The following is a 57,671-nucleotide window of genomic DNA, read 5'->3' on the forward strand; positions in this document are numbered from 1 at the left end:
TGCAGTCACGTATGCCCCAAGGCGCACCGAGCGCCGGCCAACCATGCCGTCAACTGGCGCAACGATACGCGTCCACGAAAGATTCAGGCGAGCCGTGTCGAGTGCCGCCGACGCCTGGCCCAGCGCCGCCTGGGCGCGATCCCTGACTGACTGCAGCACGGCGACCTGCTGCCGTGCGGCCTTGACAGTAGCCAGGTTGCGGGCAACATCTGCCTGCGCCGTATCGATGCGCGACTGCGCCTGTTGTGCGTTCTGTACGCTGCCGGCACCGCGGCTAGCCAGGTCCGTGTAGCGGCTGTAGTCCGCCCGGGCGAATGTGTAGTTCGCGTGGGCAGCCGCAAGCGCTGCATTCGCCTGATCAATGACAGACTGCTGCTGCACGATACTTGTTGACGCATTGTCGATAGCGGCTTTCGCCATGGCCACGTTCGCCTCTGCAGAAGCGACAGCGGCCCTGTAGTCCCTGTCGTCGATCTGCGCGAGGAGTTGTCCCTGATGGACAACCTGGTTGTCCTCCACCAGCAGCCCCGTGATCTGCCCGGCCACACGCGGTGCAACGACCGTGTAGTCGGCAGTCACATACGCGTCATTGGTGGCCTCTGATGACGAAGACCGACCAAAACCGGCAATTGCAGCCGATACGACAACCGCAGTCAGGATGGCGGCAGCGACGATATACAGCTTTCGTTTTTTAATTGATTCGGACATGGCTAATAAAATCGTTCTCAGGTCGCACTACTTCGCGACGGCGCTGGGAGGATAGACACGGGGTGCGAGGAGCGGGATCAGCACGATGAGCGCAACCGCAATGAGTGCCATCAGCCGGAAGACATCCGCTGAAGCAAGAACCAGCGCCTGCTCCCGTATCCGGTCATCGAGAAGTGGCATCAACGCCTGGTTCGGGAGCTCCGCCGCACGGATCAATCCATCGTTCATCCCGGTCAGAGGCTGTGGCCGGTTGCCAAGCTGGTCAACGAGTACGCTGGAATGGAAATGCTCGCGCATGGTGAAGAACCCTTCTGTCACGCCAGTTCCCACGACCGATGCGAGCCCCTTGATCGTGTTAAACCAGGCAGAAGCAAACGGCCCCTCGGCGGGCGCCAGCCCGTTGGTCGCCAGTACGAGAATTGGAATCACCGACATCGGCTGTGCGAATATCTGGATGATCTGCAGGACGTAAAAGTTCTCACGCGTCCAGTCCGATGTGAGATTGCTACCGATACCACACGTCAACACAATGAGACCGATCCCCGTGGCAAGAATCCAGCGGCAGTCAATCGCACGTACGTTACACAAGGCCGCGACGATGGGAAGTGCCAGCAGTTGTGGCAGCGCCACGCATAACGAAAGAGGCGCGCTTTGCAAGGGCCGATAACCCTTCACTTCCGCAAGGTAGGCCGCGGGGATACCCGCAATTGCGACAAAGATCAGCAGCACGCCACCAAGCGTAATCAACGCATGGGTCAGATTCATGCGCGCCAGCAACTGGATCTTGAAGAAGGGTAACGGGTGAAACCATTCGTTCACCAGAAACAGCACGAGCAGGATCGCCGAAGCGACAAACAACAGGCAGATCAACGGAGAATCCGTCCAGCCCAGTCGCGTTCCCTGGCCCAGCGCCGCAATGAGCATTCCGACCGCAGGAAATCCAAGGACCAGGCCGCGCCAATCGAACTGGCGGCATCGCTCAAGCCGCAGGGGATCCTGCGGAAGTCCCCATGCAATCATGAGTATCGACAGCAAGCCGAGGGGCGCTATCTCCCAGAACAGGAATCGCCAGCCAACGTATTCAGTCCACAATGCCGCGAGCGGTGTACCAAGATTTGGCGCGAAGGTCGCCGTGAGCGCATAAGCACCGAGCCCGTAGATCTTGATTCCAGGAGGCAGAAATCGCAGCGCGACCGTCATCAGCATCGGTGGCAGACACCCTCCTGCGAATCCCTGCAATGCACGCAATGTGAAGAGTGCCGCAGTGGAAGGGGCAAATGGAAAAATGAGCCCCAGCACGGCAAAAACAGCGACCGCACCAATCGTAAAACGCCTGAGTGAAAACGTCGTCGCGCACCACGGCGCGAACATCATCGCCGTAACCTGCGTTACCTGATAGAGCGTGGACAGCCATGACGCATCGTCGTAACTGATCCCCATGGCGCCACGCACATCGGCCATCGCAATTTCGGTCACGTGATCGTTCAATTGGGCGATCACGACGGCCAGGAGAACCCCCGCCATGCCCACGAGGATTTGTGCACCAAATGCGGGTGGCGCAGCACCACCGGCAGGGGCCGTCGGCGCGGACGCGGCCGGCGCGGGCGAAAGTGCGACGCTACTCACGTTCGCCTCCACGCCTGGCCCACGCATACGCAGCGTGTGGAGGCCACGACAGCGTCAACTGATATCGGAAAAGTCTTCACCGTTTCACCTTCCACAGACGACATCGAATGCGGTCAGTCTAGATACGGTGGAGCAATCCGAAAATTGAAATCTTTGCACTCCTGCCGTGCGTCTGGCGCACTTATCTAGAGAATATCATCGCGCCGGGTATAGCACCGGCCTCTCCGGAGCAGAGTTCGCGAACGATACGCCGGAGCCATTGATGCGCACTGTCGCTCTGAAATCGGGGATGCCATGCCTGAACCACCACCACCGTTTCCAGCGGAAGTGGCAGCTCAAAATGACGCGCCCGCACGCCCATCCGCCGTACGGCCCATGCAACGTGCTCGGGCACGGTCAGGATCAGGTCTGAACTCCCGAGCATGAAAACGCCAGAATGAAATGTGGGAGCCACCAGCGACACACGCCTGGAAAGACCAAGACGCTGCAGGGCGGCATCAATCGGGCCGCTTGCACGTCCACGGCGGGAGACACTGATCTGGTCGTATCTCGCGAAACGTTCCGGGGTGATTTCGTGTTCGAATATGGGATGCTCATCGCGTGCCATCCCAACGAATTTCGTCGTGAAAAGCGACTGGACATGTACGTCCGTCCCCATCGGACGCATGGCGCTGATATACAGATCGACCTTGCCGTCCTCCAGCACCGTGTCTTCCGTTTCCCGCTCCGGCGAGAAACGCAACAGCACATGCGGCGCTTCGGCACATACCCGTTCCATCAACGCCTGACCGAATGCGCTAATGAAGACATCGTTCGCGTGCAGATTGAAATTCCGCTTGAGGGAGGACAGGTCAACCTCCCGCTCAGGCTCGAGCAGCCGGCGGGCGCCCTGCACCGCCTGACGGACCTGCTCGCGCAGTGCGAGTGCACGCGGCGTGGGCACCATCTTGCGCCCAACCTTCACAAAAATAGGGTCGTCAATGGTTTCACGAATGCGTGCCAGGGTGCGACTCATTGCGGGCGCGCTCAGATTCATCCGGCGTGCCGCGGACACGACGGAACCCTCTTCGAGCAATACGTCGAGCGCGAACAGAAGATTAAGGTCAGGTGATTGCATGACGGCAAAGTATAGTTACTTCTATCAGCGCCTGCGTCGGACATATCGTGCGTCAGACGCACTGCACAAGTGCATCGCACGACATTTTCCGAAGTTCTCTCGACGGGCACAATCGAAGCTCCACTCCCCTTTCGCGTTCCGCCATGTTCTACGATCTGCTCATCCCGCTGGACGGAACTGCGCAGGCTGACCGTGTTGTACAGCTTGCCGCACGGGCCGCCATTGCAGGCCAGTCCCGGTTGCACGTCATGTGTGTGGTCGATCCGGCCTATCTGACGTCTCCGGAGGATTCCCATGGCATTGAGCCCGACGGATTGACCTACCCTCGCGCGAATGAGCAATCGGAACGCGCCGGCCAGATTGTTGCGGGAGCCGTCGAGACGCTCAAGCGCATGGGATTCGAAGTGGAAGGCCATCTCTTCGGCGGTGACCCGTTCGATGCGATCGTCAAAAACGCGACTCGCCTTCGCGCCGACCTGATCATCATGGGTCATCACCATCTATCGAGGCTGCAACGTCTGACTGCCCCGTCCACGGCAGACAAGGTCCTCGAGCGTGCACCCTGCCCGGTTCTTGTTGAAACATCCCCCGATTTGTAAGCCTGCGCAGCAGGCGCCGTGATCCTTCTCATCTGTGTGGAGTTATCTTTTCAGGAAGTAGACGTTATGACAGCGTTTGTCGTCGTGGAAATGGCGGATAAAGACAACAGGAAGCGAGAGCACTATAGCGCGGTCGCGGGGCCCTCCGTTGCCAGCCATGGCGGTCACGTACTCGCGCGCGGTCCCGCCGCATATCTACACATGGGGGACAATTTCACCCACGCGCTGATCATCCAGTTTCCGAGCGCGGAGGCGGCACGCCAGTGGTACGACAGCCCGGAATACGCGGAGGCGCATGCAATCCGCAACGAAGCATTCGACAGCCGCTTTCTGCTAATCGGCTGAATTGGCGTCGGTATCACTTCAGCCATGGTGCGGACGGCGCTGACCTTGCAGGCCCGCTAGATGGTTCACCGCTGCCCTGCGGTATTGATGGCAGTCCAGATCAGTTCACGCAACCATTGATGCGACGGGTCGCGATGCAGGCGCTCGTGCCACAGCATGACCATCTCATATCCAGGAACGTCGACGGGCGCCTGTACCACCTTTAGTCCAGCATCAGCGCTGACCAGGCGCGAAGGCAGCATCGCCACCAGATCGGTGCGCGACAGCACGTCCCTGACGAAAGTGAAATGCGGCACCGAGAGCATGACGCGTCTGTGCAGGCCTGTTTGCGCCAACGCGGCATCGGTCACGCCCGCGAATCCGCCTCCGTCTGGCGACACGACGACATGATCGAGTTTGCAGAACTGCTCCACCGTGATACGTCGCTTGAGCCGCGGATGATCGGGCCGCCCGACAAGGACATAATGCTCCTTGAACAACGTCCTGCGGCGCAGCCCTTCAGGCGCCTCGTCGGCCGTGTGAAACGCAAGATCGAGCTCGCCAAATTCACATTGCCTTGCGATGAGCCGGGGCGCGACCTGCACAACGCTGAGTCGGGCGTTGGGTGCTGATTCGCGCAGCAGGGGAAGTGCGGGAAGCAGGACCGTCGCCTCGCTGTAATCTGTCGCCGCAATCTTCCAGGTAAGGATTGCGCTGGATGGGTCAAAAGGCTGCTGGGGTGACATGACCTCATTCAGTGTCTGAAGCGCCACGGCAAGCGGCTCCCGCAACGATTCCGCCCGCGCGGTGGGCCGCATACCGCGAGGCCCGGGCAACAGCAAAGGATCCTTGAACACGTCCCTGAGCTTTGCCAACTGAACGCTGACTGACGGCTGGGAAAGATGGAGCCGCTCCGCTGCGCGACTGACGTTGTGCTCCGCGAGCAACACGCTGAGCGTACGCAGGAGATTCAGGTCGAGATTTTTCAGATTGTCCACGGCTATAGCAGGTATCGCAGAAAGTCATTTCCAATATACCTGATCAATGATTAACCTGATTGCTCCACCATCAATGAGATGAAAGATGAAAGTCCTTATCGTGTACGCCCATCCTGAGCCGACATCCCTCAACGGTGCACTGCGCGACGTCGCCGTCCAGGAGCTCGAAGCACAGGGACATGAGGTTCGCGTATCGGATCTGTATGCCATGAACTGGAGATCAGAGGTTAGCCGCTCCGATTTCCCGACGCTCGACCAGAATTCGCGCCTGCGCGTTGCCAATGCATCGACCCAGGGGTTCAATGCAAACGCCCTGACGGAAGATGTCCAGGCTGAACAGGAAAAGCTGCTCTGGGCGGACACGCTGATCCTGCAGTTTCCCCTCTGGTGGTTCACGATGCCTGCCATCCTCAAGGGATGGGTCGACCGTGTCTACGCATGTGGATTTGCGTATGGTACCGGCGAACATAGCGACAAGCGCTGGGGCGATCGCTACGGCGAGGGCAAACTCGAAGGGAAGCGTGCAATGCTCATCGTGACGGCCGGTGGCTGGGAGGAACATTATTCGCCCCGTGGCATCAACGGACCGATCGATGATCTGCTTTTCCCGATCAACCACGGCATCCTGTTTTATCCAGGCTACACCGTCCTCCCCCCTTTGTGGCCTACCGGGTTGACCGTCTTGACGACGGAGGTTTCCTTGCTGTGTCCGACCGCCTGCGCGAGCGGATGCGAACGATTGCGACGACCGCACCGATCCCCTACCGTCGCCAGAACTTTGGCGACTATGTGATCCCAACGATGCAGCTGCGCCCCGAACTGGAAGCACCCGGCGCCACCGGCTTCTCCATCCATCAAGGAGAAGCCGCCTAGTGCCTGCAAAAATTACCTGACGCCGCAACCAGGAACTTGTCCGGTTTAGCCACACGGGCAGGTTCTTTGGTCAAAGACAGCGGATAGGCGAGTTCACGTAGGTGGCAAGTGCCTTCGAATACCCATCAACACGTATGAACACTGTCTACGCAGGGACCACTCCATTCGCCGTCGTGTCCAGCGCACTTTTCCGATTCGACTTACTCCCCCTTGATATGAGTCCGTTCAGGATCGTTTTCGTAGCCGCCGTCGTACTTGGCTCCATGTTTCTCAGTTCCTGCTCCGCCACGAACAAATCAGCTTCTCCAACAAGCGACGATTCCACACATAACGCTGCGCTCTTACGCTATGTGCGCGGATATTGATCGGTGAATAACTTAGCTCGCATGCGTTCGTCCTGTACGACCCGAATGGGACATAGCGCTGGCACAAAGAGCAAAGTGCGCGCCGGTCAGATTTCCTCCAGCAAGCGACCTTGAGTAGCTCACGTTCATTGTCCTTCTCAACTGCATACAACCGCTGTCTGCCATAGAGGGTCACCTCGACGGGCGTCGCCGTTTCCTCGACCGCCACCATGCAAAAGGTCGTTTTCTGGCTTCTGGCCCGCAGTTACCACGGACTGGCGGTGTGATCCTTGCTAAAGCTGCGAGCCGCAAGGAACTCTGCGATGTCCTCATGGAAGACCCCTTCTATCAGGAGCACGTCGTGAGCTATCGGGTTATCGAATTTGAGCCCAATAAAATTTGTACGGGGCTAGAGGCGCTTCTTGCTACACCGCCCGTGGAATAAATGACGACGCAGAAGGAGCGGCGATGCGTGCGAGCAGTGCCGGCCCCGGGCTGCTGCGCTTGATCGGCCGACTCGGTGCCGCAGCCTGCACGATGCGAGCGCAGCACGTGTAGATCAGCTTCGGACGGAGGTGGCGGATCACGCGGATTGTGCCCGAACGTATTCGAGCTGTTCCGCGACGTCCTCGCCCAGCGGCTTGAGTTGCCCGTCGCAATCGGGGCAGTCATCGTCTGCTGGCAGATGGATGCGCTCTTCGCGCTCAAGATGATCCGGCAACGGCTTGCGGCACGCACCTGCGCGCTTCTGCCGCTTTACTGCAGCAGTCGTGGTCATATCGGCCGAACCTCCGTCGGCCCGAAGGTCTTCCAGCCGCAATTCGATCTGTTCGAACTGCCGATCCAGCTTCTCCGATTTTCGGCCGAACTGCGTCCGGCGCAGCTCGGCGATCGTCAGCTTCAGATGTTCGATCTCGATCGCGTGCGACGAGAGCTGCTCGCGTAAACCGGCGACCATTGCCTTCAGCGCTTCAATATCGTCGGGGAAATCAGTGGGAGCAGCGGACTTCAGTAACGAGTGTGCAATTTCGCCAGGTAATTTAGTGGGACAGTTGCACCGATCACCAAGACCATGCCAAGCAGTGGTGTTTGCGACAAATGTTCCCTGGCGACCATGAATCCGCCAGTGGTTTCGCCCAGACTGATTCCGAGATTGAAAGCCGAGATATTGAGACTTGACGCAAAATCAATTGCGCGAGGCGTAAATACCTCCGCTGTCGAGAGCATGGCCGCCTGACACGCCGGTGACATACCAAACGCGAGCCCACCCCAAACGAACAACATACATGCGAGTGGCAAGGAGGTGTGGACAAAAAACGCGATGGCTGCAAGCGATACCGCCAAAAGCGCAAAGATACCCTTGAGCGTATTAACCCAGCCAATATGGGCCGCCGCTGCCCCGCCAATCAAATTACCAAATAGCGTGGCAAATCCGAAAACCGCAAGCATCAGGTTTGCGCCAGTCGCTGTGAAACCGGCCACATTTACGAGTATCGGGGTGATAAACGAAAATGGAGCGAAACTCGCGCCAAAGCCCAGAATCGTAACCGCCATCATCGTAAGGATCGCGGGATTCCGGATTGTCATCAACTGACTTGCGACACTTGTTGGCCTGGATGTCGACACCGAAGGGAGCCACTTTGCGATTGCAAGTGCCGAGATGAACGCGACGGCCGCGATCAGGAGGAACGGTAATCTCCATCCGAACAAATTACCCACATAAGTTCCCAGAGGTACACCCACCACCATCGCTAGCGTGTGACCTGCGAACATCACGGCGATCGCGCGACTGGCCTGCCCAGGTTTGGCCAGTCTCGCAGCGACCGAAGCACCGATTGCGAAAAAACTGCCATGTGCGACCGCCGTGAGAACTCGAGCAACAAGCAATGTTTCAATGTCATGCGACAAGGCCGCACCGACATTCCCCACGAGAAATACAAACACTAACCCGATGAGTAGCGGCTTCCGGTCGTACCGCGAGGTCAGCAGGACTGTGATCGGCGTTCCAATTGCCAATGCGAATGCGTAGATTCCAATAAGGCTACCTGCCCTTGCCAAAGAAACGTGGAGATCAAGCGAAATTGCGGGGAGTATGCCGACGACGATGAACTCTGCCGCGCCAATTGCAAACGCGGTAATAGCCAGTGAGGTGACGGACCATTGAGCCTGGTTGTGATCACCGGTCATTTACGCCCCGCGGCGCTCAAGGCGATTTGATTGTCGATGCTGGGCGTCGCCCCAGACACGCCCACAGCTCCGATCACGTTCGCCGTGTTGTCATAGATAACAACGCCACCGCCAAAGCCGATCAGGCCGCCATTTGTGAATTGCAGAGTGTACGCGATGCCATCAGGGTGCATGACCTTCCCGATTTCATCCGTGTCTAATCTGAACAAGGACGCGGTGTGAGCCTTCCTGAAAGCCACATCGATAGCCCCCGGGATCACATTGGCCATACGGCGAAATGCACACAGGAGACCATTCTTGTCTACGACGCTGACACAGATAGTTACGTCCAAATTTGCTGCCGCCTTAAAGGCGTGGCCAATGACTTCATCAGCTATATCTTCAAGGAACAATTTTTCTTTCTCATCTAAGTAAATGTTTCGCGCCCACTTGTCGCTGACCCGTGGGCGCGCATTTTGAACCACCTTGGCCGCAAACCTTAATAATCAGGAAATTATGCCATCGAGCACATAAAAGCTGCCGTCGAGTTTGGTGTAGAAGGTCTTGGTCTTCTTCGCTTCGAAGTTATCGCAGTGCACGATGGTGGACTTGTCGTCTTCTTGCCACCAAAGCAGAAAGTTGCCAGCCGGCAATGCCTGCCAGCTAAACGGCACCGTCATTTTCGCCCCCGCCATTTCGCCAGCCAGAAACTCTGCGGTGACGTGCTTTCCGTCTTCCGAGTAAATGTTTTTGAATACCAGGTCTCCGCCGTAATTGACAGTGAACTCTTGACCAGCATAGGGAAACACATTCGTCATCTTGCACTCCAGGTTATTACAAAAACCTTTCTACGAATGGCAATTGCCATCCCATAGCAATGTAATACATCGGGTAAGATGGGATAAATGGCCCTTGACTCCTTTCATAACGGACGTTGGAGTCCTGAATTCATCGACCTCGGAGAAACGATGGATAATTTCGCGGGATTCGTTGCCTTCGTCAAATCGGCAGAAACGGGCAGCTTTGTTGACGCCGGGCGGATACTCGGCATTTCCTCCTCTGCTGTGGGGAAGAGTGTTTCACGCCTTGAAGAACGCCTGGGAACGCGGCTGTTCCAGCGGAACACGCGAAACATGAAGCTCACCGCCGAGGGCGCTCTGTTCCTGCATCGATGCCAGCGGATCATTTCGGAAATGTCAGCGGCAGAGCAAGAACTTTCGGACATCAAGGGTGAACCAAGGGGACTACTGAGGGTAAGCCTGCCGTCAGTCGGGACATTGCTTCATTCGGTTCTGGAAGAATTCATCGTTAAGTTCCCCAATATCGAGTTGGAAGTTGATTTTTCCGATCGAAAAGTGGACCTGATAGACGAATCTTTTGATGCGGTTGTCCGCATTGGAAATGTGGACGACAGCAGGTTGGTGAGTCGTCAAATTTTCTCCTTCCAGAGATATCTGGTTGCATCTCCAGAATATTTGAGGCGAGCAGGTGTTCCGGATAAACCATCGGATCTGTTGCGACATAGCTGTCTACTCTATAAGTTTCCGAATACCGGGAAGATCGAGTCGTGGCCAGTCGATGGCTGGAATAGCCTGATTCTACAAAACCTGAGATCGCCCATGAGCTGCAACGCCATCGAGACGCTCGCCTTCCTCGCGGCGCGAGGAAGGGGAATTGCTTGCCTTCCGGACTTCTGTGTTCGCGACTCTCTTGAATCCGGGCGACTGCGAAGGGTGCTGGGCGCTGAGGACACGCAACCACGTGCGTTGACAGTTCTTTGGCCGTCGAGCAAATACGTCGTACCAAAGCTACGCGCGTTTATAGATTTCTTGAGTGCACATTCATTTGTAAGCTCCCGATGAAGGCTGCTCTCCGCTTTGCGATGAAGGGAAGTAATTTGATTTTCACCAAATATTTGAACCGAACCCAGATAGTCGCGATGGCGATGCCCATGCGCGGGATTGATTTCTGAGGTTCGCTCTTCCCTCACTAATTAATATTCCTTATCACTCCGTTTAACATTACCATTCAGCCGTAAGGCATAGTGCTGGTTCCAGCAATTCCGCATCGAGCCTTATAGTTGCGCGAGTTGGCAGCTTGGTCCTGCGCCAGGACAACGAGCTGCCAGAATGTCTCGAATCTCTGCAAGCGATTCCCATCTGCAGCAGTTGTTTCGGGGCGATTCGTCAACGCAGCTGGGGACGCTCTCAAAAAGTCGCTCTATTGAGGCACGGGCTGAATCCGGAAAGCCGGTGCACCGACCTTCAGAACTCGGGAAGCAGGCCGGCTAGAACCGGGTCCGGATGCCCACACCCAGGCTATTGCCAGACGACACGCTGGTCATCGTGTCGTACCGCCACACCGCATAGACCTCCGTACGTTTCGAGAGGGGATAATCGTAGCCGAGCGCCACTGTCGACCAGCGGAGATCCGGACCCTGAGCAGGCCGCCGGAGCGTTCCCGCCCAGGACAACAGTACGCTGCCCGTACCGACCTGCGCACTGGTTCCTGCCTGGACGGTATCGTCGGCGAGCTCATTGTTGTCGGTCACCCGCTCGTACTGGAAAAAGAGCTTCACTGCCTCAAGGCGATACGCAGCCCCAACGAGCCACGCCGTCTGTTGCGTCGGGCCGTTCAGGAAGAGCGACGCCGTATGCAGGCTCTGGACCGCGGCCGTCGCGGAAAACGTTCCGGCGAAGTAAAGCAGGTTGGCGCTGTAATTCGCCTGCCCCGCGTGGCCCGCGATGCCGGCATTGCTGTACTGAAGGCTTCCCGTAAGACCTCCAAACTCCGGAGTCTGGTAGACGATCGAGTCGTCGATCGCAGTGTCGCTTTGCACCGACGCAGCCCCCATTGCGGAAGGCAGAAACGTGTGAACCACCATCGGCGAGAAGACGAACGAATTGCCAAATGGATTGAACAACAGCGTGGACACGAACAGCAGCGAATCGGTGCGCCCGAGTGTCAACTGGCCGAATTGCCCGCTCAGCCCGACGAACGCCCTGCGTCCGAAAAATGACTGTCCGTTGAACGCGCCAGACTGGCCGCTGTTGATCCGGTAAAAGCTCTCGAGCGTGAATATCGCCTTCACGCCACTGCCCAGGTCCTCGGCTCCCGATATCCCCCAATACGAGGTCGACAATCCGCCCGACCCGACCTCCCACGCGTTGCCCTGCGCGCCAGGCGTGCGTACTACCCCGGCAAACGCATCAGCCAGCCCGTAGAGCGACACTGACGACTGAGCCTGCGCCACACCCGTTGCCAGGCACAACGACACCGCCACGGCACCCTTACTGCATCTTCCCCGTCTAACCCTGCACATGCCTTCTCCTTCCTGGTTTGCAAGTATCCTTTCGGGCGACCCATGCCTGATGGCACGGCGTATCTTCGTACATCTCCTCGTACGTCACTCCGGCCTGATACGCGCAAGCGGCCTTCCGCGTTCGGCCAGCGCAATGGCAACCAGCAGTTCGTCAGGTGCGGGCGAGTCGGGTACGCAGAGCGATACCGTGTCGAAGTGGTCGAAGCTCCACATGTTCGTGACGCCGTGCAGGGGGATGTCGACGCACGCCCCCGCCGCCCCCCGTTTGGTGACGGACGGCATGATCGAGGACGCACCAGGCAAACAGCTACGCACCGCCTTGCCTAGTCGCGGATGCAGCAGCGCAGCGCCCCACTCGAGCGGCACGTCCGTACCCGCGAGCGCGGCCTTTCCATAACCTTCGATCTCTTTCGCCCCACAACCGAGCGCGAGCAACGCCCGGGTGGTAAGCAACTGGCCGAGTTCGGCCCCCGTCGCATACAACGCCTCAAGCTCGCCCCTGACATCCAGGTCCGCCCACTTGAGCACGGCGGCAGCGACGACCTGACGATGCGGTGGTGTCACGGCTGTCCCGACCTCCGCACACCGCTCAACAAGATGGATCACAATGCGCGTCATCTGGACGTTCATGGCGCTGTCTCCATGTGACCCGGCAACCGCCGTCCGCCTGAAAGGCGCGTTCCCCAGGGATTGCGCGTCACGCCTTTCAATGGACAGTCGGTGACGATCCTGTTGCCGAAATCCGACGTCGTGGTCAGCACATCGGCGTTTTCGCGCGTTGACGAAGCGATCCGCGGCCCGTGCCGTGCCGGAAGACCGGCCGTGGCGACAGGAACCTTGGTCAATACCGGTACACCGTGGAATACAACGTACAGCTCGCGACGCATCCACTGGCGCTCCGCCTCGCAGGCGGTCGACATCGCATCTTCTTCGTCAACCTCACAAAACGCGTTGACAACCGGGGCAAGCTTCATATTCCGATGCCGTATCGCGCGCATGACCTCAACTGGCGAAAAGGTGCGCTGCCGGAATGCAACAGTCATCTGACTCGAGTCCAACACCAAATCGGTCATCATTTCGTATTCCTTATTTATTGATACATGACATATGCCGGCTGCTGAGACACGCTTATCCTTCACAAACCGGCGTTACCGCGCCGGTAGACTCCAGGATCCAAAAGCTGTTATCGGCGAGTGCCTGGCCGAACCGCGTCTGGCAGAGCACATGCCCCCCATCATGGCTCACACCAGTCTGGCCTCGCGGCAGCGCAACAGCGACGGCGGGCAACGCGGCCCTGACGCGATCGACATCGACGCTTCCCGATGCTCTGACGGCCTCGGCAAAAAGACGAATACCCGCATAGGTGTTCTCGCCATGCGGCAGTACCACGGCATAGCTGCCCAGCCGGGGGGCGCGCGCGTCGGCGTAGTACTCCGTATAGCGCCTGAGGAACGCCTCGTTCTGCGGGTTACGGATGCTCATGAAGTACGACGACACTCCGATCGTTCCGGTTGATGCGCCGGTGGTCGCAATCGAGAGGGATTCGTGCGCAATATCCGTGATCAGTTGCGGTGTCAACGCGAACGAACGGTACTGCTTCACGAACGTCACGGGGTCATCCCCGATGCTGTGCCAAACGATCTGCGGATTGGCGCTGGCGACGCGTTGCAGGGTTGCGCCATAGTCGCGCGTGCCGTAGGGCAACCAGTAGACGTCGAGAAATTTCCCGCCATGACGGGCCACCGCCGCCTGCAGTTGCGGAACCAGCACCTTCCGGTTGCTGCCGATGTCCGAAACGACCGCTGACATGGACCGACCACCAGCGCGCATGATCCACGCAATGAGTGGCTCGATTCGCTGGCTCGCTGCCAGGCCGGTCGTAAGAAGTTGCGGGTCGCACCGTCCTTCGTCGAAGTTCGGGTAGACGATGAGCTTTCGCGCCGCCCTTGCCGCCTGTAGCGCCGCTTCGCGCTCGGACGGCAGTACCATGCCAGTGATCATTGCGACATCGTCACGCATGAAAAGCTGCCGTGCCTTCTCGATAGTCACGGCCGTGGACATCTGCGTGTCCTCAACGCTCAGTTGTAGCGGGCGGCCGAGCAGTCCGCCCGCCGCGTTGATCTCGTCCACCGCCAGCTCCGCGCAATTGCGGTTGGTCTGCCCCACACGCGTCAGAGGACCGCTGAGAGGTGCGAGCACTCCGATCTTCAGCGGGGCGGCGCCACGTGCGAACGGGGAGACAGCCGAGGCAGCAAGGGATCCGGCCGCGCCAAACAGCACGCTTCGGGAAAAATCACGACGGTTCATGTGTATTCTCGCTGGAGACCACGGGTTTATCGGATGGCTGGGGAAAATCCGGGGCGGGCTGCGCCGCCGGTGAGAGGTAGCGCGCGAGCGGGTGTTCGCCTTTGTCTCGTGGTAGCGGTTCGACGGCACCGGCATGCACGAGGCGCCCATTACTGAGCACGATGCAGCGCCGCGCGCTCTGAACGACGAGATCGAGGTTCTGTTCGACAAGGAGCACCGCCAGCTTCGAGCGGCGACACAACTCCGGGATGACTTCGCCAATACGCTCGACGAGGTTGGGCTGCACGCCATCAGACGGCTCATCGAGCAGCAGCAGCTTCGGACGCCCGCACAAGGCGCGTGAGATCGCGAGAACCTGCTGCTCCCCCCCGAGAGCGTGCCGCCCTGCTGCGACAGACGCGACTTCAGCACCGGGAAGTAGTCGAATACCTCGTCGAGGATGTCCCCACCACCGGCGGCCTGCGTACCCATCAGCAGATTCTCGCGCACGGTCAGCCTTGGAAAAATCCAGCGCCCCTGCGGGACCAGACCGATCCCGCGCCACGCGATCTCGTGCGTGCGCAGGCCCACCACCGGCTGCCCCAGAAAATCCACCTGCCCGCTCAATCGCGGCAGCAACCCCATGATCGCCTTCACCAGGGTCGTCTTGCCCGCACCGTTACAACCGAGCACGCCGACCACCTCCTGGGGCAGCACGTCCAGCGTCAGGTTATGAACCACATCCACGTCGCCATATCCGGCGCACAGGTTTTCAATGCGCAACATGTTCCGCCCCCCGTCCCAGATAGATGCGACGGATTTCCTCGTCGCTCGCAATCTCCGCATACGATCCCCGGCGAACGACTTCGCCCCGGTGCATCACCCACGTCTCACATTCGAGGGATTGCACGAAACCCAGATCGTGATCGATGGCAAGTACCGCGCATCGCTCCCGTAACCGGTGGATGAGGCGCGCCAGCCGCTGCGCGTCTTGCGCGGACAGACCGGCTGCGGGCTCGTCGAGAAGGAGCAATGCGGGCTGACACATGATCGCCATGCCGATTTCGAGCCACTGCCGCTCACCATGCGGCAGATGCGAGGCGAGTTCACACGCCTGCCCGGACAGACCGACCTCCTCCAGAACCGCGTCGGGATCGGGCATCGGCGAAACACGGTGAGCCGCAACCCCGAGACCCGCCACCACCAGGTTGTCGCGCACCGTCATCGTGAGGAAGGTGTTGGTCCCCTGAAACTTGCGCACCACGCCGCGCCGGCAGAAGGCGTGCATCGGACGGCCAGTCATCCGTTCGCCTTCGAGATACAGTTCGCCGGATCCGGGGGCAATCGCGCCTGAGAGCAGGCCGACGAGTGTGCTCTTGCCCGCGCCGTTCGGACCGATCACGCACAGCAGATCGCGTGGCGCGATCGTGATATCCACACTGGCCACGGCGTTTATCCCGCCGAACGCGCGCGAGAGACCGCTGCCGCGGAGAATTTCGTGGTCCATTACCGCTCCTCCTGTGTTCGGTCCGCGCCGTGAACCGGTAGTCCGCTCAATATCACTCGGACCGACCGGCGCGCGGCTTGCAACCATCGATCGGGCCGCAGTCCGTTCGGCATGAAAAGGACGCAGCCGAGAAACAGGCCACCGAGGATCAAGGGCCAGCCGTCTGTGCTGTAGCTGGAAACGGTCTGCCTAAGAAGCGTCAGAACGATGGCGGCCACGACTGGGCCACCGGTCCTTCCGCGGCCACCAATAGCGACCCAGAGAATGACCTCTGTCGCAAGCACTGGCGAAAACACGTCAGGCGCTACCACGCCCGAACAGCCCGCCATCAACGCGCCCGCGATGGCCGCAAGCGCAGCCGACATGACGAAAACGAGCAGCAGATGAAACGACGTGTGATAGCCGCATGCCTTTGCCCGCCATTCATTGGTTGCGATCGCATCGAGCACCTTGCCGTAACGACTGCGGCACACGAGCCATACCAAACCTGTCGCAGCAAGCAGAATTATGGCCACGGTGTACCAGGACGCGCGCGGGCCGCCCAGATCGAACGTGTGTCTGCCTATGGCAAACGACAGCCCGGGAATACCCAGGATGCCGGTGTCGCCCCCTGTAACCGACTGCCAGCTGATCGCAAGCTGCTGTGCGACGATCAGCACGGCCAGACTGATGATGGCAAAGAAGTGAAGTCTCACCCCCGCAAAAAGCAAAAAATAGCCGACGGCAGCGGCGACAGCCACAGCGCAGAGCGTGGCGGCAGCGAGCCCCGTCGCAGGGGTCTGTCCGAACTGGACCGTCGCAACGGCGAATCCATACGCGCCGAGACCCAGGAACGTCGTGTGCCCAAGCGTGAGTACCCCGGCCCGGCCCCAGAGCAGGTCATAGCTCAGCGCGAGAATGCCCATCACCAGCGCATCGCGTACCGTCGTGAGCAGCCAGGAATCCGCGACAAGAGGCACGATCACCACGGCTACCAGCGCTGCACCCCACATCATCAGCGGCGCGACGTCCGTGGGAGCGAGTGGCGGATGTGAAAACCATAGCCACCGGGAGCCTGCATTTTTTTCAGACATACGATCTATCCTTTACCGAGAAGGTGATGCGCCGCACTGAATCCTGGAATCAACCCTTGCGGCCTGAACCGGATCAGCACCATGGAGAGGACCAGTACCACCGCGGAGGCGAGCGAGGGATCAATGCGATAGCCCAACAGCGTTTCCGCTGTACCAATAACCGCACTGCCCAATATGCTTCCGGCGATCGAGCCGATTCCCCCAAGCACAATTACGAAAAATGCCTTCGCGAGATAGGCAACACCCAAGCGCGACTCCACCGAAACCATGGGTGCGACGAGGACGCCAGCGAGCGAGGCAAGCGCTGCACCACCGCAGAATGCGACGCGGTTCAGCCGATGGGTGTCGATGCCTGCGGCTTCAGCCATTGTCGGGTGCTGGATCACGGCACGCAGCTGCGTACCAAAACGCGTGCGGGCGAAAAGTAGCCAGCACCCTGCGGTCACAGCCAGCGCGACGATAATCACGAACAACCGGTACGCCGGATAGCTCCCCCCAGGCACTGGCACTGCTCCGTCAAACGGCGCGTACACGAGCATTGGCTGGGTGCCGAAGATGAGCTCCAGTGCCTTCTGCGCAATTAGACCCACCGCATAGGTCGCGAGCAGCGTGTCGAGCGGCCGGTCGTAGAGCAGCCGGATAATGCATCGCTCAAGGCACCATCCTGAGAGCGCCCCGACAGCAGGTGCCGCCAGCAAGGCAGGCCAGAAGGCCTCCCGTCCTCCGAACTCCTGCGCGATCGCCAACGTATACGCCCCAATCGTGACCCATTCAGCATGGGCAAGATTCACGATGTCCATCATGCCGAAAACGATCGCAAGCCCAAGCGCCACCAGTATCAGGACGCTTACGTAACCCAGAATGTTGAAAATCGTTGTCATATCCGCAAGTCCCTGTTTTCGTGTCTACGGAGCTGTCGCCCCGCCCCGTGCAAACTGCAAACGAACCACATTTCAATTCCCTACCCGTGAAAGTGAAGAGTTCCTTAGGAAGCCAACTCAGAAACTCTTAGTAAAAAAAGCAGGACATTCCCAGAGACTCACGGGATGCCGGATAAGCACACGACATCCTCGGTTTTTGCAAAACGCCTGAAAGAGGCACGTATACGCTCGGGCCTCACCCAGGAGCAGCTCGGCATTAGTGCAGGCATCGACGAGTTCTCCGCCAGTGCCCGCATCAACCAGTACGAAAGAGGCAAACACTTGCCGCATCTTGTGGTGGGCCAACGTCTCGCGAGAGCACTGCACGTCCCGACTTCGTTTCTCTATGAGGAGGACGATCTGCTTGCCACCCTTCTCGCAACCGCGGCCCGGCTTACGCGCGCAAGAAAGAAAATCCTTCTCGTCAACGCCGAGACGCTGACTCGACCGGTATCGTCCAAAGGCAAAAAGCAAAGTGATGTTTAGCTTTTTGACTAAGAGTTACTTAGTAAATTTCCCGCGACATTCCGGGACACTCCCGGAATGTCGCGCGATACACCAGCCACTGATACCGTCTTCTCCAGACGCCTGAAACAGGCGCGACTACGCTCGGGCCTCACCCAGGAGCAGCTTGGCATTCAGGCGGGTATTGACGAATTCTCAGCCAGCACCCGCGTCAACCAGTACGAAAGGGGTAAACACACCCCTGCGATACAGACCAGCCAGCGCCTTGCGCGAGCACTGCTCGTCCCCACAGGCTTCCTCTACGAGGAAGATGATCTGCTCGCGAACCTTCTGGCACTCGCTGGGAGACTCAGCAAGGATAAGAGGAAAGCCCTCCTCGCCAGCGCAGAAAAACTCTCCCAAGAATAGACTAAGATTTCCTTAGTCTCGCAGCCAGCTGCCGATAGCACCACAACTGGTGCCTTGCCTGTCCCGCGAGTTTCCGCCCCGCGTCGAACCATGTCAGGTGCGGAGCGTCTCGTATCGGGAAGCCAAGATGTCCGCCAAACCCACTCCATTGCCCCGCCAAGACAGCGCACTATCGCGACCGCCCTCGCCCAATTAATTATCATTAAATTACGTCGACAGTTTCTAAGTGTCAACACCAGAATTTCGGTGTTTACCCTGGTTTTCTGACTGGTCTAGAACGCTTGACATGCATAAGCGTCGCACTTAACTTGTATTTATGATCATTAAATTGGATCAAATATGAACGACGACATCTGCGATCTGACTGCACAGGAGCTTCACGCTCTTTACACAAGCCGGCGAGCCTCCCCTGTGGAAGTCATGCAGGCCGTGCTTCAGCGCATTGAACAGTTCGACCCCGTCGTGAATGCCTTCTGCCAGATCGCAGCGGACGCACGCGATATGGCACGCGCATCCGAAACACGATGGCAACAGGGGCGATCACTCGGGCCGCTGGACGGTGTCCCAATCAGCGTAAAGGACAACGTTTCAGTCTTCGGACTTGCCACGCGATACGGGTCACGCGCTACCGACAAAGACCCGGCACCGCATGACAGTCCGTGCGTCGCGAGGCTTCGCGAGTCTGGCGCCATCTGCTTTGCCAAGACGACACTGCCTGATTTCGCTCACAAGATCGTCACCGACAGCCCGCTGACCGGCGTCACGCGCAACCCCTGGGACGCGCGACGGACCCCTGGCGGTAGCAGCGGTGGCGCAGCAGCAGCGGTCGCCCTCGGTATGGCACCGGTGGCAATCGGTACTGACGGCGGTGGATCAATCCGGATTCCGGCTGCCTTCACCGGCACGTTTGGCTTCAAACCGAGCTTCGGTCGTGTCCCGCATGCACCCCGCGGGCCGTTCGGCCTGCTGAGCCACGTTGGTCCGATCTCCCGCTGCGTGGCTGATGCTGCCCGCATCCTGACCATCATCAGCCGCCCCGACAGCCGCGACTGGTACGCATTGCCATTTGACGCATGCGACTATGAACTTGGCCTTGGTTGCAAGCTGGCGCCAGATGGTGTGCGCATAGCATGCAGCCCGTCCCTGGGACTCACTGTCACAGCAGAACCTGCGGTCCGCGACGCAGTCATGAGCGCAGCCGACGCCTTCCGTGTCCTCGGCGCCAAGGTCTATTCGGAAGATCCGCCAGCTGTCGCTCGCTGTAACGCGATCCATGCCACCCTCTGGCCGGCCTGTTGCCGCCAACTCACGGAAGGCATGCCTGACGGCGGTGCGGCGCTAGATCCGTCATTGCAGGCGTACTCTGACGCCGGCGCCGCAGTGTCTCGCAAAGCGCTGCTGGCTGCACTGATCGAAAGGGGGGAACTGGGCGCCACCGTCAACACCTTCTTCGAACGGTATGACCTGCTGGTCTGCCCGGTGTATCCACGCGTGGCCATGCCGCTCGGTGAGGCAGCAGCCAGTGAGGATCTTTTTCCCTACTTCACCGCCTGGTGCAATCAGCTGGGTCTTCCTGCGGCGAGCATTTACGCAGGCACCAATTCAGAAGGAATGCCAGTAGGCATACAGATTGTGGGCGGCCGTCACGCCGATGCGCTCGTGCTCTGGGCAAGCCACATACTTGAGCACGCGTTCGGAAGAGCGCCGTTGACTGAGGTCGCCCGCGCGCTCTCATCATCCATCGAGGACCGCAATCCGCCTTGACGTTTGTGCATGGTCGGAAGCCCCACCTCGAAGACTGCGGGTCAGGGCACGTGTCACGAACGGCGCTTGCTCCCCGCGTGCAGACCCAGGTCAGAGTCCAGCACCAGCTTCTGCTGCAAGGCGGCGTGCACCTTCCGAAGCTGCGCTTCCGCGTCTTCCATGTGCACCGCCATAAGCTTCTCTACCGCCCCTGCATCCCGGCGCTGCGCCGCTTCAAGGATCGCGCGGTGCGCAGCGACAGTCTGCCGCCCGAAGGCCTGGTAGTCATCCTGGGTCACGTTGCCCGCGACGATCACGAGGTTGTGCAGCATCTGGTTGATGATCTGACAGATGCTCCGAAGAAAAGCGTTCGGATTGGCCGCTGCCAGCACGTCATGAAAGCGGATGTCCTCATGCCGCTGATCAAGTGCGCGCTCATGGCTCACAGCGAATGGCTCACACGCCTCCACACTGCGCTCAAGCGCCTCCAGGTGCGTATCCGTCAGATGCTCAACTGCCCCCGCCGCAAGCAACGGCTCCAGAACGCGCCGCACGGCATAAATGTCCTCAAGGCTGATGCTCTCAAAGAACAGGTAATTCTGCAGCGACTGGAAAGCACGGGCGAGCGGGATGCGAGTAATCGTGGCTCCGCCGTCGGGGCCCGTGCTCAGCCGCACGAGGCCTTGCACCTCCAGCGCCTTGAGCGCGTCGCGTATCGATCCGCGACTGACATTAAAAATCTCCTGGAGCTCGGCCTCCTTGTTCAGTCGCATGCCGGGACGCAGCTCTCCATCGGTGATCCAGCTCTTGATGCGTTCGGCCACCTGGTCCCCGCGCTTCGTCGTGCGCGGGCCCCTGTTGTCTGGCTGAAGCATTGGATTTTTTCCTGCTGCCTGTTTTCGCGCTGACATACGTCTCATCCGTAGTTGGCCATCATCATTCGGTCTGAACGTCATTATCGGACATCCATCTCGCGTGATCGTGATAACTACCCTGCGCGCGCCTCCGATACAACACCCTCCCAATGTTCTGAGGTGACGCCCCCCGTCCGAATGCCTACGCTCATGGCCAGATGACACGCGAGATTCGCCTCTGGACGCGCGGTCGTCGATACTGGGTGCCGATGCGCCCGCCCGGGAGAATCGCCATGACGCGGCTTGAGCAGACGTCTCAGCAGGTCTATACCGTCGATGGCATCGGTGCAGCACTCGCTGTTCGGGGTCTCGACCTCGAACAGCTGACCAGGCGTATGCGCACCGTGAGCCTCGAATCGGATGCAACTGGCCAGATCGTCGGTCCGCCCTGGCGTGCGCATGAAGTCAGAGCCCTGAACACGAACCTCGTGCCCACGCAGCATGGCGGCAGTGCGACCCTGCAGTCCCTCGTTGCGCAGACAACGCTGATGGCCTGCCTCGGAGAAGCCGATGCGAGCCTCGCACTGGCACTGCCGGGCCCGGGTCTCGCCATGCCGCCAGTCGTTGCGCTCGCCTCGCCGCAACAGCAGACCCGCTTCTTCCAGAGGTTCCAGTCAGGCTCGCCGAGCTGGGGCGCGTTCGCCATAACCGAGCCGGATTGTGGCTCCGATGCAACCGCCATGCGCACGAGCGCACGCAAAACCGACCGCGGCTGGGTGCTGAACGGTACAAAGTGCTTTATCACAAACGGCGCGCGCGCCGATTGCGTAATCACGTTTGCAACGGTCAACCGGCAGATCGGCCGCTACGGTGTCCGCGCGTTCGTCGTGGACCGCAATGTGCCAGGATTCACCGTGTCGCGTATTGAGCAGATGGCAGGCCTGCGCGCCACGCAGCTTGCCGAGCTGTCCTACACAGATTGCGAGGTCACCGACGATGCGCTGCTCTCCCATGGTGCCAACAGGCCGCTTGATGACGCCTTCTCGGGTGCGCAGCGGTCCTGGGACTACTTCAGGCCACTGCTTTCCGGAGTGATGGTCGGTGCCTGCAGGCGGGTGCGCGCGGAGCTCGCCGCCTGGCTCGATGCAGGCGGCACCCCCGCGAACAGACATCACCGCATTGCAAGCGTCAAGGCATCCATGCTCGACATCGACCGACAGATCGCAGCCGCATGGCTAATCTGCCACTGCACTGCGTGGAAAGCGGATCGCGGCTTGACGACGTCTCTGGATTCATCCATGACCAAGGCGTTTGCCTCGCGCGTGGCCGCACGGGTGACACGCGCCGCCATGGATCTCGTCGGCATGGACGGCATCGCCGCCTGTCCGGCACTCGAGCAGAGCTACCGGGACGCCAAGGCGTTCGACATCATGGAAGGCACCGGTGACCTCCAACGGCTCATGGTCGCGCGCGCAGCGCACCGATCAACGGAACGCCCATGGGACATCACGCACGGGCCCCGCAACCTCCCCTTCACGCCTGAATCATCAATCGCTTTAGTCCATGCCCCCCGGTCGGGGCAGGAGATACCTCATGACGACGCATGAGACGCAAGCCCCGGGGCGCGAGGAAATCGCGGCCACCATCCGGTCATGCCTGCTGTCAGCCATCGGCAGCACCATGGCTGCAGATCTGATCGCAGAGGACACGAACCTGTTTGACGTTGGCATCGACTCCATGAACATGACGGACCTGCTGCTTGAGCTCGAGCAGCGCTTCGCCTTCACGCTTGCTCCGGAAGACCTCTCTGCAGACCTGTTCCTGCGTTTCGGCAATCTCGTCTCGTTTGTGCACTCCCATGTCCACTGCAACTAATCCAAGCCGCGCCCATACCTGCATCGCGGCCACGGCGAGTTACGTCCCGCACGCACGCGTGCGGCTCGACGCGGCGTCAGATCAACGACCGGCCCCGCCTTCATCCGCACGGGAAACCGTCATGCAAACAGTGTATGCCGATACGCTGCGCTGGTGCCACGATGCGATGGGCACGACACCCGTGGATCTTCCATCGACGCCGTTACACGCCGCCAGTGAGCCAGGCCTCCTCCTCTCGGAGATGGCATCCAGCGTGGCACGCGAAGCCATCGGGCGGTGTCCCGCGAATGTCAACATCGCGCCAGACCAGGTCATCGTCTGTGCGACAAGTCTTGAGCAGGATTACGCACTCTCGTGTGCAGGCCGGCTTCACAGCGAACTCGGTTCGACAGGTGTGCCATTCGCGATTGGACAACTACAGGGCGTATCGTTCTTCCTTGCGTTGCAGATGGTTTCCGACATGATGGCACGCGACAATCACGTGAGCTGCGCCCTGATCGTCGCCGCTGAGCGCTGGCTACCGCCCTTTTCCCGACTGGCCCGATCCGTTATCACCGCTTTGGGTGACGGTGCGGCTGCCGTACTGGTCACGGCTCACACCCATCCCGCGTGGGACGTGCTCAGCGTCAATGTACGCACGCCTCCCGTGCCCATTCCACCGTACGATATTGGTATCGATGAAGGGTTCGTGGTCGAGGTAATCGCACAGACGTGCATGCAGGCAGGCGTGACGCCCGGCGCAATCGACTGGGTCGTGCCACCGCGCATCGACGCGACGCTGGCACGCCGGATCAACGTCCAGGCCCGACTATCGGGGCAGACGTGGTACCCAGACCAGCACGACTGCGGATATCTGTGCGCCGCCGACGCACCCGCACAACTCGACGCGCTGCTGCACGCGACCATTCCTGCTCAGGGGCAACTCATCCTGCTGTGGTCGGCCGGCTTCCAGCGACAGGCCGGCTGCGCCATCCTCCGGTATCGGGGGAGCCAGCCATGACTGTGTCCGCAACAAATTCCCTCCTGTCGCTGTCCGGGATCGCATTCAGCCTGCCCGTGCGAAAGGTCGATGCGCATACCTGGGTCCGTCGCTGCCGCCTTCCCGAAGCCCGGGCGAATGCGCTGCTGCGCAACGGCGTGCAGCAGTTCCACGACGCTGCGGCAGCGTCGCCCGTCACGTTCGCGTGCGAAGCGGTGTCTGCCCTGCTCGAAGATACTTGCGCGACGCCAGCAAGCATCGATGCGCTCATATACGCCCACACAATCCAGAGCAGCGTCCTGGCACCACCCGCCGGGACTGCGGCGCTCATCCAGTCGCGCATGGGACTTGACCGCGCACTGGCATGTTCGGTGATGCAGCAGAACTGCGTCTCGCCACTGGTCGCGATCCGCGTGCTCCATATGCTCACCGTCGCCGGTCGACCGATCCAGCGAGCAATCGTTGTCTGTGCAGACGTGATGGGCTCGGGCTGCGACCCGCTGCGCGCTATTCATGAGTTCGCGCTGCATAGCGACGGGGCGTGCGCTGTCCTGCTCGAGCGCGGTGCCGCACGCAACTGCATCGTGGGGCTGCACTTCTATACGGATGCCCGCTACTTCCGCGGCACCGACGATGACCTGCAGCCTGTGCCGGATGACCGCTATTACTGGTCGGCATTCACCACGATGCGCGCAGCACTGCGCCAGGCTGGGGTTGCGGGCAGTGATCTCACCCATGTCCTGCCACACCACGTCAACCTGCCAGGATGGCGGCGCCTCATGGCCATGCTCCACGTGCCACAGGAGCGCCTTTTCACGGCGAATTTTGCACGCTTTGGCCACGTGTTCGGCGCTGACCCCTTCATCGACTTTCATAGTGCGCCGCACGCGCAACCGGGCTCGCACTCGCTGTTGTTCTCCAGCGGACTTGCCGGCTGCTTCGGCGCGATGGTGATCCGTCACTGATCGTCAACTTCGTCGGAATTCAGCCATGAGAAACCTCCTGGACCTTGTGCAGCTGGCAGCGCGCCGCACGCCTGAAGCACAGGCGCTCGTATGCGGAGATGCTCGCCTGTCCTATCCCGAACTGCTCCAGCGCAGCCATGCGTTCGCGCAGGCCTTGTCCTCATTTGGCGTCGCGCCCGGCGAACGCGTGGCGATCTTTCTCGACAAGCGTATCGAGACCGTCGTCTCGATGCTCGGTGCCAGCGCAGCAGGTTGCGTGTTCGTCCCGGTCAATCCGCTCCTGAAACCGGACCAGGTGGCCCATGTGCTTCGCGACAGCGGCGCCCGGTGTCTTGTCACCTCCGCATTGCGCGCTCGTGCACTCACTGGCGGGGAACTCGACCTGCTGTCCGACCTGATTCTCGTTGACGAAACCGACCCGACTCTTTTCAGTACAGAAGCCACTGCGGTCCATCGCTGGCCAGATCACCACCTCGCGCGCGGCAATGCCCCGATTCCGGCGTTCTCCGCGCCATGCCTTGACACCGACCTTGCCGCCCTGCTCTATACCTCCGGCTCCACAGGGTTGCCCAAAGGTGTGATGCTCAGCCACAGGAACCTGCTTGAAGGTGCATGGAGCGTCGCGGAGTATTTGCGTCACGAGCCGTCCGACCGCATTCTTGCGCTCCTGCCGCTAAGCTTTGATGCGGGCCTGAGCCAGCTTACCTCGGCATGGTCCGCTGGTGCAACAGCGGTCCTGCTGAACTACCTCACTGTGCAGGACGCCATCCTCGCGTGCGAGCGCGAACGCATCACCGCGCTCACCGGTGTGCCGCCACTGTGGATGCAGCTTGCCGGCGCCACGTGGCCCGACGGGCCGCGCAACACGGTGCGCTACTTCGCGAACACCGGCGGGCGTCTTCCCCTGCCCGTGCTGCAGAAGCTCAGGACGCTCTTTCCCCGTGCCACGCCGTTCCTGATGTACGGGCTGACCGAAGCGTTCCGCTCCACCTGTCTCGATCCCGCGCAGGTCGACCGGCGGCCCGACTCGATCGGCAAAGCGGTGCCCAATGCGCGGATCCTCGTGGTCCGTGAGGACGGTACGCCATGTGCTCCGGACGAACCGGGCGAGCTGGTGCACGTCGGCGCCTGTGTCACACCCGGCTACTGGAACGACACTACCCGCACCGCGCAACGTTATCGGCCTTCGCCTGAAGCAAAACCGGGCGGTGCACCGCGTGATACAGCAGTCTGGTCTGGCGACCTCGTCCGGCGCGACCACGAAGGATTTCTCTACTTTATCGCCCGCAACGATGCCCAGATCAAGAGTTCCGGCTACCGGATCAGTCCGGAGGAAATCGAGGAAACGGTTCATGCAAGCGGACTCGTCGTCGAAGTGCTCGCGTTGGGTCTCCCAGATGACGCGCTCGGCGAAGCGGTCGCTCTGCTCGTCGTCCTCGCCGTTGACTCAGACACTGAAGGCCTGCGCAACTGGTGCATCCAGCGCCTGCCACGTTACATGGTTCCACGGGACATCCTCAGTTGCCCGGAGATTCCACGCAATGCAAACGGCAAGTTTGACCGGGCGGCGCTACGCAAGCAGGCTGCCACATATGGACTTACGTCACTCGCGCACGATTCCGGGGAGAACGCATCATGAACCTGACGTTCCTCCGGAGGCCTTCCGGCCTGCAGTTCGGTGGCGTGGACGTGAGACAGCTGGCCGAGCGCGCTGGGCGCACCCCGTTTTTCGCGTACGACCGCTCCGCGATCGATGCCCGCATCCGGGAGCTACGCAACCTGCTACCCGCCGCCATATCGCTTCACTACTCGATCAAGGCGAATCCGATGCCCGCAGTAGTTCACTACCTTGCCGCCCGGGTCGACGGCTTCGATGTCGCCTCGGCACAGGAGATGGCTCTCGCGCTCGATGCCGGCACCCGCCCGCTCGAAATCGGCTTTGCCGGGCCAGGCAAGTCTCACGACGACCTGCGGCGCGCAGTCGCCTGCGGTGTGCACGTGCACGTGGAATCGGAAACCCAGTTACGGCTGGTCACCGCGATCGGATGGGATCTCGGCGTGCGGCCGAATGTGGCAATCCGCGTCAATCCCGACTTCAAGGTCACACACAGCGGCATGCGCATGGGTGGAGGTCCGGCACCGTTCGGGGTCGACGCCGATCAGGTGCCGGCGCTGCTGCGGGAACTCGCAACACGGGAAGTCTCCCTCGCGGGCTTTCACATCTTCTGGGGTTCGCAGTGCCTGCATGCAGCAACCGTCATCGAAGCCCAGCAACACAGTGTTGAACTCGTCCTCCGGTTGGCGAACGGTCTGGCCGAACCGCCCCGGTTCGTGAACCTTGGCGGTGGCTTCGGCATCCCCTACTTCCCGGGCGAAGCGCCCCTCGAAGTCAAGGTAGTCTGCGAGGCCATGCACGGCTGGATGTCACGACTTCGCGAACATCTGCCGGCGACCAAACCTGTCCTGGAATTCGGGCGCTACCTGGTCGGCGAGGCAGGGATCTATGTGTGCCGCGTGATCGACCGCAAGGTTTCGCGCGACAAAAAGTTCATCGTCACGGACGGCGGTCTGCATCATCACCTCGCCGCCTCCGGCAACTTCGGTCAGGCGCTTCGCCGAAACTTTCCGGTCGTCATCGGAAACCGCCCGGAGGAGGTGCCGAGCGAACGCTGTCATGTGGTCGGCTGCCTGTGCACGCCGCTCGACCGTCTGGCGGACGACATTGAACTTCCTGAGGTCCGCATTGGCGACCTTGTCGTGGTGAAGCAAGCGGGTGCGTATGGCCGCTCGGCAAGCCCGCTGCATTTCCTGAGTCACCCCGAACCCATCGAAATGCTTGTGTGACCCGTGAGATCCGGAGATACATCATGTCATGCTATCAGTCCGTCGAGGCGCCCTTCACACCTGTATCCTGGGCACTCGACGACGACCAGTTAGGACTGCGATCTGCCGCCAAGCAGTTTGCGTGCGAGCGCCTCGAACCCCTGCTTGGCCGTTCGCCAGACCCTTCCCTGTGGCGCGAAACCGTCGGCCTCGCCGCGACACTCGAACTCGCGACCATGATCATGCCCGAGCAGATGGGTGGCATCGGAATCAACCGGCACGACCTGGCGCTTGTCGTTGAACAGTTCGCAGCAGGTCCGCTGGAACGCGCTGCCGAACTCACGCTCAGCATCCCGGCGCTGATGACGCTGCGCGAATACGATGCACTCGATCAGCTCCCCCATCGAGATATCCAGCACTACCTGGACGGCTCCACATCGATCGCGTCGTGTATCCCCGACGTCGATGCCTCAGGCCTCTGGATATTGCGCCAGCATTCAGGCTCGCCAGCAATGACGGTCCGTATCGACGATGAACGGCCGCGGCTTGTGCTCGACACGTTGCGGACCGGACAGGACACCGGGAGACACAGGTCTGTCGTCGCCCTAGGCGCCCTGTCGATCGAGCGATATACAGTCGTGCCATCAGTCGACACGCTCGACACCCCGCTCCAGGTTGTACCCAGGGACCCGGGTCGGGTCGTCCGGCATCCGGTGGTGCAGTGGCTCGTTGACACGGCGATTTATCTCACCGCGTTGCTTTCCGGCGCCGTACAGCAGAGCGTGAACTTCGCCCTGACATACAGCATGGCCCGACAGACCTTCCGCAAGCCGATTGCCGCGCATCAGCTTGTCGCTGCGCGCCTCGCCGACATGCTCATCTCCGCGCACACGATCCACCTCTTACTGCGCTCGGTGACAGCGCAGGATCCGCAGGCGCAGATCACCCCCGTGTCACACATGGCCTGCCACGTTGCGACAGAAGCGATGGACGTTGCGCGGGAGCTAGTGCAGCTGTGCGGTGGCTTCGGCTATGTGGAAGGCCTCCCGCCAGCGGCGCGGTTCCAGACGGTGCACTGGTTTGCGATGCTTTTGATGAAGGTTGAAGCCGCGCTGAGCGCCTTGCACGGCTCCATGGGGCAATCAGCATCAGGAGAACCAGCGTGATCAACGACGGGCAAACACGGGCAGCCATGCACCAGACCGGGGGATTGAGCCCGACGACCGGTAGGACCGGCTCGTGCTGGCTTCGTGAACCCGGCAGCAACGACGTCAACGACATCGTTGGCTGGCTCACCGAACCGGACATCAACCAGTGGTTCGATTTTGGGCAGGGCCGTCAGACGCTTTCCGTGCCAGCTGTGTGGCTCATGGTGAGAGGCAGTCGGCACCGGCTGCGCGTGTTTGGGCCTGCCGGGCATGAAACCGCGAGCGGTCTCGTTGCCGTCACTGATCTGGCGCATGCCTTCGGCACCGCCTCGTTCTGGGTACTGCGCGACAGCCAGCGGCCTGCCTCCCGGGACATGACGTTTCTTGCGGCCATTGCGCTGCTTCGGGAGGTGTTCGACACGGACCGTTCACGCTGTGTCACCGCGTGGGCCGCGGACTGCAACGTGCGCTCGCGGCGGCTGCTCGAACGCATCGGCTTTCGCCTGATCGGGCTGCAGCGCGATTGCCACGTTTTGCGCAATTCGCGGTGTGGGCGTGTGCTCTATGATCTCCTGCCCGCCGACCTCGCCAACGGCTGCGGCCTGTCCTGGTGTAGTACATGAACATCCCGGTTATCACCGCGCTGACGGCCTGGGTGCCGCAGGCCATACCGCTGCCTCGCTCGACAACGAGCGAACCGGCACTTCGTCGAGCGAACGCACAGCCCGGCTGGGACGTCTGGACGAGATCCTGGCATCCTGACTATGGATATTGGCGCGAGGCGGGGCCGCAAACATGGCCTGACAAGAGAACCGATACTTCACGCCCGGTACATTCTGGCCCGCCACCAGCGGATATCGCCTGGGCGGTGCCAGTCGCAACCGGCATGGATCTGTCCGGTTTCGCGACAAAAGTGGCGATCTCCATCTGCACCGCCCGTGCACACAACACCCGCCCGGTTGATGTCGTGATGTTCTGCCACAGCACACCGGACGAACACGTCCCGGCCACGATTGCCGGACGGCTGCGCGCCGAAATCGGCGCGCCGTGTTTTCCGTTTTCGCTCTCACAGCAACATGGCGTGTCGCCTTTCACCGCACTGCGCCTGGCGCACGATTTGTTGGTCGCTGAACCGGATGTCCACACGATACTGATTGTCGCAGCAGAGAAGTGGTGTCCACCGTTTTCCAGAATCTGCGAACCTGGCATCATGCACGGGGATGCCGCAGCGGCGCTGCTCGTTGAAAGAGCCGACCACAGCAAGGCTGGTTTGCTCCTGCTGGACGTAGCAGCGCGGCACGTCCCGGGTGATATCAGGCTCCCCACCGCAGGCGCCCCCGATGCCTGGGCGCTCACCCTGAAATCGATGATCGGTCTTTCCCTCATGCGACACGGACTCCAACACAACGATATTCACGACGTCGTGGGCCCCCCGGGAGTTCCCTCGCTCACGGATGCAGTGTATGCGCTTCTTCGCCGCCCGCACGCCAGCGTGTGCCATCAAGCTTGCGCTCATCTCGGAGCGGCCGAAGCCATCGCACGACTTGCACATACGCTTAGTTGCTGCTCCCCGCCGCGCGAACACCGTGTGCTGTTGTGGGGCTACGGGATCGGCGGCTTTGTGGGCACCGCGCTGCTCGAAGCGCACGGCGCTCCCGCCATTTATCAGCCGTACGATGTCCGACCCGTATCATGATCTCCGATCTCGGCATCCCGCACGTCGCCTTCCATCTTCCCCCTCGCATCGACGACGTCCAAAGTTGGGGAAAGCGAACCCGGCAGAAGACCGGTACCGTACTGGCTCTGGAGCGTGCCGGGATGCACCGGTACCACAGCGCAAACGGACAGACCGCGACCGGACTTGCCGCCAGCGCAATCCAGCGTCTGCTGCTTGACTCCGGTATTGCCCCCCGTGAAGTCGACTGCCTCCTTTACGTGCATACGTTCCAGGGCAGCATTGCACCGCCACCGCAGTCTCTGCCCGGCCTGCTCTGTGAGCGCTTCGGTTTCACCAACGCCGAAGCCTTCTCGTTCGCGCAGCAGCATTGCGCATCTGCCCTCGCCGCACTGCGCGTGATTCGTGCGATGTTCGTCAACCGCCCTCAAATGAAACGGGTCCTGCTTGTCGGCGCCGACGTCATGCCGCTCACATCGGAAAGATTAATGCAAGGCGAAGGCATTCTGGGTGACGGTGCGTTTGCCGCATTCATCGAGCGCGGCGCCACCGTCAACCGCCTGATCTCGATCGCGACGCATGCCACGGGCACAGGCTGGCGAGGCGTAATGGTCCACGACGAACCGGGGCGGGCAGCGCAGCACTTCTTCACGGCGCGCAGCCTGATCCGGCAGATAATCCAGCAGGCGCATTTCACCCCGGACGACGTCCAGCGTGTCCTGCCACACCATCTGGACCTGCCAGCGTGGCGCCGCCTGCTGGGTTCACTTCAGATCCCGCAGGACAGGTTGTTTGCCGCAAATTTTGCCCGGATCGGCCACGTCACCGTCAGCGACGCGTTCATCAATCTCGCCCAGTGTCGCGAACTGGTGCCGGGCAAGCCACTTCTGCTCTTTGCACGGGGCGTCGGAGGATTTTCGGCAGCAGCGTTGCTGCTCCGCTGAACTCGCCGATATCGCTGAGACACGTATCTCTGGCTGCCATGGGTCTGACGCGCGCATTCTCGTTGGCAAACGCGACGACGGCCATGTCGCGTATTCGCCTGACAAGCCGCACAACGAACTGACCGAAGCGACGTGTCCTGCTCAAAAAAAGATCCGGGGACCAGGACTGGTGACCGCTACCGCCGTCATCGCTGTCGCAGGCAGCGCTTCCGAACTCCCAAACAGTCGGCAGTGAGCGGCGCGGCCGGGCTTGACGCCTCTCCGGCACACCTCGGGCGGCGAATATCACCTGTCGTGGTTCGGTCGGTGAATGTGATGGACGGATCCGCAGGATGATCAGCGACGCCGGCGCTCATGAACACCAAACTGGTCATTCAGCCGGGAACTGATGTCAACACGCAGAGGTTCGTCGCACGGGTACAACGCGGATGTTCGACTTCCCCGTATGCAGTCATCCCGGGCACACTGACGACGCCAACTTCCCCGTCGCCACGCGGCTTCCCGTATCCGCGCGCCGTTTCAATATAATTCATGACGTTTCCATATTACATGCACCACTTCCATGCATCGATACAAGGGGCGTAGATGACGCTTACCCAGTTGCAGGCACTCGCCGCTGTGGTCGAACTGGGTTCACTTACCGCTGCCGCCGAGCGGCTCAGCCGCAGTCAATCTGCGATCAGTCACGCTTTGAGCGAACTCGAGGACATCACGCAGGTCAAGCATGCTTATGCGTGACCGGCAACCGGTCACCTTGACTGCGGCGGGCGAACGTCTGTGGCCATACATCCGGAATGTCGTGCGCGAAGCGCAGACGCTGCGCCAGCAGTTCAGCCTGTCGCGCGGCAAGCTCGAAGGACGGCTGGTAGTGGCCTCGCTGCCAAGCGTATCCCTGGCGTTTGTGGTGCCCGCGCTCGAAGAGTTGAAAGAGATGCATCCAGGGGTGTCCGCAGTGCTGCTCGAAGGCACCGATACAGAGGTCGAAGGTTGGATTGAGGACGATACCGCCGACGTGGGTGTCGTGGCAGGCACCAAAATTTTCCCGAACAATTTTCTGCTGCTTGAAGAGAATTTCGTCGCAGTCGCGGCTGCCGGTACGTTCGACGTCCGCAAGAGTGTGTCGGCAAAACAGCTGTCCGCGTTGCCCTTCATATTCTCGAAAGCAGGCTGCGGGCCAGTGATCGCAGATTACTTCGCGCGTAGCGGTGCGCAACTTCGCGCCGCCTTCAATGTGGTCGAAATGCGTACCATTCTTTCCATGGCGGCGGCAGGCATGGGCGTGTCGATCGTTCCGCGTATCACGCTCACATACACGCCGTTCGAGGGGCAAGTCCTGGAGCTCTCACCGAAACTGCATCGTTCGGTTCGGCTCTCGTGGAAAGATTAATGCAAGGCGAGAGCATTCTGGGTGACAGACCGTTTGCCGCATTCATCGAGCGCGCCGCCGTCAACCGCCTGATCTCGATCGCGATGCATGCCACGGACACAGGCTGGTGAGGCGTACTGGTCCATGACGAACCAGGGCGGGCAGCGCAGTACTTCTTCAGGGAGCGCAGCCTGATCCGGAAGACAATCCAGCAGGCGAACTTCACCCCGGACGACATCCAGCGTGTCCCGCCACAATCTGGACGTGCCTGCTTGGCGCAGCAACCGCAATTAACAATCGCAAATCGCCGATGTTAAATCCGTACTTGGTCACCATTGCAGCCAATTATCTCCATGCGCAAAATATTTCCCTATTGCGCAGGAAGACGCAGAACGAAAACGAAAGCCACTGCTGATGCACATGCACCCAGCAAAAAAACAGGGGGATATCCAACGTGGCCAGCAACCATACCGGCGAGCGGTCCGGCCAATCCCAATCCTATGTCCACGAAGGCGACGTATGCGCCCATTGCTGCGCCTCTGTTCTGCGGCAGCACATGACGGACGGCCTCTACGCCCAACGCAGGAAACGTCAGTGAGTAACCAGCGCCAAGAACGGCGCATCCAGCGAGCGCGATCGCGGGAATAGGGGCAAGCCACAAAATGACCAACCCTGCCACCTGTAGAGGAATCGTCACGCGGGCAACACGTCGGCCGCCCAGTTGATCGGGCAATCCACCGAAGATCAGCCGCGCGCCAACGTAGAACGCACCAAACGACATCAGCCCGAGAGGTGCGCCCGTCCAGTCATGCGCGGCATAGTCGAGACCGAGGAAGGCGAACATCGAGCCAAATCCGATCGTGCTCAACGCAAGGCTCGCGCCATAAGGCCAGATCAGGCCAACAACCTTAAAGAAACCGATGCGCCTGCCATGGTGCGGCGGAAGCGGCTGAATCCCTTTCATCAATAAACAGGCGAGCAACGGCAAGATGGCGGAAGCCAGAGCCATCGCCCCGAATCCATCTCGTTTCAACAATTCCGAACCCAGCGGCGCGCCGCCGCCTATTGCACCGAACATTGCAATTCCAACCCAAACCATCGCCCGCCCGCATAACGCGTCCCAACCGTACCAATGCACCAGGACAGGGCCCCGGTAATTAGCAGACTTTCACCGAGACCTAGAACAGCCCGTCCGACAAACAAAAGGAGCAATGCAATCTCGGGCGGGCATCCGCCCCATACCGAGGCCCCGTAAATCAGAGCCGCGAGGGAACATAGCAGCATCCCGATCAACACTGCGGGCCGAGACCCGCGCGTATCGGTCACAATGCCACCGAAGTGGCGTGTCAACAAGGTTGCGATGGACTGCGACGCCATAAGCCATCCGACGATCACCGGCCCGAATCCAAGACGGTCATGAACATGGACCGGCAGGACTGCGAGCGGCAGACCAACTGTCAGATAACCAAGGAAAACCATCACAGCAAAAGGCAGCAAGCGACGCGTGGCCTCGCCACCGGAAACGGGCGCCATGTTTGCTGAAGTCTGTCTGTTCATCCGTTATTTACTCCGCACGCGCAAAAGGAAGCCACAATATTTCACGTGCTGTGGCCAGAAATGCGTCATCAATATTGAAAAATCTTGTGGCGATCGGCCGATCTCATGTCTTCGTCTCACCACGGCACTTCGGATTCTGTCTTTTGCTTGTGAAAAAACCTGAATGTCGTAATCAAATTTGGATCGACGATCTATGCCTTTTTCGACACGAGTTCGACGAAGGGCATAGCGACACACGACCTGCCTGTCGCCAGTATCTGCAACCGAAGCGGCAGGCACGCTCCAGAAAAATACCGGGGCTTTGCCGATGGCGGCTGCCTTGGGGGCAGTCTGTAGCGCTGCTGCGCAATCATGGGGCGCTGTTCGTGGGACCTCGTATCGCAGATGCTGTCTAGAGCAGTCCGAGATAGGCCACCTCATTGGTGAGCACCGCAAGTTCTACATCCAGAGCAAAAAAGCGGCATTGCGGAACGAATGTGTGCGCTCAACAACGTGGACATCAGGACGTCACGTAGAACCTTCGTGTGGATTGGCCATTCCTCACGGCTACGCTCCTCTCACACCAGTTTCTATTCCTTAAATTAGGTATGGCGAAATTCCCTGCCCATGACGTCTCCCAGACCGATCCCAAATCGCTTCACCCACACACCACGTCATACAGCTTCGCGCCAGCCCAGGGTCCGAAGGCCATCCGCATGCTCTTCGCCAGGAAGAACACGGCATCCAGTAAACGGTTCTTCCAAAACATCGCGAATCGTACCGTTCATCAGTCGTATCGGATCACATTGTCGTCGCTTGCCGCCAACTATACGAAAGCCATGATATGCTGTAAATCGCATCAATAAGAACTTATAGTTGCGCCCAACGCCATGTATTACAGGGCTCTGACATGATCCCGACTTATGATCTCAATCTCCTGGCATCACTCGATATACTGCTGACGGAAGTCAGCGTTAATCGGGCGGCTGAACGTCTGGGCCTCAGCAACTCCGCGATGAGCCGTACGCTGAGCCGCATTCGTGAAACATTTGGCGATCCCATCCTGGTCCGCGCGGGTCGATCTCTGGTTCCCACACCTCGGGCAATCGAATTACGCGAAACTGTCCGCCATGTTCTCGAAAGTGCTGAAGCACTCCGGCTCCTCCCGCAGAAGCCGGACCTTAAACAAATTGACCGTGTTTTCAGTATCCGCGCGAACGAAGGGTTTGTATTCCAATACGGTGGCAAGATGATCGATGCAATCTCACGCGAGGCTCCAGGCGTGCGCGTAAGCTTCGTCATCAAAGCGGAGAAAAAACCGAATGCTCTTCGCGATGGACAGATCGATCTGGACATCGGCGTTTTAGGTCAGTCCGGCCCTGAAATCCGGACGCAAACGATCCAGCGTGACGGTTTCGTCGGTGTCATGCGAGTGGGTCACCCGCTGAGCAGCCAGGAAAAAGTCTCTGCCACAGATTATGCAGAAGCTCACCACGTCAGTGTTTCCCGACGCGGCCTGTTCAGCGGGCCAATCGATACAGCGCTGGAAACCGTTGGGTTAAAGCGTCAGGTGAGTATCGTTGTGACCAGTTTTCCATCCGCACTTTCAGTCGCCCGCACCACCGATCTGATTGCAAGCGTTCCCGATCGGCAGACCGTTGAAGCACGCCGCGGCATGTACACCTTCCCTCTTCCCGTCAAGACGGAAGAAGTGAGGGTTTCGATGATGTGGCATCCGCGTTCAGAGCATGACCCCGTGCATCGCTGGCTGCGGGAACATGTCCGGAAACTCTGTTCGACCTGAAGGATCATCACCGATTCACGCCCATCCCGGCTCCTTTGCGACGCCCGCTCCGCGCAAGGTTTCTACGCTCGGATTCACGCATGGCCGATTCTTATTTGATTTCCGCCCTGTTGCGTGTCTGGAACGCAGAAAGCCGGCTCCGGAAACGGACTCGCCGACGCCCCCCATCGCGCTCAACCCGCAGGCTGTTAGCGTGCTCAACGCCGACGCGCGCCGTACCTTCCTCTTTCGCCTCACTACCAGTGAGGCAAAAGAAGCGCGAGTACTCAGGCTGCTTGCGGAAGCGGGCTGCTTCGCGGACCTCGGGAACGAGACGCTGTTCCTCTTCCCGAACACGTCTTATCCACGACGGTTTTCATGTTTGGGGCGGCCCCGGAATCGGCACCGCTTTGAACGAAAAATTTCCGGCTCCGGCTTTATGGTCGCTCAGCTTCGAATAGTGCAATAGCGGCAGAGAAATCCAGAATACGGACAGTGCCATTTACCCAAAATTTACAGAAGAAGCGGATCAGCTTTGCATGGACCTCAATAGTCACGCGCCGTCCACCGCATACAATGAATCATGAATGCGTTCGGGTGGGCGCATAGCATGCATCGCGGCCATCACCGCTGTCATCGTCGGCGGGCAACCGCGGGTGGCCATTGACAGCCCCCTCAATCCTGGAAGCGCGCACCTCATGGAGCGCGCAGTCGTTGCGCGTGGGCCTGTGCCCATGCGGAGCCCGTTTTCCAGACCCCGTGGGGCACCGCCGGGGTAGCGAACATGAAACACGTCTCTCGATGCCGTTCAAACGAGCGCCAGCGCCGGTCGTCCGCCACGTCAGATGCACTCCTGGCTGGCAGGCTGGTGCCCGCCATGTGCTTTGCATCAGCTGCCGACATTCCTTCACTCGTCAAGTCTTTCGCCCATTCGGTGGGGAAACTAGGTTTCCCGCACTACGTGATCAGCCGTGTCAGCCGAAGCCGTTCAACCTGTACCTGGAACACGGCGCTCGAAGTGATCGGCTCACACTATCCGCAGGAGTGGATACACCACTACCAATATCGGGACTACGCATCCACGGACCCCGTTCATCGCGCTGCGTTCCTGCAATCGGCCCCCTACAGGTGGCACGACATCATCGGCATGAGCAAGGCTGAGCGTCGTCTGCTCGAAGAAGCAAGAGAAGCCGGCCTATCGGCTGGACTCAGCATCCCTGTCCATCAACCCGACGGAAGTATCCTGCTGTTCAACCTCTCGGGCCCCGCACATTCCGTGAACAATGCAACAAATTCCCGCATCGCATACCTAGTCAGTGCGCAGTTTAACTTCGAACTTCATCGGCTCGCGCTGATCCGCTCAACCAGAGCGGCACACGTGCTTACACCGCGTCAGATCGAATGCCTGACGTGGGTTGCTCGAGGAAAAACCTCCGCCGAAATTGGCACAATCCTCAGGTGCTCGCACTATACCGTTGACTTCCATATCAAGGAAGCGCTGCAGGCTCTCAACATCTCTGGCAGGACAGCCGCCGCGGTCCATGCGACCGTGCAGGGAATCATCAAACCCTGAACCATTTTTCGAATTCAACGTTACGGCCGGCCCATCGCCGTTCAGGCGACCCGGGCTGGTGCACGCCCGCATACACCCTCCCAAAGCTCTGAGTATCCGGGCCGCAGCCCCGCTGATAGCGTCGTGGCATCGGCTAGCACCTGGGGAAGCCCATGTCATTCATCGTTGCCGGCAGGCTTGATGCCCTACCATCGCCTGTTCGTGACCGTCTTGGTAACTTTCGTCACAAGATCTTCGTGCAGCGTCTACAGTGGAAGATACCCGGCGTAGCACATGACGCCACGAGCGAGTGGGATAAATTCGACGGCGGCAACACCGTTCATCTGGTCGCCATGTCCGACGACCAAAGGGTCTGTGGGTGTGCGCGACTGATGTGTACCACTGGCCCCTATCTTCTACGAGATGCGTTTCCCGAGCTTGCTGAACCGGGCGGTTCGCCACCTTCATCACCATCGATTTGGGAGATGTCGCGATTCGCAGGGTCAGGACTGTGTGACCGAACCGGCTCAAGCTCGGGTATGGGCCTTTTCCCGTACGTCATCGCGCTCGCCCAGTCGTTCGGCGCGACACACGTGATCGGCGTCGTTACGCCAGCGGTCGCGCGCCTGTACCGGCGTTTCGGACTCGATTTGCACGATATCAGCAATGTGGCTGCGTCACAGCGCGCACGTATCGTTGCGTGCTCAATCGATGTGGATGCCGCCCTTTTCAAAATGCTCGAGCGCGATCCTCAGGCACTTCTGTGCGAAATCGCCTGCTACGGACAACTGGGGCAACCCCTTGCCTGACCATTCCCACCCAGTCAAAGTGAGCGAGTCTTCTCAGCTGGACTCGCGCGATATGCACGTCAACCTCTCCGACAGCCCCGCGAACGACGGCCTGGACGCCTCATGCTTCGCATCAGCGCATCACTGAAGGCCGGTAACGGTGACGATTGTCAGCCTCTTTCACCCAGTCCGGCCTGATCGCCGAAGCGTAGGCCTGGCCACTGCGAGACGCTTCTCCATTCTGTTGCGCACTCAAGCCTAGGCGCTCGTCGATGGCGCGCGCCACAGTTGCCGATTTCGGAAGACGGTCGAGATCGCAACCCGTCCAGAACGTGCACATGGCGTCGAACAACACAGAAAGGATCGATGTCATATAGGGCAGCTTCACTACGACCCACTCATCTGTCCGCTCGCCTGCTGGCCTGTCTGACCGCTCGCCGAACCCTTTTACCGGCATCATGACCCGCAACTCATCGAGTTCGTGCTGCAGCCGGCTCTCAAACGAATAATGTACCGTCGCAGAATGTGCAAGCGCCTTACGTAACTCACAGAGTTGCCGGTCCTTCATTTCAACGCACCGTGTCAGCCGGCACACTTCGGCTTCAGCCAACTGCAAACGTTGATCGGGAGCAGCACTATCTGATCGCATGAGCGGCGCACTCTCCGTAGTCGTGACTGTCCATGGATTGAGTTCTTTCATGATGCTCCCTGCCTCAAGTGCTCATGCCCACTCTTGACGACTATGCCCTTTACGTTGTCCGGTCCGTGCGAATGGACCCTGTAGACTTTTTTACGAGTTCGTCGCGGCCTTCAATTGCGGCGGAGGGATCACGCTTCGGTCATATCTCTTTTTCGGTTTTCTCAGACGAAAGATCAACTGCGAGAAGGGGCAGGTTCGTCCGGTCGCCCGCAGGTGGCGACTGACACGCACCGATTTCCCGGTGAGCACCGATCATTCGTTCGAAACACCCGTACTCATGCAGGCCATAGTACGGGTCAGTTTCTGGTGAAAATCAAGACCATGGCCTTCAGTGGTGGATCCAGGTACAGCCCGACGACATCGCGCGAGTGGAGAGCTTGCCGGTCTCCCGATGCGGATGCAATCCGCTGGCTCGCCAGGCTAAATCCGCGGCACAGCTTGCGACATTCCCATCTCGCGGGCCATTGTGCGCGTGCTCCAGTGAGTCGTCGGCGGGTATGGATTCGAGCGTGTGCGCGACGACCGCATCCACCAGCGCGTCCTTAATCGTCCTCGATTCTCCAGCGCGCGGTGCATCGAGCAACTCGTCCGCGCGATGATTGATGAATCGCGAACACCACTTCGAGAACCGTGCACGAGGCAAACACGCTGTTTAGTCGCGACCGTCTTGTTGTCGATGCCCTCGGTACAGGCCAACGCAATGCGGGCGCGCAAGGCCACCGCCTGCGAGGTCTCGCGCCGCACTGCAAGAGTCGTCAGCTGTTCGTGTTCCGCCTCACTCAAGATCAGTGAGAGCTTCGATCTTCCTCTCATCGTCACCTCGCTTTTTTTGCGAAACCCTGTAACCAACGTTGGTACACGACGCAAATAGGGCGGTGAATTTTTACCTCGGGTGAACCGAGCCGGGAATCGTGGAGGCTATTGGGTTTAAGTTAAAGCAGGCGCATCAGCAGTATTTCTGAGTTGCCTGTAGTAGTTTGCCTCAGCTTCAGCGGGCGGGATATAGCCGAGCGGTTCCATCAGTCGATGATGATTGAACCAGGCCACCCATTGCAGCGTTGCCAGTTCGACGGATTCCTTCGTTTTCCACGGGGCGCGCCGATGAATCAGTTCCGTCTTGTACAGGCCGTTAATCGTTTCAGCCAGCGCGTTGTCATAGCTATCGCCACGGCTGCCGACCGAAGGCTCGATGCCCGCTTCGGCCAGACGTTCGCTGTAGCGAATGCTGACGTATTGGGACCCCCTGTCGGAATGGTGTATCAATGTCCCGTTCTCGCCTGGTTGCCGCGCATACAGCGCCTGTTCAAGTGCGTCCAGAACGAAGTCCGTGGTCATCGACGAACTGACTCGCCAGCCAACGATACGGCGAGCAAACACGTCGATCACGAACGCCACGTAAAGCCAGCCTTGCCATGTCGAAACGTACGTGAAGTCCGAAACCCAGAGCTGATTCGGCCGCTGCGCCTTGAATTGCCGGTTGACTCGGTCCAGCGGACGCGGTGCGCTTTTGTCGGCAATCGTGGTGCGAATGCGCTTGCCGCGAACCGCACCACGCAGACCTTGCAGCTTCATCAGCCGACCGACCGTGCAGCGCGCGACCACAATGCCCTCGCGATTCATCTGCTTCCAGACCTTCGGCACACCATAGACCTGCATGTTGGCCTGCCAGACACGCCTGATCTCGGGTTGCAGAATCTCATCTCGTTTCGCGCGGGCGCAGCGTCTGGACGGATCGCGAAGCTGTGCCGCATGGCGTCGGTAGCCCGACGGGGCAATCCGCAAGACCTTGCAGATCGGCTCGACCCCAAAGGTGTCGCGATACTGATCGACGAAGGCCTTCAGGACTTGAAACGGCGGTCGAGCTCCGCCTGGGCGAAAAACGCGCTCGCGACCTTGAGAATCTCGTTGGCACGACGCAATTCCTTGACCTCGCGCTCCAGGGCCTTCAGCCGTTCGCGTTCGTCGGTGCTCACGCCATCACGCTCACCCTGGTCAACCTGGTCACGCTTGACCCATTCGTGCAGCGTCTGCGGCGTACAGCCGATCATCGGTGCAATCGATTCGACCGCCGCCCACATCGACGGATGTTCGCTACGTTGCTCGCGCACCAGACGCACTGCGCGCTCGCGGACTTCCGGGGAAAACTTGGTTGCCTTCTTGTTCATGGCTCCATTCTCTCAAGAGTTGGAGCCTCCACCAAACCCGGCTCGGTTCATGGCGGCTCTGGGGATGCGAGTGCTTACACGTCCGACCTTGACCATTTCGAACACGGCTTCTGCGCTGACCCGCTTCTTCTTTGTTGGAAATTTGTCTCTATCGACTACGGTCAATAACGCGTTGTGAGCGAACAGAGCTCTGTCTGCACGCGCCTGTCGCTGATATCGACTGGATATCGACCGCATGCCTCTCACGAGCTGCTTAAGGTAGAGCTCAGAAATAACGTAAAGACCGTCTTCGTAGCTTGGGGGCTTGTCGCCGCCGCCAATGACCACGACGACGCGTTTGGCCAAGCTGGCTATGGCAGTCGCTATGAAGCGATCCTGACTCGAAAAGCCAAGCCCGTTTAGAGGATTGCGCTCCAGCCAGTCAGGCAGGCGTTCCAAGAGCGCCACGACGTCGTCGTGCGTAGTCGGCTTCTCGTAGGGACCCGTCCGCAATTCTCCTACGTATATCTCCTCCAGTCCGCCGTATTTGGGCTCGTAACCATTGTCGGCTGATGGTTTGAACGGGAATATACGCAGCGAATCCGGGAATACATGTAGCATGAGGACCCCGTCTGCACCCCCTGTCGTGGAGCTGTGCTCGGACCGCAGGTAGTAGTAAACGTACGTACCGCCGTCATCCGATTCCTCGCACTCGTACACGATGCGCTCAGTTAGGGTATCTCGTATCTCGAGAGATTGCTGAACTGATCTAGCCATGCCCTTCCCTGTTATAACGAGCATCTTGACACCGATCGGGATCGCCCCTTGTGACAAGCTGGAGCGGCCCCACGTATCTGAGGACACGAGGACTCTCTTAAAATAAGGGATAGTCTTGTGCCTAACAGTAAGCCTAGTCATTACGTGGAACCCATCGAAATTCTGTAAGCGGTCTATAAACCACGCCCTTCCCGTGCACGGCTGATTCACAGAGGCTACGTGTCCATGTTCAACCAACGTGGACAGGTGTACATGAGCGAACAGGAAGAAGGGTTGCAGGGCCGTCTGGTCGTTGGTTCCAAGCGCGACGGACGGCGCAAATACGACGAGAGCGCGAAGCGCGAGCTGATACAGCAATGTCTCAAGCCGGGCGTATCGATCGCGCGCACTGCAATGGACCACGGTATCAACCCGAATCTCGTGCGGACCTGGATTTCGCAGTACCAGCGCGAGCAGGGCCGCGCCGGAGTTGCCGGGCTCGCGAGTGAGCCCGGCAGTCTGGCCCCGACCGAGATCGCTACCGTCGCACCGTCGGATGAGCCGGCCTTCGTTCAGCTCGAGACTCCTTTGCTGTCGTCAGCCCCAGTCAAACCAACCGCGACGTACCTGTTGAACGTTGTATTGCCAAACGGCGTTCGTCTCGAGGTTGGGCCGGCAGCCGTGGAAGAACTGGAGAGGGTCGTCCAGATGCTCGGGAGGCTGCCGTGTTCCGGTTCGACGAAGGGTTGAAGGTGTATCTGTATCGCGAGCCGGTCGACTTCCGTATCGGTATCAACGGACTGTCGATCCTGGTCGAGCAGTCGATGCGCCTTAATCCGATGGCCTCGGCGCTGTTCGTATTCGGCAACCGGCGCCGCGATCGCATCAAGATACTCGGCTGGGGCGGCAACGGATTCTGGTTGCTGCTCAAGCGACTCGAGGCGGATCGCTTCACCTGGCCATCGGGCACCGAGACTATCTCTCTGACGGTCGAGCAATTGCACTGGTTGCTCGACGGCATCGATCTGGCTCTTATCCAGAAGCACCCACGCCGGTTTTACGAACGGATCGGCTGAACGCCCGGCGCATCTGGGCGGTCTAACTGGCCATGCCGAACGACATCGTCACACTCAGTGCCGAAGAGTATCAGGCGCTACTCGCCGAGCGCGACGCACTGCGTGGCGAGCTTCGGCTGGCGAAGGCTGAGCGCGACCTGGCAGAGGAGCGCCTACGTGCCTATAAACACGAGTTGTTCGGCGCGTCGAGCGAGGCTCGCGCGACTGATCAACTCGGCCTGTTTAACGAGGCCGAAGCACTCGGTACTGACGCCGCGCCCGCACGTGAGGATGAACCCGCCACGCAGGTTGCCGGGCACACGCGCGGCAAGCGCGGACGCAAACCGCTCGATCCGCATCTGCCGCGCGAGATCGTGCGGCACGAATTGCCCGAGTCGGAGCGCTTCTGCGCGCACGACGGCCATGCGCTGGTTGAGATCGGTGTGGAGACCAGCGAGCAGCTCGACGTGATTCCCGAACAGGTACGCGTCGTCCAGCATCAACGGGTGAAGTACGCGTGTCCCTGCTGTGACCTCGGCATCAAGGTCACGCCAGCACCGGCAAGAATTATCCCTCGCGGGCTGCTCACGGAATCGGCGCTCGCATGGATCATCACCGGCAAGTACCAGTACGGCATGCCGCTGTATCGCCAGGCAACCCTGCTGCGCCGCTTCGGCGGCGACATCTCGTCGAACACTCTGGCGGCCAGCGTTGTTCGCGTTGGTCTTGCCGCGCAGCCCGTGATCAACCTGATGCGCGATGTGCTGCTCGACTCGGAACTCATTTACGGCGACGAGACAACCTTCCAGGTGTTGAAGGAGCCAGGACGGCGACCGCAATCGAAGAGCTATCTGTGGGCGCAAGTCAACGGCTCGGGACCGCCCGTTAGGATGTTCTCGTACTCGCCGGGGCGTGGCGCCCAGCATGCGCAGCGGCTCTATGCGGGCGTGAAGCCTGGTACCGTGTTGATGACCGACGGCTATGAGCTATACAACGGCATCGCTCGTGATCACCAGCTCGTGCATCTCGGTTGCTGGGCGCACGTGCGTCGCGGATTCATCAAGGCGGAAGAGACCGTGCCGAAGGCCGCGCGCACGCCGGACCTGCTGGCTACACGGTTCGTCGGGCTGATTGGAAAGCTGTTCGCTGTCGAGGCGCGCGCAGCGAAGTGGACAGCGCAACGTCGGCAGCGGCTGCGTGCTCGCTACAGTAGTCGCGTGCTCGCCGTCATCGAGCACATGATGGTCAAGCAACTGCCGACGATCGTGCCGTCGAGTTTGCTTGGCAAGGCTCTCCAGTACATGCATGGACAGTGGCCCAAGCTGGCCCGCTATGTCGAGAACGGGAACTGGCCCATATCGAACAACCTGTGCGAGAACGCCATCAGGCCGTTCGTCATCGGAAGGAAGGGATGGCTGTTTGCCGACACCATTTCCGGCGCACAGGCCAGCGCCAACCTGTACTCGCTCGTCGAGACCTGCAAGGCGAATGGTATTGAGCCGTATCGGTATCTGGTTTGGCTGTTCGCAAAGTTGCCGCTCGCTGCAACCGTTGACGACTACGCCGCACTGCTGCCATGGAGCACGCCGCAAATGCCTCTCGCAATTGCAACCGCAGAAACTACTGCAACGTAAACGCTGCCGCTGGACTCCGCGCCGATAGCCCTCGAACTGCGAACGGCGCGAGGCACAACACAACAGCAAGAAATCCAACCTGTGCCAGATAGAATGGAGCCAACCACTGATCGTGCATTGCCACGTAGTAGGTATTGTGCAGCACGTCGCTTGCGATGATGACTACCGTGAGGCGCACGCCGGCGCGTGGTTTGAGAAATAAAAGCACTGCGGCCAACGGATCGAGCAACGCCAAAGCATCCCAGTAGGCCTTACTGAGCGGCGAGATTGCGGCTTCATAGCCATAGTCCCAGAGCAATCCATGCTGAATGATCGCTGTGAGATGATTGAACGTTGCACCGAGTAGGCACAGCGCGAAAACGTTCGGATTGCGATTGATGCCCGACGCATTATGGATGCCCACGAAGACGTATCTCTCGGCAGCTTACCAGACACCTGCTTAGGCAAAGTTCGCCGTACGGATCGGCAAGGTACGTTTCAAAGGTGCTCGGAAGCAGTGGACGCTGCGCTAACGATGGGTGTCATAGAAAGACCGCTTACGAAATTCTGACCGAGCCGGAGCGCCGTCGTCGGCGCACCCCGCAGGAAAAAATCGCCATCGTGCAGGAAACACTGGAGCCGGGAGCGTCCATGTCGGGCGTGGCACGCCGGCACGGCGTCAACGCCAACCAGGTGTTCGGTTGGCGCAAGCAATACCAGGAAGGCAGTCTGGCGGCGGTGAAGGCAGGTGAATCTGTTGTGCCCGCATCTGAACTGGCCGCCGCCATCAAGGAAATCAAGGAACTGCAACGACTACTCGGGAAAAAGACAATGGAAGTCGAAATCCTGAAAGAAGCCGTGGAATGGGGCCGCTCAAAAAACCTGATTGCGCGCTCGCCCTTGCTGCCGGGGGACGACCATTGAAGACGGTCTGCGAAGTTCTCGGCGTGGCGCGCTCTGGTGTAGCAGCGAAACAGGCTCGCTCGCCTGATTGGCAAGATGGTCGTAGCGCCAAACCGACCGACGACACGGAATTGGTCGAGGAAATCCAGGCCCACGTAGCGGACCTCCCAACTTACGGCTACCGACGCATCTGGGCACTGCTGCGCCGCAGTCGAGAACAGGCCAGCGCGCCGTGCATCAATCACAAGCGCGTGTACCGGGTTATGCGTGAGCACCAGTTGCTGCTGCGTCTCCCCGGCGTGCGGCGGGACAGTCGGCGGCACGACGGTCGCGTTGCCGTTGACCGTAGCAACACTCGCTGGTGCTCCGATGGCTTTGAGTTCCGGTGCGACGATGGTACGCCGCTGCGCGTCACGTTCGCGCTGGACTGCTGCGATCGGGAAGCGATTAGCTGGGCGGCGACGACCGGCGGCCATTGCGGTGATGTGGTGCGCGACGTGATGTTGGCCGCCGTCGAACAGCGCTTCGGCACCACGCAGGCTACACAGCCCATCGAATGGCTCTCGGACAACGGCTCGGCCTACATCGACCACCGCACACGCAGCTTCGCTCGTGAACTGGGACTTGAGCCGCTGACCACGCCGGTCCGTTCGCCGCAGAGCAATGGCATGGCCGAATCGTTCGTGAAGACGATGAAACACAATTACGTCGCCTATATGGACAAGCCCGACGCACCAACGGCGCTCTCGCGTCTGGCTATCGCGTTTGAACACTACAATGAGCGCCACCCGCATAAAGCCCTGAAATACCGCTCGCCGCGCGAGTTCAGGCGCGCTGCGGTGCCATCAACCTAACGGTGTCCGCGTGTCCTGAGTTACAGGGGCAACTCCACAAGCTACGCAACTTTCCGGCGACTGCATTTTCAGATCTCTTGTATTCTTGAGATTCCTTTGAGAAGACGAGTCTTGACGAGGTCTCGATTGCCAACATCAAAATTTGGCGCCTCAGAATCCGTGCGCAAAACCTCTACTTCATCGACACCTGAATTGACTTCCGCGATCGTTACCACGAGCTCGGAACCGACGAATCTGAATGTGATCTTCATCCAGTATCGCATCAGGTGCTCTCGGAAATGATGATGCAGACCCATGTTTCGATAGGGGTGATCTGTAGCCGGATCATAGTCACCACTGTGCGTCGGGACATATTCACGCCCGAGTAATGTAGAAACATCGGCCTGGATTGAATAGATCCATTCTATCGCCTTCATGTACGTCGCACGTTGACGCTGTTGCCGTGCCGTTTTCTCTGTCGAGAACCCCTTCTTAATTTGCTCTGCGATCACGGCGGGGTCGTCAGCATCCACCTCTATACGGCTGTTGTTTATGTCTTGAATCATTTTCCGAAACTCACTGATGCTGCTGAATCGATCCGACAACCGCGGCTGGAAAGCTACATCGAAGAGGCGCGCTAACAATCTTGCCGTGGCCGGGTTTGGCGAGACATTGTGGAGAGGAATCCCGTCGCGCTGATGGGGAAGGCGCCCAACTGCGTCTTCGAGAACTGCCGGCGGCTGACCAAACAGGCAGAAATAGAGAATACCAGCGAGAAACGACACGTCACTTCTCAGGTCATGCCGGTGAACACTATAGCTGGATAGTTCCGGCAACCGAAGAAAACGATTCCCCAATTCTTGCCAGTCGCCCGTGTGCCAGTTGTCTTGTTCGTTCACGTTGAATGTCAACCCGAAGTCGACCAAGACGACATCGGCATTGCCGTTGCGCAAGATGACGTTGTCCGGTTTGATATCGCGGTGAATACCCCCGCGCTCATGGCAGTATTCAACAACGTCCGCGAGCTGATCGACGATCAGTAACGCGTCATCAAACGAAAAAGGCTTTCCTGAGCGAGAAGACAGGTCCTTGCCCGGAACAAGATCTGTGACGAGGTACAGTTGTGCCGATGAAACTGCGTACAACTGCGCGTTGCTCTCCAGCAGGCGCGGGATTCGCGGGTGTGAGTACGTCGCGAGCGCGGCCGCTTCACGGAACATCCGCCTGCGACGTTCAGGGTTTGTTTGTTCCTTCAAAACCTTGAGAAACGCCTTTATCTCCGGTTCTGATTTCGACGTTGCGCGATAGGCATGCGCTTGCCCTCCTCCGCCCATCGCTTTTCCCTTTTCCCATCGCGCCTCAAAGTTGAGCGAATCGGCCCACCGAACCTCGTCCTTGTCTTCCAAGATACTCCCCGTCTGATATTTGCGACATCTTTCTGCGAATGACGTCGTCAACATTACGACATCGCCCCTCTAAGAGGCGAAGCGGCCACCCGGTCGCTCAGCCCGCGCCCAACGACGTCTGCGCCCGTTCAATCATGCTGGCGTCACGCATTACCTGGAACGTCGACACCAGATGTCGATGCCGCGTGGAGTAGGTCCAGGTACCGGAAGTCTTCCTGAGAAACATCGTTGACCTGGAGAACATTCCGCCCCTTCTCCAAGTCTTTCTCCCTACGCGCACGATGGATCTTGGCGTGGCACTGTCGACGCAGAAATACAAGTAGCTTGTGGAGCCTTGACGACTCGTTGGTGAGAAAACCAATCGGTACACTCAGGACATCCTGAGTTGGCACGCGCCATTGATACATCGCCGCTGCATGCACTCCAGGCAGTATCAGAAGTTCGAATCTCTCCGACGCCGGCAGACAAGGACCAAGGAAGACCGTGGAGAAACCCGCTTCGATAAGCAGTCGCGCTCTTCGCTTTATCCTATCGTAGTTCTCGTTTTGCGGAATCGGCGAAAGCGCGATGATGTCGAGCGGCTCGCCCCACTCGCGGGCAACCGCTTGATTCAGCAGTTCGATCGTCTTGCGCACAAGATCCGTACGCCCCCACAGATCACTATCCGGGAGCACCCAAAATATCTCCGTTGGATAACGTGTTCTGGAGTCGCTTTGGGCCTTGAATTCCCTGAGTGAAAGCTCGAAGGCATCTACAAGCCGAGTCTGATTCTTCGAAAGGTAAAGAGCCCCGAGGACGGCACGACTACGTCCGCCATCGTATCGAAGTCCATCGCTCTTACCATGCACGTCCCTCACATAGTCAGCAAATCTGAACGTCACCGGCTTTTTTAGTCTAATCGTACCTTTCAGCCCATCCGACTTAGCCGTAGCAGTATCTGTGGGTGGCTCGATGTATTGCGCGAGGACACTGTCGTCGAAAACCTTGATGAAGTCGGAAAAATGGTCGGCATGCGAAACCAGTTGCCCGATGCGGTTTGCCGTGAGCTGGGTGATGGATGACCCGAGCTGCTCGTCGAGATAGTCGAGCCCCTCGACTGTATATTCGATGTTGCCATCCAGGTCTACATCAAAATGAATTGGCAAGGGAACGTTGAACCTTCTCCCCGCAGCAATACTGTCGACCTTATAAACGTCGTACGCACGCTTTTCTTCATCGTTTTGCTCGAACCGCTCAATGTCATGGAAATGGAGTTGAAAGGCCTCCTCTGCCTTTTCAATCGTCCGGCCCATAGCACTTGAAGCGTCGCCCACGTCGATATCGAGAGTGTTATCCCAGTAGTTGCCAGACAGGACTCGCGGTAATGGGGAAAACGTAACCAATTCGAACACCGGCCTGCTCTGCCGCTCTGCGATTCGCGTGAACCTCGGAAGATCGTCCTCCGGGTTGACGAACCGTTTCATTGCATACGAAGTAAGGGCAAGACCTGCGTCGGTTTCCTCGACCAGATCTTCGGACCGAAGTATCTTCAAGAATTCATTCAGTTCGTGTCCGCTCAACCCAAAATACGCCCTGAATCCATCAACGTCCACGCGACCGGCAACATGCAGGAGACGAACGGCAAACTCCGTCATTACCGGCACTTGACGCTCAAGTGTTACATGACACCTGATCAGAAACTGCTGGGCTGGCACGCCAACTGCTACCGTGTTAAACCGCTCACGCATTGTCGCCTCCTTCGTACACCTGCCCAGACAACATCACTACGGCGTCTTCACCCTCCGATTCCATCTCGTCGATCTCCTGCAGCACACGTTGCAAAGGCAGCCCTTTTCGTGCCCTCCACATTGCCGTAGACCCAACCACGACTAGCCGGTCCTGAGCCCGGGATAAACCCACGTTGACGCGCTCCGACTCAGAAAGAAAGCCAACGGAGGTCGATGTGTCGTTTCGCACGACCGACATCACTATGATCCGATTCTCCTTTCCCTGGTAGCTATCGACCGTTCCGATTGTGTAAAGGTCCCGAATTGGGGCTGCCCAATCCGCCTGGTCGAGCTTTTTGCGTATCAGGTCCCGTTGAGCCGCGTACATGGCGATGATCCCAATGGGGACTTCATCCGGCTCGAGTACTGCACGAATCGCCTCAAGAAATGCCTCTGATTTTGCAATGTGACGGATAATCGCAACGACAAGATTGGCTTCCGCTTCGTTAGTGAGGGCGCCGTCTTGTCCGCTTTCCGCATGGTAGGCATCGCGTCCTTGGTCGGATGTGTCAATCCAGACGACCTGCCGCTGCAAATAGGCGGGCAGTCCTACGTATTCGTCTCCCGGCTCCTTCCGCGCGACTTCAAGCTCGCCACCGTAAAAGCATTTCGAAACCACGCGATTAATGCTCGTCGCCATCCGGTATTGCAAGCGCAGCGTTCTCCCGACCGTCGTCCCATACTGAGACGAAAAGGCTCGCTTGAAATTGTTGATTCGCCTGAAGTCATGCTTGGAAATATCCAATATCTGCGACATCTTCTCCTGAACCGCCATTGGATAAATTGGAGGAAGCTGCAGATGGTCTCCGACCAACAGCACTCTGCGGCCGGCCTGCATGGCCACAACAAGCTCCATCGGAGAGGCCCGCGCCGCTTCGTCGACGATCACCCAGTCATATGCATGATCGATAATGCCAAGCGCGTGCTTGCCAATACCGACACAGGTACCGGCAACTATGCTGGCAGTCCTGGCGAGAAACGCCGTGTAGTTCGAGCGGGGATTTCGAAGAACGTCCGAGAACTCAGCAGACAGCTTTACAAGCTGTCCGAGTCGGTGGCACTTGTCGGGGCTCGGTGACCCGTTTTCTGCGCTCAAATGAGCGAGATACTCGGTGAACGAATCCTCAAGGTCTGAGTCGGTAGTGACCACCAACTGAAACCTAGCTTCCGCTATTTCACAGAATCGCGCCTTCAACCGCTCAATGTGCACCGAACTCTCCTGCGGAGCGGCGTCGTCGGGCGCAGCTGAGCTCTCGATAATCTGTATCCGCTGCAGGATCAAGCCCAGGCTCGAATGGACGTCGACGGCGTGGTCAACGTACGCGCGCGGTAACCCAAGACTATAGCCAACCGCCTTCACGCGCTCCTTCACCTCCGCAGCAAACGCTTCCCGGTAAAGTTGCCGCCGCGAGTCCTCGTGCACCCGCTGCAACGCCGTGGACACCATCGATGGCTGCCCAATTCGGACGATAGAAAAAGCCGGCGTCTGTTCCGAGAGACCTGCGACCTTCTCGAGCGCATTGTTCACCGCCTCATGAGACTGACTCACAAGCAGGATGTTTTTTCCAAGACCCTCGCTGAGGACCAGATGAACGAACGACGATATAAACTTTGTTTTACCTGTTCCAGGTGGCCCCTGCAGCAAGGATACCGGTCCGAAGCGCAGGGAATTGAGAAGCGCATCACGCTGCTGAAGGTTCAAGTCATACCTGTCCAGGTCGCTGAACTCCGGAATCGCGTATTCAACTGGTTGAATTGCCAACGACGGGTCAAAGTAGTCAGGCAGTCGCGTGATCAGCGCGCCCTTTCCCAGAACACGCTTCATCGCAGCAACCCGGCGCTCGGACGCATGCCGCTCAAGGGTCCCGCGCAAATAGAATGTCTTATCCTCAGTCGGACTGAATTTACTTGAGCGCGGACTCACGCGCATCACATCCTTGCCGACATCCTGCGCGACCAGACCCACTGTGTACCATCGCTCCGTTCCCAACTGCGGATCGATGCCACGTTCTATGAGCTCGATGCGCTCATCCTCACCGAAATCGAGAATACCCTCGTCAAGTTCGAATGGCACCAGCCAGTCCTGCTTTCCCGGGATTTTCTGGGCCCCGTTTTTCAGCGTGATACGAGTCGCATTTAGCTCGTCAGTCTCGGCCAGTGCATCCCACAACTCGTATGTCGACCACGCACCGACTGCCCTATCGGTAGACATCGTTAGAGCTGCTGGCGATCGGGTCTTGTCTTCCATACCCGTTTCAGTATCACTTACCGTAGCCAGGTATCGGTTGTAAAGGGTTTCGACAAGGGACGAAGCGTCTGCGGTAGCGCCCCATTCAATCTTTAGCGTGGCATGTATTCTGAAGCTCGCCCGCCGTGCATTGAAGATATAAGCGTCGTGGCCAACCTGTTTGGAGTAAACGTCGATTATGGATTGATTTTCAGGGTCGTACTTGATAATGATTTGCCGCATCAAACCCGTCACAAAAAATGTCAGGCTACGGCGAGCCTCGGCATTCTCAACAACGCCGACAGGAAAGGCTCCATTGTCGCCCTCAAGCTCATGCCCAAGCTCCGGCTGTTGCTGCCGGCTCCTCAGCATCACCGTGAACGCAGTCGTGGATTGTGCCGGCGGACTCAGCTCTGACTGAATAGTCTCGGCTAGCAGGTCGATAGGAGGCGTCATGTCACGCAGCTCTGATGCCCGTTGTGCCTCACGTCGTGATGCGATGTAATCCTCTGGAGGTAGAAGCGTCAGGACCAGCTTCGCCGCCGTGAAGAGGTCCCGTTGCTGCGGTGACGCAATTTCCAGATATTCGGGCAAAACACCCACTGTGACGCATTGACTCCCATCAGCACTGAGATCGGGAACGTCAAGCAACATTGCGGTTAAATCGTCGCCGGCGGACGAAGTCACAACCACAATATTGTCTTCTTTCAGATCGCCATGACTCAGGCCCTGAGCATGCAAGCGACGAACGGCATTAAGGAGTGAAAGAGCCAAGCGCGCCCTGGTCTCTGCGGACGGAGACGTGAGCAGCCACTCGGTTAATGTGGTCCCCTCGATCCATCGCGTAACGAGCACCAACCCGTATGGCCCGACACCGAAATCAAGTACTTCGGGGGCCGCATCAAAAGCGGATTGGCGGAGCGCGCGAGCCTGCTGAAGGAAGTCGAGTAGCTGACGATTCCGAGTGGGATGCTTTACGTCGTACCGGAGGCTAGGCCAGCACTTCACAAGCACCTTGATACCGTCAACTTCGCTGATATATATGCTCTTGCCCGCGGCAGACCGGAGAGTTTCCTTCGGCAGCAACGTCATCGGGCTTGCATCAGTCGCAAAAGCCGCGATGTCGTCTTCGGTTACTGTTGGCTCCCAGTCACGAGAAACCGCTGCGTTGAATGCGTCCAGCGCATCCGCGGCAGACCCATAACGGCTCGCGGCGTCCCACTCCAGACATTTCGCGAACCACTTCCGGAGAGCTTCGAACGTCAACTCCTGCTTCACATCGAAAAGCGGGACGTCGTTCACACGCTCGAGCGCGGTACCTTCGAGCAACTCGAAAAGTAGAGCCCCGAGAAGAAATACGTCTCGGGCCAAAGCAGACTGCGTCCTTCCCGTTACATCTCTCTCCGCGTCTTCCGGTAGCGCAATAGACCCGGTTTCGAGGTCGATGCGATGCTCACCTACCGATGGGCCGCCAGGAACCCGCGCCGCTGCGAATGACGACAGGATGACTCGCGCCGGCTCCACAATCCACAGAGTCTTCGTGGTAATGTCCCGATGGGCAATCCCGAGGGCATGCAGCTTCGCGAAGCGCGCCAATATAGCTTGACCGACTGCGATGCGGTCGGCGTCGGACAGGTCAGGACGGCGGGCTAACAGATCCGAGAGCCGCTCAACCCTATCCGGAAGTCTGTAAGCTTCGACGAAGTTTGTTGTGACGTTGTCCGAAACCGCGGAACCGACTGGTTCGAGCAGGTCAACGTGGAGTTCCGGTGCCTGCGTTCTTAGCGTTTCATTGATGCGGTTTTCTCGAAGGCCGATAGCCTCCCGTTCCGCCGCCGTTGTACCACCGCCGTTCAGCTTGGAAAAGTCCCATTTTCGCAGCAGTGCCTTGGAACTCCGTACCTCTACGTGCTCGGCATTGAACTCCTCCCAGATGCCTTTTGGATGCGAATAATCTGGAACGGTCGAATTTTGCTGAAACCCGTGCAAGCGTGCACGTCTTTGCTTGACATGCTGATTGTCGAGGGAGAAAAACCGCTCGTACGATTTTCGATCCTGCAGCGGGTTTGCCGACCGTGAGCTCCATTTAGGAGGCGTATCCGGAAAACGGACAGCCGGACCGGTTCTTGCTGCAGCGCATGAGCAGAATTCATTTAACGTCAAGACAAACTGGCGCTCATCGCTCGGAAAGCCAATCATCCTGCTTTGAGGATGGCACAACACAATCACCGCCTCGATAAAGGGAAGTTTTATCGATGGACTCTTGTCTTTCAAAACCTCCCGAAGCACGCGTGCTTTGGCGTTCGTTACAACGACCGGTGACTTGTGGGCAACGGCTTTATTGAACCATTGCTGGTTCGAGTATTCGATATCCCCGCTCCAGTTTTTCAGTTCGACAATCAGTATCCGATTGTCTGTCAGCACGACCAGGTCAAGATCCAACGGTGCGTAAGCGCGTCGCTGGACCAGTTGGAATGCCGCAAACGCAATCCAGCTGTCAGGCAGCCGTCTTTCAAGCTCGCGCAGCGCCCCCTGCTCAACCTCCAGAACGCCTGCAGGACTGAGATATTCAATCTTCACTATTCGATTCCCCGGATTGCATATAGTACTAGTCTGGACGAGACCCGCCATTCCGCTGTGGTCAGCGAACCCGTTTCCTTGCCATGGCGAGAAAGGTCGCTGGCATTTGATCGTGGCCGCAACTGGTGGAGCGCTGCTTCGTACGCTGCCCAAACTGCGCCGATGATGACATCATGACACCCTGTGCATTTGCCGCCTGATTGTTGGTTGCCCAACGCGACCTGCCCAACATTGACTTGCGGTAACCCCAAGGCTGTCCGAAAACCACCCTCGTAGAATTCAGCACACGCTGCGAGACCGGTCATCAATGCCGTGCGCCAGTCGTTCGCGCCGAACCGTCTTCGCAAAGCCTGGGCTGTACCCGTCAGCACGCGCCGGAGCGCTTGGGCTCCGCCTTCTTCATATGACGAAGTGATCGGATACTCCAGCTCGCCTAAAAAGATATTCATCTGCTTCTCATACCTGGCCTGGAGATCAAACTCCTTCAGATGGAAAACTAGACGTTGGTAAAGCTCAACGGGCATTCCGGGGCTTTGCACAATGTGGTAGCGAGGTTTCAATGCCCCTGACGCGACATCGATAGTGACATCCGCCCGCAGGAAGTCGTAGTCCGAGACATCCTCCAGATAAACGTGCAACTGATGCTCTTCCACGTTATCGGATGGGATCCGTCGTTTCCCCTTGTTGCACGTCCCGCAGCTCGGCACCAGATTCAGCGGAAATATGCTGAACAGCTTGAAGTGCGCACGTTGCAGCAGATGATCAAGCTCCTCTATCGGCCCGTAGCCGCAATAAGGACACGACTCCGCCAGTAGCTTCAGATCGGATCGGAGCCTGGCGAGACGCCTGCCATCCTGAACCAGTCCATACGCGTCGTGGACTTCCTGGCGAAGCGCCTGGCTCGTGTTCTCGCCTCGAAGCGCTAACGATGGTCTGCCGAGCGCCGTCTCGTAATCTTCATAGAACGCAAGCACCAGATCCTTTTCAGCTTCCGAGACACGTTGCGGATCCGAGTCCTCCGGGAACGCCACATCAAGGTGGTCACGATAGTCTGCGACTGCCAGCCGCGTGAGATTCCACATCGCCCAACCTCAAAGTTCAGTCGCAAGGCGAGTCAGGACATACGCCCTGGCCTGATGGCTCATCACGCCATCCTTGAAAAGTGCCTCTATCTTCTCAAGATCGCCATACTTCTCAATCAGGGCATCCAATACTTCGTGAAAATCCGTTGCATTGCTCTGCATGCCGAACACCTGCGCTGTGATCAAACCGATGCTTTCTCCAAATGTTTCTGTGCTTACTGGCGCAATCACTGTCAGGTCCCCCTCGCGTCGCACAACATGCACGTGACGAGCCATTGATTCCTGCACGACAACGGGTGAATGCGTCGCGACGACGGCTGATGACTCGTATTTTTCAAGAATGCCTCGCAAAGCATGCATTAATGCTGAAAGCAAAGGAGGATGAAGATGCGTCTCCGGCTCGTCCACAAGAACGAGCGAATTCGTCTCGAGGCTGGCGATCAAGCCAAAGATAACGAGTAACGTGATCTTATGGCCAGTACTGCAGCGATGAAAAAGCAGTCGCGCCTCCTCCTCAGTACCATCGGACGCTCGCGTTAGCCATTCACGCTGCAGCAAGCCGCGTTCAAGCTTGTTCAGGGCAACACCGAGAATACGTTCACGCCCCCCTTCCACGATCTTGCGGCGAAAGGTTACGAACTCCTCGGTCAGTTTGCCGATGGACTTCAGGCTTGTCCAACCAACCCGGTCCTGTTCGGAAGGTGGCTCGCCACCTTGAAGCGACACCGGCCCCTGCCGGTCCGCCTCAATTTCTGCGACCAGGTCACGCAATCCGATGAAACTGAAGCGCCCAACGCCCCGAGACATATCCTTGGCAATCTGCAGCCGATTGCGATCGTCCGAGCCGGGCAACTTGAAGCTATCGAAAGGGCTAAACGCGACGGTAACGATACGTGGAAAACCGATGCCGTCTGGCTCCAACGCTCCCAGGCCGCTAAGGGGCTCCGTTAAACGATCCGAGGGCGAACCGAAAGCGACTCGAGCCAACCTGGCGAGCAGCGTGCTTTTGCCGGATCCATTTCGCCCGACGAGAACATTGACGCGCTCGGGAAGCTTGCTCGCGTCGAAATAGTCGGACTCGCCCGATGTCGTGTCTACGACCAGTGATGACTGCCAGCCCACCATCCTGAATGTAAACCGCTGCTGGTCGACCGGCGCTCTCGCATAGTCGCCTTTCACAAGCCCAGTAGCCAGAAAACGGAATTGGCTCCCTCCGTCCTTCTGGTCACGAAAAAGCGATGTTGACCAGCCCGGCTCAGATTCGAACTGCCCGACAAGTTCGGGCTCCGCTACAACATCACGAAGCGCAGCCATGACGCGACGACCCACATCCCCGAGTTCGCGAAGCCGCTCGTAGTAGTCGAGTGACGTACCGACGGAACAGAAGTCTTCACCCAGGGCACTGAAGTCGGCGGCAATCTGGATGCCATCCGCCTTTGTCTGACCAGCGCGCAATATCTTCACCGATCCAATAAGCATCGGCTCGAGCCTGTCCGTACCCTCGGAAGCTAGATAGGAGAGGTGATACAAGGTCTGGAAAGAGTAGTCGTTCCAGTTGTCCTGCTCTAGCACCAGGCAGGTTGTGGTCGAGACAACTGTCTTCGAGCGAGGAGAAACAACCTTGAATAAAAGCTCATCCATTTCGCGCTCTACCAAGTTCTTCTTCATTTCTGGATCTTGCAGAATCCGGCGCCTTCGATACGCAATGCTGTCTGTGTTACACGCGCGTCCATGAGGACATTGTGGCGGACGTAACGCATCATCTTCGATGTGAACTGCTCGCCAATATCGCGAAGCAGCGCGCGTGGCGCTACCGCATCTTCTGTGACCTACGCTTCT

At 59.2% G+C, this 57,671-nt stretch carries 51 protein-coding genes, 3 pseudogenes and 1 other annotated feature (1 of these 55 cut by a window edge); of the genes and pseudogenes, 26 read left to right on the forward strand and 28 right to left on the reverse strand.

The features are described from left to right. From G5S35_RS31115 to G5S35_RS31125, 3 genes are all read right to left on the reverse strand, one after another. A protein-coding gene (locus tag G5S35_RS31115; RefSeq protein ID WP_183040378.1) for an HlyD family secretion protein crosses the window boundary here: on the reverse strand, positions 1-708 show its 5' portion. 366 nt of this gene lie to the left of the window's left edge; the window shows 708 of its 1,074 coding nt (coding positions 1-708); its start codon is at positions 706-708; the stop codon falls past the left edge of the window. 27 nt (positions 709-735) lie between these two features. Further along, positions 736-2,334, reverse strand: a complete 1,599-nt coding sequence (locus G5S35_RS31120; RefSeq protein WP_338048742.1) for an MFS transporter — start codon at positions 2,332-2,334, stop codon at positions 736-738. Positions 2,335-2,515: 181 nt separating this feature from the next. After that, positions 2,516-3,451 carry a LysR family transcriptional regulator gene (locus tag G5S35_RS31125; protein WP_183040380.1) on the reverse strand — a complete coding sequence of 312 codons (936 nt, stop codon included), beginning with the start codon at positions 3,449-3,451 and terminating at the stop codon, positions 2,516-2,518. A 143-nt stretch (positions 3,452-3,594) separates the two neighbouring features. Here G5S35_RS31125 and G5S35_RS31130 point away from each other — a divergent pair, with 143 nt between their 5' ends. Beyond that, positions 3,595-4,050 carry a universal stress protein gene (locus tag G5S35_RS31130; protein ID WP_074987864.1) on the forward strand — a complete coding sequence of 152 codons (456 nt, stop codon included), beginning with the start codon at positions 3,595-3,597 and terminating at the stop codon, positions 4,048-4,050. A gap of 18 nt (positions 4,051-4,068) precedes the next feature. Next, complete coding sequence (locus G5S35_RS31135; RefSeq protein WP_124263405.1) at positions 4,069-4,395, forward strand: DUF1330 domain-containing protein; 327 nt, start codon at positions 4,069-4,071, stop codon at positions 4,393-4,395. Between the two features lie 65 nt (positions 4,396-4,460). On the opposite strand, the gene G5S35_RS31140 is transcribed toward G5S35_RS31135, so the two are convergent. Further along, the gene (locus tag G5S35_RS31140) at positions 4,461-5,372 is read right to left on the reverse strand and encodes a LysR family transcriptional regulator (protein ID WP_183040381.1); all 912 of its coding nucleotides are present in this window, start codon (positions 5,370-5,372) and stop codon (positions 4,461-4,463) included. 85 nt (positions 5,373-5,457) lie between these two features. On the opposite strand from G5S35_RS31140, the gene G5S35_RS31145 reads away from it, so the two are divergent. Both G5S35_RS31145 and G5S35_RS31150 read left to right on the forward strand, forming a co-directional pair. Beyond that, positions 5,458-6,165: an NAD(P)H-dependent oxidoreductase gene (locus G5S35_RS31145; RefSeq protein ID WP_420874557.1), complete on the forward strand. Its 708-nt coding sequence runs from the start codon at positions 5,458-5,460 to the stop codon at positions 6,163-6,165. 671 nt (positions 6,166-6,836) lie between these two features. Continuing rightward, a complete protein-coding gene (locus G5S35_RS31150; protein WP_237181957.1) occupies positions 6,837-7,034 on the forward strand; it encodes a YciI family protein in 198 nt (65 codons plus the stop codon). On the opposite strand, the pseudogene G5S35_RS31155 reads toward G5S35_RS31150, so the two are convergent. The 4 genes and pseudogenes from G5S35_RS31155 to G5S35_RS31170 all read right to left on the reverse strand — a co-directional run. After that, a pseudogene (locus G5S35_RS31155) lies at positions 7,027-7,547 on the reverse strand (transposase domain-containing protein); the annotation flags it as partial. The gene G5S35_RS31150 and the pseudogene G5S35_RS31155 overlap by 8 nt on opposite strands. 50 nt (positions 7,548-7,597) lie before the next feature. Beyond that, positions 7,598-8,776, reverse strand: coding sequence for an MFS transporter (locus G5S35_RS31160; protein ID WP_183040382.1), 1,179 nt, complete (start codon positions 8,774-8,776; stop codon positions 7,598-7,600). Beyond that, entirely contained in the window at positions 8,773-9,240 is a 468-nt protein-coding gene (locus tag G5S35_RS31165; RefSeq protein ID WP_183040383.1) for a GlcG/HbpS family heme-binding protein, read from the reverse strand. Before G5S35_RS31165 ends, G5S35_RS31160 begins: the two co-directional genes overlap by 4 nt. A 21-nt stretch (positions 9,241-9,261) precedes the next feature. After that, the gene (locus G5S35_RS31170; RefSeq protein ID WP_183040384.1) at positions 9,262-9,573 is read right to left on the reverse strand and encodes a MoaF-related domain-containing protein; all 312 of its coding nucleotides are present in this window, start codon (positions 9,571-9,573) and stop codon (positions 9,262-9,264) included. 150 nt (positions 9,574-9,723) lie between these two features. Here G5S35_RS31170 and G5S35_RS31175 point away from each other — a divergent pair, with 150 nt between their 5' ends. Then, positions 9,724-10,617 (forward strand): LysR family transcriptional regulator, encoded by an 894-nt coding sequence (locus G5S35_RS31175; protein ID WP_183040639.1) that lies wholly within the window; start codon positions 9,724-9,726, stop codon positions 10,615-10,617. Between the two features lie 425 nt (positions 10,618-11,042). Here G5S35_RS31175 and G5S35_RS31180 read toward each other — a convergent pair whose 3' ends face one another. The 8 genes and pseudogenes from G5S35_RS31180 to G5S35_RS31215 all read right to left on the reverse strand — a co-directional run bounded on the left by G5S35_RS31180 (position 11,043) and on the right by G5S35_RS31215 (position 17,824). Then, on the reverse strand, positions 11,043-12,077 hold the full coding sequence (locus tag G5S35_RS31180; protein WP_183040385.1) for a porin: 1,035 nt from the start codon (positions 12,075-12,077) through the stop codon (positions 11,043-11,045). A gap of 84 nt (positions 12,078-12,161) precedes the next feature. Then, positions 12,162-12,707 carry an amino acid synthesis family protein gene (locus tag G5S35_RS31185; protein WP_183040386.1) on the reverse strand — a complete coding sequence of 182 codons (546 nt, stop codon included), beginning with the start codon at positions 12,705-12,707 and terminating at the stop codon, positions 12,162-12,164. Further along, positions 12,704-13,153, reverse strand: coding sequence for an amidase (locus tag G5S35_RS31190; protein ID WP_183040387.1), 450 nt, complete (start codon positions 13,151-13,153; stop codon positions 12,704-12,706). Before G5S35_RS31190 ends, G5S35_RS31185 begins: the two co-directional genes overlap by 4 nt. Positions 13,154-13,205: 52 nt before the next feature. Beyond that, complete coding sequence (locus G5S35_RS31195; RefSeq protein WP_183040388.1) at positions 13,206-14,384, reverse strand: ABC transporter substrate-binding protein; 1,179 nt, start codon at positions 14,382-14,384, stop codon at positions 13,206-13,208. Then, a pseudogene (locus tag G5S35_RS31200) lies at positions 14,371-15,149 on the reverse strand (ABC transporter ATP-binding protein). Before G5S35_RS31200 ends, G5S35_RS31195 begins: the two are co-directional and overlap by 14 nt. Then, complete coding sequence (locus G5S35_RS31205; RefSeq protein ID WP_183040389.1) at positions 15,136-15,870, reverse strand: ABC transporter ATP-binding protein; 735 nt, start codon at positions 15,868-15,870, stop codon at positions 15,136-15,138. Before G5S35_RS31205 ends, G5S35_RS31200 begins: the two are co-directional and overlap by 14 nt. Beyond that, positions 15,870-16,943 (reverse strand): branched-chain amino acid ABC transporter permease, encoded by a 1,074-nt coding sequence (locus G5S35_RS31210; protein ID WP_183040390.1) that lies wholly within the window; start codon positions 16,941-16,943, stop codon positions 15,870-15,872. The genes G5S35_RS31205 and G5S35_RS31210 overlap by 1 nt, the downstream gene beginning before the upstream one ends. 5 nt (positions 16,944-16,948) lie before the next feature. After that, positions 16,949-17,824 (reverse strand): branched-chain amino acid ABC transporter permease, encoded by an 876-nt coding sequence (locus G5S35_RS31215; protein ID WP_183040391.1) that lies wholly within the window; start codon positions 17,822-17,824, stop codon positions 16,949-16,951. A 165-nt stretch (positions 17,825-17,989) separates the two neighbouring features. Here G5S35_RS31215 and G5S35_RS31220 point away from each other — a divergent pair, with 165 nt between their 5' ends. The 3 genes from G5S35_RS31220 to G5S35_RS31230 all read left to right on the forward strand — a co-directional run bounded on the left by G5S35_RS31220 (position 17,990) and on the right by G5S35_RS31230 (position 20,500). Then, positions 17,990-18,349 (forward strand): helix-turn-helix transcriptional regulator, encoded by a 360-nt coding sequence (locus G5S35_RS31220; protein ID WP_183040392.1) that lies wholly within the window; start codon positions 17,990-17,992, stop codon positions 18,347-18,349. Positions 18,350-18,406: 57 nt separating this feature from the next. Beyond that, positions 18,407-18,736, forward strand: a complete 330-nt coding sequence (locus G5S35_RS31225; protein ID WP_183040393.1) for a helix-turn-helix domain-containing protein — start codon at positions 18,407-18,409, stop codon at positions 18,734-18,736. A gap of 339 nt (positions 18,737-19,075) precedes the next feature. Next, positions 19,076-20,500 (forward strand): amidase family protein, encoded by a 1,425-nt coding sequence (locus tag G5S35_RS31230; RefSeq protein ID WP_183040394.1) that lies wholly within the window; start codon positions 19,076-19,078, stop codon positions 20,498-20,500. 53 nt (positions 20,501-20,553) lie between these two features. On the opposite strand, the gene G5S35_RS31235 is transcribed toward G5S35_RS31230, so the two are convergent. Further along, complete coding sequence (locus G5S35_RS31235; RefSeq protein ID WP_183040395.1) at positions 20,554-21,390, reverse strand: FadR/GntR family transcriptional regulator; 837 nt, start codon at positions 21,388-21,390, stop codon at positions 20,554-20,556. A 236-nt stretch (positions 21,391-21,626) separates the two neighbouring features. Between G5S35_RS31235 and G5S35_RS31240 the strand changes: the two genes are divergently transcribed. The 11 genes and pseudogenes from G5S35_RS31240 to G5S35_RS31290 form a co-directional block, all read left to right on the forward strand. Beyond that, positions 21,627-22,940, forward strand: coding sequence for an acyl-CoA dehydrogenase family protein (locus G5S35_RS31240; protein ID WP_183040396.1), 1,314 nt, complete (start codon positions 21,627-21,629; stop codon positions 22,938-22,940). Next, complete coding sequence (locus G5S35_RS31245) at positions 22,927-23,208, forward strand: acyl carrier protein (protein WP_183040397.1); 282 nt, start codon at positions 22,927-22,929, stop codon at positions 23,206-23,208. The genes G5S35_RS31240 and G5S35_RS31245 overlap by 14 nt, the downstream gene beginning before the upstream one ends. 121 nt (positions 23,209-23,329) lie before the next feature. Then, the gene (locus G5S35_RS31250) at positions 23,330-24,208 is read left to right on the forward strand and encodes a 3-oxoacyl-[acyl-carrier-protein] synthase III C-terminal domain-containing protein (protein WP_237181892.1); all 879 of its coding nucleotides are present in this window, start codon (positions 23,330-23,332) and stop codon (positions 24,206-24,208) included. Then, positions 24,205-25,152 (forward strand): 3-oxoacyl-[acyl-carrier-protein] synthase III C-terminal domain-containing protein, encoded by a 948-nt coding sequence (locus tag G5S35_RS31255; RefSeq protein ID WP_183040399.1) that lies wholly within the window; start codon positions 24,205-24,207, stop codon positions 25,150-25,152. Before G5S35_RS31250 ends, G5S35_RS31255 begins: the two co-directional genes overlap by 4 nt. Positions 25,153-25,177: 25 nt before the next feature. Continuing rightward, positions 25,178-26,791, forward strand: coding sequence for an acyl-CoA ligase (AMP-forming), exosortase A system-associated (locus G5S35_RS31260; protein ID WP_183040400.1), 1,614 nt, complete (start codon positions 25,178-25,180; stop codon positions 26,789-26,791). Beyond that, on the forward strand, positions 26,788-27,996 hold the full coding sequence (locus tag G5S35_RS31265) for a pyridoxal-dependent decarboxylase, exosortase A system-associated (RefSeq protein ID WP_183040401.1): 1,209 nt from the start codon (positions 26,788-26,790) through the stop codon (positions 27,994-27,996). The genes G5S35_RS31260 and G5S35_RS31265 overlap by 4 nt, the downstream gene beginning before the upstream one ends. Positions 27,997-28,019: 23 nt before the next feature. After that, a complete protein-coding gene (locus tag G5S35_RS31270) occupies positions 28,020-29,141 on the forward strand; it encodes an acyl-CoA dehydrogenase family protein (protein WP_183040402.1) in 1,122 nt (373 codons plus the stop codon). Continuing rightward, a complete protein-coding gene (locus G5S35_RS31275; protein ID WP_237181894.1) occupies positions 29,138-29,746 on the forward strand; it encodes a GNAT family N-acetyltransferase in 609 nt (202 codons plus the stop codon). Before G5S35_RS31270 ends, G5S35_RS31275 begins: the two co-directional genes overlap by 4 nt. Continuing rightward, positions 29,743-30,819, forward strand: a complete 1,077-nt coding sequence (locus tag G5S35_RS31280) for a beta-ketoacyl-[acyl-carrier-protein] synthase family protein (RefSeq protein ID WP_183040403.1) — start codon at positions 29,743-29,745, stop codon at positions 30,817-30,819. The genes G5S35_RS31275 and G5S35_RS31280 overlap by 4 nt, the downstream gene beginning before the upstream one ends. Beyond that, the gene (locus tag G5S35_RS31285; protein WP_183040404.1) at positions 30,816-31,742 is read left to right on the forward strand and encodes a 3-oxoacyl-[acyl-carrier-protein] synthase III C-terminal domain-containing protein; all 927 of its coding nucleotides are present in this window, start codon (positions 30,816-30,818) and stop codon (positions 31,740-31,742) included. The genes G5S35_RS31280 and G5S35_RS31285 overlap by 4 nt, the downstream gene beginning before the upstream one ends. A 585-nt stretch (positions 31,743-32,327) precedes the next feature. Further along, positions 32,328-33,120 (forward strand): annotated as a pseudogene (locus G5S35_RS31290) (LysR family transcriptional regulator); the annotation flags it as partial. Positions 33,121-33,478: 358 nt separating this feature from the next. On the opposite strand, the gene G5S35_RS39305 reads toward G5S35_RS31290, so the two are convergent. Together G5S35_RS39305 and G5S35_RS40360 are read right to left on the reverse strand one after the other, a co-directional pair. Continuing rightward, entirely contained in the window at positions 33,479-34,186 is a 708-nt protein-coding gene (locus G5S35_RS39305) for an MFS transporter (RefSeq protein WP_202035045.1), read from the reverse strand. Continuing rightward, the gene (locus G5S35_RS40360) at positions 34,171-34,665 is read right to left on the reverse strand and encodes an MFS transporter (protein WP_202035046.1); all 495 of its coding nucleotides are present in this window, start codon (positions 34,663-34,665) and stop codon (positions 34,171-34,173) included. Before G5S35_RS40360 ends, G5S35_RS39305 begins: the two co-directional genes overlap by 16 nt. A gap of 889 nt (positions 34,666-35,554) precedes the next feature. On the opposite strand from G5S35_RS40360, the gene G5S35_RS31300 reads away from it, so the two are divergent. The 3 genes from G5S35_RS31300 (at position 35,555) to G5S35_RS31310 (ending at position 38,788) form a co-directional block, all read left to right on the forward strand. Beyond that, the gene (locus tag G5S35_RS31300) at positions 35,555-36,448 is read left to right on the forward strand and encodes a LysR family transcriptional regulator (RefSeq protein ID WP_183040405.1); all 894 of its coding nucleotides are present in this window, start codon (positions 35,555-35,557) and stop codon (positions 36,446-36,448) included. 763 nt (positions 36,449-37,211) lie between these two features. After that, a complete protein-coding gene (locus G5S35_RS31305; RefSeq protein ID WP_183040406.1) occupies positions 37,212-38,000 on the forward strand; it encodes an autoinducer binding domain-containing protein in 789 nt (262 codons plus the stop codon). A 152-nt stretch (positions 38,001-38,152) separates the two neighbouring features. Further along, positions 38,153-38,788 (forward strand): acyl-homoserine-lactone synthase, encoded by a 636-nt coding sequence (locus G5S35_RS31310; RefSeq protein WP_183040407.1) that lies wholly within the window; start codon positions 38,153-38,155, stop codon positions 38,786-38,788. Between the two features lie 112 nt (positions 38,789-38,900). Here G5S35_RS31310 and G5S35_RS31315 read toward each other — a convergent pair whose 3' ends face one another. From G5S35_RS31315 to G5S35_RS31325, 3 genes are all read right to left on the reverse strand, one after another. Continuing rightward, the gene (locus tag G5S35_RS31315; protein ID WP_183040408.1) at positions 38,901-39,467 is read right to left on the reverse strand and encodes a hypothetical protein; all 567 of its coding nucleotides are present in this window, start codon (positions 39,465-39,467) and stop codon (positions 38,901-38,903) included. 927 nt (positions 39,468-40,394) lie between these two features. Beyond that, positions 40,395-41,632 (reverse strand): IS3 family transposase gene (locus tag G5S35_RS31320; protein WP_183040409.1). Its coding sequence is split into 2 segments (ribosomal slippage): positions 40,395-41,341 and positions 41,341-41,632, totalling 1,239 coding nucleotides; the frame shifts between segments, so codons are not numbered across the junction. After that, positions 41,235-41,351 (reverse strand) — a sequence feature (AL1L pseudoknot). It overlaps the preceding gene by 117 nt. A 12-nt stretch (positions 41,633-41,644) precedes the next feature. After that, positions 41,645-42,529, reverse strand: a complete 885-nt coding sequence (locus tag G5S35_RS31325; protein ID WP_183040410.1) for a hypothetical protein — start codon at positions 42,527-42,529, stop codon at positions 41,645-41,647. A 111-nt stretch (positions 42,530-42,640) separates the two neighbouring features. Between G5S35_RS31325 and tnpA the strand changes: the two genes are divergently transcribed. Genes tnpA through tnpC form a run of 3 tightly spaced genes read left to right on the forward strand, consistent with a single transcriptional unit; the run spans position 42,641 to position 45,056 of the window. Then, positions 42,641-43,117: an IS66-like element accessory protein TnpA gene (gene tnpA / locus G5S35_RS31330; RefSeq protein ID WP_146230143.1), complete on the forward strand. Its 477-nt coding sequence runs from the start codon at positions 42,641-42,643 to the stop codon at positions 43,115-43,117. Further along, complete coding sequence (tnpB, locus tag G5S35_RS31335) at positions 43,093-43,443, forward strand: IS66 family insertion sequence element accessory protein TnpB (RefSeq protein WP_042298466.1); 351 nt, start codon at positions 43,093-43,095, stop codon at positions 43,441-43,443. Before tnpA ends, tnpB begins: the two co-directional genes overlap by 25 nt. A gap of 32 nt (positions 43,444-43,475) precedes the next feature. Continuing rightward, positions 43,476-45,056, forward strand: a complete 1,581-nt coding sequence (tnpC, locus tag G5S35_RS31340; RefSeq protein ID WP_183040411.1) for an IS66 family transposase — start codon at positions 43,476-43,478, stop codon at positions 45,054-45,056. Here tnpC and G5S35_RS31345 read toward each other — a convergent pair. Beyond that, complete coding sequence (locus G5S35_RS31345; protein WP_202035047.1) at positions 45,043-45,459, reverse strand: hypothetical protein; 417 nt, start codon at positions 45,457-45,459, stop codon at positions 45,043-45,045. The genes tnpC and G5S35_RS31345 overlap by 14 nt on opposite strands. A 140-nt stretch (positions 45,460-45,599) precedes the next feature. Here G5S35_RS31345 and G5S35_RS31350 point away from each other — a divergent pair. Continuing rightward, a protein-coding gene (locus tag G5S35_RS31350) for an IS3 family transposase (protein WP_237181959.1) occupies positions 45,600-46,792 on the forward strand; the annotation gives its coding sequence in 2 pieces (ribosomal slippage) (positions 45,600-45,909 and positions 45,909-46,792; 1,194 coding nt in all). Between the two features lie 68 nt (positions 46,793-46,860). Here the strand turns inward: G5S35_RS31350 and G5S35_RS31355 are convergent. The 5 genes from G5S35_RS31355 to G5S35_RS39315 form a co-directional block, all read right to left on the reverse strand. Next, the gene (locus G5S35_RS31355; protein ID WP_183040413.1) at positions 46,861-48,177 is read right to left on the reverse strand and encodes a serine/threonine protein kinase; all 1,317 of its coding nucleotides are present in this window, start codon (positions 48,175-48,177) and stop codon (positions 46,861-46,863) included. A gap of 143 nt (positions 48,178-48,320) precedes the next feature. Then, a complete protein-coding gene (locus G5S35_RS31360) occupies positions 48,321-49,904 on the reverse strand; it encodes a hypothetical protein (protein ID WP_183040414.1) in 1,584 nt (527 codons plus the stop codon). Beyond that, on the reverse strand, positions 49,897-54,750 hold the full coding sequence (locus G5S35_RS31365) for an AAA domain-containing protein (protein WP_183040415.1): 4,854 nt from the start codon (positions 54,748-54,750) through the stop codon (positions 49,897-49,899). The genes G5S35_RS31360 and G5S35_RS31365 overlap by 8 nt, the downstream gene beginning before the upstream one ends. Next, positions 54,750-55,832: an HNH endonuclease signature motif containing protein gene (locus G5S35_RS31370; protein WP_183040416.1), complete on the reverse strand. Its 1,083-nt coding sequence runs from the start codon at positions 55,830-55,832 to the stop codon at positions 54,750-54,752. The genes G5S35_RS31365 and G5S35_RS31370 overlap by 1 nt, the downstream gene beginning before the upstream one ends. Positions 55,833-55,841: 9 nt before the next feature. After that, positions 55,842-57,500, reverse strand: a complete 1,659-nt coding sequence (locus tag G5S35_RS39315; RefSeq protein WP_202035048.1) for an AAA family ATPase — start codon at positions 57,498-57,500, stop codon at positions 55,842-55,844. Between the last annotated feature and the right edge of the window lie 171 nt (positions 57,501-57,671).

The organism is Paraburkholderia tropica, from assembly GCF_014171495.1.
Taxonomy (GTDB): domain Bacteria; phylum Pseudomonadota; class Gammaproteobacteria; order Burkholderiales; family Burkholderiaceae; genus Paraburkholderia; species Paraburkholderia tropica.

What these genes read in the sequence shown, in the direction of transcription:
- G5S35_RS31130 (WP_074987864.1), top strand. Translation starts at nt 3,595, where the DNA reads ATGTTCTACGATCTGCTCATCCCGCTGGACGGAACTGCGCAGGCTGAC.
- G5S35_RS31235 (WP_183040395.1), bottom strand. Translation starts at nt 21,390, where the DNA reads ATGTCAGCGCGAAAACAGGCAGCAGGAAAAAATCCAATGCTTCAGCCA.
- G5S35_RS31265 (WP_183040401.1), top strand. Translation starts at nt 26,788, where the DNA reads ATGAACCTGACGTTCCTCCGGAGGCCTTCCGGCCTGCAGTTCGGTGGC.
- G5S35_RS31185 (WP_183040386.1), bottom strand. Translation starts at nt 12,707, where the DNA reads ATGAACGTCCAGATGACGCGCATTGTGATCCATCTTGTTGAGCGGTGT.
- G5S35_RS31170 (WP_183040384.1), bottom strand. Translation starts at nt 9,573, where the DNA reads ATGACGAATGTGTTTCCCTATGCTGGTCAAGAGTTCACTGTCAATTAC.
- G5S35_RS31205 (WP_183040389.1), bottom strand. Translation starts at nt 15,870, where the DNA reads ATGGACCACGAAATTCTCCGCGGCAGCGGTCTCTCGCGCGCGTTCGGC.
- G5S35_RS31125 (WP_183040380.1), bottom strand. Translation starts at nt 3,451, where the DNA reads ATGCAATCACCTGACCTTAATCTTCTGTTCGCGCTCGACGTATTGCTC.
- G5S35_RS31195 (WP_183040388.1), bottom strand. Translation starts at nt 14,384, where the DNA reads ATGAACCGTCGTGATTTTTCCCGAAGCGTGCTGTTTGGCGCGGCCGGA.
- G5S35_RS31180 (WP_183040385.1), bottom strand. Translation starts at nt 12,077, where the DNA reads ATGTGCAGGGTTAGACGGGGAAGATGCAGTAAGGGTGCCGTGGCGGTG.
- G5S35_RS31315 (WP_183040408.1), bottom strand. Translation starts at nt 39,467, where the DNA reads ATGAAAGAACTCAATCCATGGACAGTCACGACTACGGAGAGTGCGCCG.
- G5S35_RS31190 (WP_183040387.1), bottom strand. Translation starts at nt 13,153, where the DNA reads ATGATGACCGATTTGGTGTTGGACTCGAGTCAGATGACTGTTGCATTC.
- G5S35_RS39305 (WP_202035045.1), bottom strand. Translation starts at nt 34,186, where the DNA reads ATGTTCGGTGCAATAGGCGGCGGCGCGCCGCTGGGTTCGGAATTGTTG.
- G5S35_RS39315 (WP_202035048.1), bottom strand. Translation starts at nt 57,500, where the DNA reads ATGAAGAAGAACTTGGTAGAGCGCGAAATGGATGAGCTTTTATTCAAG.
- G5S35_RS31145 (WP_420874557.1), top strand. Translation starts at nt 5,458, where the DNA reads ATGAAAGTCCTTATCGTGTACGCCCATCCTGAGCCGACATCCCTCAAC.
- tnpC (WP_183040411.1), top strand. Translation starts at nt 43,476, where the DNA reads ATGCCGAACGACATCGTCACACTCAGTGCCGAAGAGTATCAGGCGCTA.
- G5S35_RS31220 (WP_183040392.1), top strand. Translation starts at nt 17,990, where the DNA reads ATGCCGGATAAGCACACGACATCCTCGGTTTTTGCAAAACGCCTGAAA.
- tnpA (WP_146230143.1), top strand. Translation starts at nt 42,641, where the DNA reads ATGAGCGAACAGGAAGAAGGGTTGCAGGGCCGTCTGGTCGTTGGTTCC.
- G5S35_RS31255 (WP_183040399.1), top strand. Translation starts at nt 24,205, where the DNA reads ATGACTGTGTCCGCAACAAATTCCCTCCTGTCGCTGTCCGGGATCGCA.
- G5S35_RS31225 (WP_183040393.1), top strand. Translation starts at nt 18,407, where the DNA reads ATGTCGCGCGATACACCAGCCACTGATACCGTCTTCTCCAGACGCCTG.
- G5S35_RS31210 (WP_183040390.1), bottom strand. Translation starts at nt 16,943, where the DNA reads ATGTCTGAAAAAAATGCAGGCTCCCGGTGGCTATGGTTTTCACATCCG.
- G5S35_RS31325 (WP_183040410.1), bottom strand. Translation starts at nt 42,529, where the DNA reads ATGACTAGGCTTACTGTTAGGCACAAGACTATCCCTTATTTTAAGAGA.
- G5S35_RS31175 (WP_183040639.1), top strand. Translation starts at nt 9,724, where the DNA reads ATGGATAATTTCGCGGGATTCGTTGCCTTCGTCAAATCGGCAGAAACG.
- G5S35_RS31230 (WP_183040394.1), top strand. Translation starts at nt 19,076, where the DNA reads ATGAACGACGACATCTGCGATCTGACTGCACAGGAGCTTCACGCTCTT.
- G5S35_RS31215 (WP_183040391.1), bottom strand. Translation starts at nt 17,824, where the DNA reads ATGACAACGATTTTCAACATTCTGGGTTACGTAAGCGTCCTGATACTG.
- G5S35_RS31285 (WP_183040404.1), top strand. Translation starts at nt 30,816, where the DNA reads ATGATCTCCGATCTCGGCATCCCGCACGTCGCCTTCCATCTTCCCCCT.
- G5S35_RS31305 (WP_183040406.1), top strand. Translation starts at nt 37,212, where the DNA reads ATGAAACACGTCTCTCGATGCCGTTCAAACGAGCGCCAGCGCCGGTCG.
- G5S35_RS31300 (WP_183040405.1), top strand. Translation starts at nt 35,555, where the DNA reads ATGATCCCGACTTATGATCTCAATCTCCTGGCATCACTCGATATACTG.
- G5S35_RS31160 (WP_183040382.1), bottom strand. Translation starts at nt 8,776, where the DNA reads ATGACCGGTGATCACAACCAGGCTCAATGGTCCGTCACCTCACTGGCT.
- G5S35_RS31260 (WP_183040400.1), top strand. Translation starts at nt 25,178, where the DNA reads ATGAGAAACCTCCTGGACCTTGTGCAGCTGGCAGCGCGCCGCACGCCT.
- G5S35_RS31310 (WP_183040407.1), top strand. Translation starts at nt 38,153, where the DNA reads ATGTCATTCATCGTTGCCGGCAGGCTTGATGCCCTACCATCGCCTGTT.
- G5S35_RS31270 (WP_183040402.1), top strand. Translation starts at nt 28,020, where the DNA reads ATGTCATGCTATCAGTCCGTCGAGGCGCCCTTCACACCTGTATCCTGG.
- G5S35_RS40360 (WP_202035046.1), bottom strand. Translation starts at nt 34,665, where the DNA reads ATGAACAGACAGACTTCAGCAAACATGGCGCCCGTTTCCGGTGGCGAG.
- G5S35_RS31280 (WP_183040403.1), top strand. Translation starts at nt 29,743, where the DNA reads ATGAACATCCCGGTTATCACCGCGCTGACGGCCTGGGTGCCGCAGGCC.
- G5S35_RS31250 (WP_237181892.1), top strand. Translation starts at nt 23,330, where the DNA reads ATGCAAACAGTGTATGCCGATACGCTGCGCTGGTGCCACGATGCGATG.
- G5S35_RS31370 (WP_183040416.1), bottom strand. Translation starts at nt 55,832, where the DNA reads ATGTGGAATCTCACGCGGCTGGCAGTCGCAGACTATCGTGACCACCTT.
- G5S35_RS31360 (WP_183040414.1), bottom strand. Translation starts at nt 49,904, where the DNA reads ATGCGTGAGCGGTTTAACACGGTAGCAGTTGGCGTGCCAGCCCAGCAG.
- G5S35_RS31240 (WP_183040396.1), top strand. Translation starts at nt 21,627, where the DNA reads ATGACGCGGCTTGAGCAGACGTCTCAGCAGGTCTATACCGTCGATGGC.
- G5S35_RS31245 (WP_183040397.1), top strand. Translation starts at nt 22,927, where the DNA reads ATGACGACGCATGAGACGCAAGCCCCGGGGCGCGAGGAAATCGCGGCC.